A 57671-nucleotide genomic window follows, 5' to 3' on the forward strand; every position below is an offset into this window, starting at 1 on the left:
ATGGTACTGCGAAAGCGGGAGAGTAGGTCACCGCCAGTTTTTATTTTTAAACCTCATACAGTAATGTGTGAGGTTTTTTTGTTTTATATCCATATATATGACTATGACTGACAATTGTTTTATTTACCAGATAGTTAGAAAATAAAAGGTGTGAAGATTTTCACACCTTTTATTGTTATTTGTATTTGTTGTAAACATTTATACCTGGATAACTCCCAGGTTAAACTTTTCTGTTATCGGCGAATGATTTGCTGCTTCAATACCCATAGAAATCCATTTTCTGGTATCCACCGGGCTAATGATAGCGTCTGTCCAGAGCCTTGCCGCTGCATAGGTAGCTTCTGTTTGCTTTTGATATCTTTTAGAAATGGTATCTAAGATTTCATTATGCTCTTCTTCGGAAATTTCTTTTCCTTGCTTTTTCAGCGTAGATTCCTGAATCTGGGCTAAAACTTTAGCAGCTTGTGTTCCACCCATTACCGCCAGATCTGCCCAGGGCCATGCTACAATTAATCGGGGATCATAAGCTTTTCCACACATTGCATAATTCCCGGCTCCATAGGAGTTTCCAGTAATAATTGTAAACTTAGGGACAACAGAATTGGAAACGGCATTTACCATTTTAGCTCCATCCTTTATAATGCCTCCATGTTCAGACTTTGATCCTACCATGAAACCCGTTACGTCCTGTAAAAAGACCAAGGGTATTTTTCTTTGGTTGCAATTGGCAATAAATCGTGTTGCTTTATCTGCAGAATCAGAATAGATCACTCCTCCGAACTGCATTTCCCCCTTACCGCTTTTTACGAGTTTTCTCTGATTGGCTACAATTCCCACAGACCAGCCGTCGATTCTGGCGGTGGCACAAATAATACTTTTGCCATAATCAGGTTTATATTCTTCGTATTCGGAATTATCAACCAGGCATTTGATAATTTCGCAGGTATCATATTGCTCGGTTCTAGAAGCCGGCATAATTCCAAAAATATGATCGGGATTTTCTTTTGGCGGGAAACTTTCAATTCTGTCGAAACCCGCTTTTTCAGTGCTTCCAACAGATTTCATGATGTTTTTAATTCTATCCAGAGCATCTTTATCATCTTTGGCTTTATAATCTGTAACTCCGGAGATGGAACAGTGCGTTGTGGCTCCGCCAAGAGTTTCATTATCTATAGTTTCTCCGATTGCAGCTTTAACTAAATAACTTCCGGCCAAAAAAATAGATCCGGTTTTATCAACAATCATGGCTTCATCACTCATAATAGGTAAATAAGCTCCTCCGGCTACACAGCTCCCCATTACTGCGGAAATCTGAAGAATCCCCATAGAGCTCATTTTAGCATTGTTTCTGAAGATTCTTCCAAAATGTTCCTTATCAGGGAAAATTTCATCCTGCATAGGCAGATAAACCCCTGCAGAGTCTACCAGGTAGATAATAGGCAACCTGTTTTCCATGGCAATTTCCTGAGCCCTCAGGTTTTTCTTTCCGGTAATGGGAAACCAAGCTCCTGCTTTTACCGATGCGTCATTGGCAACAACAATACATTGTCTTCCTGAAATATAGCCCATTACTACAACGACACCACCACTGGGGCAGCCACCATGTTCTTTATACATTTCGAAACCGGCAAATGCTCCGATTTCTATGGAATCAGAATCTTTGTCGAGAAGATATTCAATTCTTTCTCTTGCCGTCATTTTCCCTTCTTCACGTAGCTTCTGAAGTCTTTTTTCTCCACCTCCCTTTTTGATGTCAGCAAGTAAACGATTAATTTCTGATAATTTTAATCTGTTTTGATCTTCTCGTTTGTTGAATTCAATGTCCATACAATTTCAATTTTTTACGCCTAAAGATACTATTTTTATAAGGAATTTGAATCGAATTAAAACGGTTGTTTAAATTATTGGTTCTCAGAAATTTGTGAAATTTTTAACAAAAAAATATTTTTAAATAATTGATATTTTTTCTAACTTTACATCAGAGTAATAGGGATTATATTCTCTATATAAATACTCTAAGTTCCTAGTTTATTTTTTTAATAGTTTATTATTTGAAGGCCCTGAAAGTTGAACAAACTTTCAGGGTTTTTTGTTAACTTATTTTTCCCGTATATAAAGCTGTTTATAACTTTCATATTATCATACATTTTTTTTAGGTATTGTAAAACCTATTTGTAAATTTGCCTGTTAGAATTCAAAGAGTTAGAGGTATGCATAAATTAGCACTTTTCAGGTTGCATTTGATTGTTTTTTTGTGGGGGTTTACTGCAATTTTAGGAAAATTGATTCATGCCAATGCTCAGATTCTGGTATTCTACAGAATGTTGTTCGCGGCAGTTTTCTTATTTATATTCATAAGAATTTATAAAAAAGAGAGCATTAAGGTTTCTAAAAAAATATTTTTCCAATTGGCAGCTATTGGTATTGCCATGGCTCTTCACTGGTACTGTTTTTTTTATTCGATAAAAGTTTCAAATGTCTCTATAGCATTAAGCTGCTTGTCGTTATCCACTCTATTTGCTTCCATACTGGAACCTGTTATTTTTAAGCGTAAAATAGATCTTTCAGAGGTGGTTATGGGAGTAGTGATCGTAGCATGTATTTTATTGATCTTTAAAACGGAGTTCCAATATAAAGAGGGGATTTTATACGGAATTTTGTGTGCCGTATTCGGGACTATTTTTTCGGTTTTTAATGGGAAGATGTTTGGAAAAACGAGTTCAGGAAATATTATTTTTTATGAAATTTTCTGTGGATGGTTTATTTTATTGATATTTTATTCATTTACAGGGCAAATTTTTCAAATGAATGAAATAAACTACCGGGATTTAGCGTTAATATGCTTGTTAGCAAGTGTTTTCACAGCTTTTCCAATGCTGGAATCGGTGAAACTGATGAAGTACATTTCGCCTTTCACACTAATTTTAACAGTTAATTTAGAACCAGTTTACGGAATTATACTAGCTTTTTTTATCTTTGGAGAATCAGAGCATATGAGTCCTATATTTTATATAGCTTCAGGAGTAATGATACTGGCAATTATTGCCAATGGATTAATAAAAGCTAAAAAACAAAAAACCTTAAATTAAGCATCAATTATATGATGAAAAAATATCTTTTAGTTGTATTTTCTTTATTATTTGGATTTTTACAATCTCAGATTATCAGAAAATATTCCAATGAATTTTTAAATATCGGAGCAGGAGCCAGAGGTTTGGGTATGGGGGGTGCCGTGATTTCCAATCAGGATGACGTATATTCTCCAATGTGGAACCCTGCGGGATTAATGGCCATTGAAAAAGACTGGCAAGGAGCTGCTATGCACGCCGAATATTTTGAGTCTATAGCAAAATATGATTATCTGGCATATGCAAAAGTGCTGGAGACCGGTGTTTTTGGAGTCTCCATTGTGAGATTAGGAATTGATAATATCTTAAATACGACCCAGATGATTGATTCTGAAGGGAATATTGATTATGATAAGATTACCAAATTTTCTCAATCTGATTATGCTGCTATACTTTCTTATGCTTTTAATCCAGGTGGAAATCCAAAACTGGATGTAGGGATAAATGCTAAGATTGTTTATAGAAATGTTGGAAAATTTGCAAGTGGTTATGGATTTGGTTTTGATGTAGGTGCCATTTATAAAGGTGATAACGGATGGAAATTCGGAGGGATGCTTCGTGACGCTACTACGACTGTCAATTTCTGGAGCATTAACCAGGATGAGCTCTCTACTGTAGTGAATGGTGAAGAATTCAACCCTGCTCCAAAAGATAAAATGGAATTAACTATGCCTAAGCTTAATGTAGGAGCTAGTAAATTATTTGAAATCAACAGTAGTGTATATGTACTTCCTGAAGCGGGATTAAATATAGACTTCGCGAAAACAGCGGCTCTTATTTCAACAGATTTTGCCAGTATTACGCCTTATGCCGGAGCTGAACTGGGATATCAGAAAATGATTTTCGTAAGATTGGGGATCAACAGATTCCAGTCGATCACAGATATAGAAGATTTAAAAAGAAAAGTCTCTTTCCAGCCAAGCGCTGGTATCGGCATCAGATATAGAGGGCTTACGTTAGATTATGCGATCACTAATTCCGGGATAGGCGGATCAAATTTTTATTCTAATTTCTTCTCTCTTAAACTGGATATGGGCATGTTTAGAAATGATTAATCTATATTTGCCCTATACTTAAATATTATTCAAAATGAAAAGGATATCAATCATCATATCAACTTTTTGCCTGATCATGACATACGGACAAAAAGTTTCCGATTATAAATATGTTGCTGTTCCTGAAAAGTTTACAGACTTTAAGGATGATTACGGATTGGAAGCATTCCTGAAAAAATCCTTAAAAGGGAAAAAATATATTGTTATTAAAGGAGATAAACGCGATTGGCCATCTGAATTAAAAGATAATCAATGTTCAGTTATTAATGCAGATGTCCTTAATGACAGCAGTTTACTGAGAAATAAAGTCTTGTTACAATTTAAAGATTGTAATGATAAAGTTGTGTTGTCTTCTAAAGGAAGTTCCAATATCAAAGAATTTGTAGGGGGATATAATGAAGCGTTACAGCAGTCTTTAGTAAGTGTTCCGGTTTCAAGTCCTGTGGATATGGGAACAACAACTACTCAACTGGCAGTGGTAAATGAAGTTAAGGAAGTTACTTCTGTTGCTCCAGCTTCAACCACCACCGCATCCGTTTCTCCTGTTGAGAAAAAAGCCAAAAGATACAGTAATGGAAAGCTTGATCTACAAAAGATACAAATAGATGCCAATCAGTTTATTCTTGCAGATTCCAATAGTTCTGTTCCTTTTGCAACCTTTAGAGCTACTGCCAAGAAAGATGTTTTCAGGGTGAAACTGGCCAATGGGGATTCTACCATCGGTTATTTTGAAGGGAAAAATATTATTATTGAGCTTCCTCAAGCTAATGGTGAATACTCAAAAGAAGTCTTTTCCGGAAAATAATATTCAAAATATAATAAATTAAAAGCTCTCATTATGAGAGCTTTTTTTATAGGTATTATTTGTCGTTATTGAAAAACTCATAAATTATCTTCGCTTTACTTTTCCCCAGAATTTCTTCTAATGTTTCCAAACTGGATTCTTTAATCCTTTTTACAGACTTCAGCTTAGACAATAGAAGTTCTATAGTTTTTCCTCCGACACCCGGAATTTCTTCCAGTTCAGATTTAATAGTAGAATTTTTTCTTCGGGTTCTGTGATGCTTCACCCCAAAACGGTGAGCTTCATCCCGGACTCTTTGGAGTATTTTTAACGTTTCGGATTTTTTATCAATATACAAAGGAATGGAATCTTCCGGAAAATAGATTTCTTCCAGCCTTTTGGCAATACCGATAATAGTGATTTTTCCATACAGGCCTAATAATTTCAGGCTTTTAACAGCAGAAGATAGTTGTCCTTTACCACCATCAATCAAGATCAGATGTGGAAGATTTTCTCCTTCGTCGAGCATTCTCTTATAGCGGCGATAAATGACTTCTTCCATAGTGGCAAAATCATTGGGGCCTTCAACCGTTTTGGGATGAAAGATTCTGTAATCCGATTTGCTCGGCTTTCCGTCTTTGAATACAACACATGCGGAGACAGGATTGGTTCCCTGAATATTGGAGTTGTCGAATCCTTCAATATGTCTGGGCTCTACAGGCATTCTCAGTAATTTTTGCATTTCTGCCATAATTCTGTTGGTATGCCTTTCCGGATCAACAATTTGTACCTGCTTTAATTTTTCAAGACGGTATTCCTTCGCATTCTTTTCAGAAAGCTCAACGATCCTTTTTTTGTCTCCCACTTTGGGAACGATAAGCTTCACATTCGGAATTTCTACAGATAAATGGAACGGAAGCAATACTTCTTTGGAATCGGAAGCGAATTTCTGACGGATTTCAATCAGTGCTTCTTCCATAATATCTTCATCTGTTTCTTCAATAACCTTCTTAATTTCTGTAGTAAAACTCTGAATGATATTACCGTTTCGGATTTTAAAGAAATTAACGTAAGCAGCTGTTTCATCACTGGTCATTCCGAAAACATCCACATCGTCTATGTTTGGATTTACAACCGTGTTTTTAGCCTGATAATCCTCAAGAATATCCAGCCTTTCTTTAACGATCTGTGCATCTTCAAATTGAAGATTGGAAGCATACTTCATCATCTGGTTCACCAGATAATCTTTAGCTTTACGGAAATCCCCTTTGATGATTCCACGGATCGCATCAATCTTTTCATCATAATCTTGTTTACTTTCCAAACCTTCACAGGGTCCGGCGCAGTTTTTAATATGATATTCTAGACAGACTTTATATTTTCCTTCATCAATTTTAGTAGGGGCAAGATTTAAATTACAGGTTCTGAGTTTGTAGATATGTTTAATAGTATCCAGTAAAATCTTTGCAGGCCGTACTTTGGCATAAGGCCCATAATATTCGGATCCGTCCTTAATCACATTCCGGGTCAGAAAGATCCTCGGAAATTCCTCATTTTTAATACAAATCCAAGGATAGGTCTTATCATCTTTCAGCATGACGTTATAAAACGGCTGATGTTCCTTAATAAGATTGTTTTCCAATAAAAGAGCATCATACTCACTGTTCACAATGGTAGTTTCCAATCGTTGGATTTTACCGACCATTATTTTGATCCTGTATCCTGAAAGGTTTTTATTGAAATAGGAAAGTACCCTTTTCTTTAGGTTTTTGGCTTTCCCGACATACAATAGCTGATCATTTTTATCATAATAACGATAAACGCCGGGTTCTGAAGGCAAAGTTTTGAGTTGTAGTTCTAAAGAAGGATTCATATAACAAAATTACGGAATCCTCCTGTGATTTAAAAGAATAAAAAAAGCCGTAGAATTCTACAGCTTTATATTTTTATATAGATATGACTATCCATTGTTCAGTTGGGTATATTCACTGATCAGGAAGCTGAAGTAATCCCATTTTACAGAATTTTTAGGATATTTTTTCACAAATTCCGCATTATCTCCGAAAAGGAAATCATAGTTGTCTTCAAAATCATCCTTATGAAGCCAAATAATCTGATCACCCTTTTTCACATAATAAGACTTGATCACCCCTCCTCCTAACTGTGGAGAACCCATGACGGAGAATCCCCCGGTTTCTTTGGCAAAAGGATCATAGTATACGGAAATAACATCACTGAATTCGGGATTGATCAATTGCATCAAAAATTCCTTATCCTCTTTTTTATTCTTTAGAGAAACAGTTTGATTGATAAAATGGATACGGTCATTGGTCGTATTCTTCGTCAATTTTTTAGTGCCAAAATTTCTGATGTTCCCCATGTATTTAGCCACTTTTGCAATTTTCTCGATGTTGCTTGGGAATACATACATTTCACTTACCTCATCGGCATTGAAAGTCACAGCTTTTTTAGTAATGCTGTCTTTGATGGAAATGGCATAGATTTGCCCTTTTTTTGTGTCGATATCACTGCAAAATCCTTTATGAGTAGACCCGTCCTTTAAAATGATCGTTGATGTTTTCTTTGGTGAGGGAGAGGAAAAACCTTCATTAAACAGGTAGGTTTCCATTTTTTTAATGTCTTCTTTAGAGTACTTTATTTTGTCCTGAGCAAAAGACAGGGTACTTGTAAAGCAAAACATAAGCAGTAAAACTTTAAGTTTCATAGTTTATAATTTTTTTTGTTAGAACGGTAAAAATAATAAATTAAATTGCTTGTTTCGTAAAAATATTTCACCCCTGAAATTTAGCTTTTACAATTATTGTTAAATGCGTAATTTTAAGCAAAATTTTAGCAATGATATATGGTATAGATATTTTCAGCTTTCATGATGTGTTGGAAATTTGTAAAAATCCGGGGAAAGCAAAACTTAATAAGGCTGCAAAAGATCAAATCTTAAAATCTCAGAAGAACGTAAAGAAAATAGTGGAGTCCGATCAATGTGTATATGGAATCAACACAGGATTCGGACCTCTTTGTGATACTAAAATCTCAGCCGATGAAACGGCCCAGCTTCAATATAACCTGATTATCTCTCATGCTGTTGGGGTAGGAAAACCTATTGATAAAGAGCTTTCGAAAATCATGATGATAGCTAAAGTGCATGCATTATCAAAAGGATTTTCAGGAGTTTCCCTCGATGTGATCGAGAGATTGATTTTGATGCTTGAAAAAGACATTATTCCTGTAGTTCCGGAACAAGGTTCAGTAGGAGCTTCAGGAGATTTGGCCCCTTTGGCCCATTTGGTATTGCCTCTTTTGGGATTAGGACAGGTTTGGGATGGTGATAAAGTGGAAGAAACCGCAAAAGTTCTAAAGAAAAATAAATTAATGCCTCTTACATTAGGACCCAAAGAAGGGCTGGGATTAATCAACGGAACGCAATTTATTTTAGCTCATGCGATTAAAGGACTAGAGAAATTTGAATATTTATTAGACTTGGCAGATATGACAGCTGCTATGAGTCTTGAGGCATACAGGGGCTCTGCAAGCCCATTCAAAAAAGAGCTGCATGAAATCAGGCCTTTTGCGGGGAGTAAAAAAGTGGCGGCAAGAATGCTTAAATTTTTGAAGAACTCGGAAAATATGAAAGCCCATGAAGATTGTGAAAGGGTTCAGGATCCATATTCTATGCGATGCGTTCCACAGGTTCACGGAGCAAGCAGAAACGCTTTTGACCATCTTAAAAGTATGGCGGAGACGGAACTGAATTCCGTAACAGATAATCCGATTGTTCTGAGTGCAGAAGAATCTATCTCAGGAGGGAATTTCCATGGTCAGTTAATGGCTCTGCCTTTAGATTATGCAACACTGGCGGCGGCTGAATTAGGAAATATTTCAGACCGAAGAAGTTATTTATTACTGGAAGGCAAGTATGGTCTTCCAAGATTATTAACGGAAAGCTCAGGATTGAATTCAGGGTTTATGATTCCCCAATATACTTCTGCCGCATTGGTAACAGAAAATAAAACATTATGTTTCCCGGCATCAGCGGATTCTATTCCTACGAGTTTGGGACAGGAAGATCATGTCTCTATGGGCAGCATTTCAGGAAGAAAATTCAATCAGGTACTTGGGAATTTAGTGAATATTTTATCCGTTGAGCTGATGTTTGCAGCACAGGGACTGGAATTCAGAAGACCTGCTAAATGTTCAAAAATTATTGAAGAGAATTTTGCAATTCTACGTTCTAAAGTGGCTAAGTTGGAAGATGACAGACTGATCGGAAAAGATATGCTTGCAATTGCAGAACTAATCAATGAGAGAAAGTTTATAGTTAATTAATAGATTATATCATAAAAAGCTTCCATTGGAAGCTTTTTATATTTAAAACAAGAAACAATGATCTTAAAAAGAATAGATTCTTCAGATGCTGATTTTCAGAACCTGGTACAATTCTTAGATGCGGATCTTGCTGTCCGGGATGGTGATGATCATGCCTTTTATCACCAGTTCAATACCATTGATGCATTAAAAAACTGTGTTGTAGCTTACCTGGATGGTGAAGCTGTCGCGTGCGGTGCTTTTAAACCATTTTCCGAAGATAGCGTGGAGATCAAAAGAATGTATACCGATCCTCAGAAAAGAAATCTGGGATTGGCCTCCAAGATTCTGCATGAACTAGAAGTTTGGGCGAAAGAATCGGGGTATGGAAAGAGTGTATTGGAAACAGGCATAAAACAGCCGGAAGCCATTGCTCTTTATGAAAAGAACGGATATCAAAGGATTCCTAATTACGGGCAATATATAGGGATCGAAAACAGTGTTTGCTTTGAGAAGGTATTGTAATTGAAGAATGTTATTTTTGACATAATAAATGTAAAGATGATCTGATTTTTAACGGTCTGTTTTTCAATGTAAAGTGATATCTTGGTAGTACCAATCAAAAATATTATTTTATATGAAAAGAAATGTATTCTACCTTCTCATGGTATTCTTTATCCTGGGCTCATGTTCCAGGGATGAAATCCAAAATGAGTCACCTGAAATTGCTGTGACCCAAAAAGATCCTTTAACGGAAAAGCAGATCAATGCTGAAATCAATCAGTCTATTAAAAGCACAGGTTCCTTTGCATGGAGCGGAGCATCCGATTATCTTCTGTGGAGCGCCGTCTTCCGGGGGAATAAAGTAGCTTCCATAGGCTTTGGCTCTTCACGGGAAGATTTTGACCGAAGTCTTTCTCCGGATAATGAAGCTGTTCAAAATGAAGTTCTGGATGTCATCAAAAAGTATGAAGGGAAACAGGACAGGCTTGTATTGAATTCCGATCAGTTTCTTAATCAAATAGACGTGATTATTGAAAAGCAGGAGACGATCATAGCTTTACGCCAAATGAAAAACATCCGCTACTTGGAACCTGCAGATTACCGTTATTTCGATATTGAAAATAATGTAAACGGAAGCGTGGCAAAATCCAGCGGCAGTTCATCCGGATGCGGATTTGAGTCTACAGCTTTAAATGCGGCAGATTATACAACCGTAACGCCTAATGCAAAAGCTCCGTGGTCATTCTATAAACATAATATTACAAGCGCCTGGAGCTACAGTACAGGAACTGGGATTACAATCGGGCTGGTGGATACCGGAGTATCGTCTGAACAAAGCTTATTAGGCAACAGTTTTAATAATGGTTCCTCATCAGGAAGAACAATCACAAAAAAAGGAGTATACGTTGATTCTGTTTGGCCATGGAGTACAGGCTATGACGGAGCAAGTGATAAATGTGGACACGGAACGAAAATGGCTTCCGCAATGGCTGCACCGAGAAATAATCTTGGGCAACCCGTAGGAGTAGCTTATAATGCGAGCCTTATTACCTATAGAGCAGCTTCTAATGTTGTTTTGGATGGCTATCATGAGCAGAACGGAGTGAAAATAGCATTTACAGAACTAGCGAATAATCCGAATGTAAAAATCATCTCCATGTCGATGGGCCATATTTTTTCGGTCGGAAAAATTGAAGATGCCGTAAAATATGCGTATTCCAAAGGAAAACTTATTTTCTGTGCGGGAGGAACGTCTACCAGTTTTACCAATTTTGCCGGCGTGATTTTCCCGGCATGGATGCCTGAAACACAAGCGGTGACAGGGGTAAAAGAAAATACTTCCAATCAGAAATGTGATGTCTGCCATTCCGGAGCGGAAATTGATTTTACATATCAGATGGAAAGAACTTCAGGAAGTTCAATTCCTGTTTTAAGTTATTATAATGCACAGGCTGATTATGTGGGAGGTTCCTCTGTGGCTACTGCTTCTACTGCTGGAATTGCAGCTTTAGTATGGTCTAAAAATCCATCCTGGACCAGGGAACAGGTGTTGAATAAAATGAGACAGTCTGCCACGTATTATCCGACTCCTAGTTCAGATTATGGATACGGAAATATTAATGTATTACAGGCTGTACAGTAAAGATTTAAACTATTTTCATTCGTTCACAATAAGATCATTCCTCAGCTTACACTGAGGAATGATTATTTTAATTCTGTTCCTTAAGTGATTATACTTACAGAGAAAAATAAGTATAAATACTCTTATATATCTGTTTCGTCTATAATAACTTTGTCATGTAATTACAAAGAATACTTGAGTAAAACGATATACAATAATAGTCATGGAGACCAGAAACCATTATAAAACGGGGCATATTTCCGAAAGGCCATATGAGTAGGAACTAAATACAAAATAATAATCATGTCAACACAAGAATTAGTAGTAGGAGGCTGGACAAAGTACCACGCTCTTACACCGGAAGATCAAAAAGTATTTGATGAAGCAATGAATGGATTTGTAGGGGTAAAGTATACTCCTGAACAGGTATCTACACAATTGGTAAACGGAACTAACTACCGTTACAGATGCATAGCGTCAATGCCACCTGCAGATGTGGTTTGGGAAGCCATTGTGGAAATTTATAAACCAATTAATGGTCAGCCACATGTTGTTTCTATTCACAGAATTTAATCAACATTTTACTTATAAAAAACTGGAAGATACGATCTTCCGGTTTTTTATTATCCTATTCTCACACTCGTCATACTCAGAGAGCCGCCTATCAGCTCGTCATTAAACAGTGTCAGACTTTCTGATTGGTCTTTTAAACCTAATGTATAGATCAAAGGCAGGTAATGATCAGGAGTAGGAACGGCATATTGTAAAAATGTTCCCTGTTTTTGATAATCAATGATATGCTGGAAATCTCCATCAAGAAGCCAGTTGTTGGTTTTCTCCCGTGCCTCAATCGCCCAATCCCAGCCGGCTCCTACCGTATTGATATTTTGCCAGTCTATTAATCTTAAATTATGAACTATATTTCCACTTCCAATAATCAAAATGCCCTTTTCCCGAAGTAAAGTCAGTTTTTTTGCTAGATCAAAATGATATTGCGGAGGTTTCGTGTAATCAATGCTCAATTGAATTACAGGAATGTCTGCGTTGGGATACATATGCCTGATTACAGACCATGCTCCATGGTCCAACCCCCAATTATGATCTTCTTTCACCGCAACAGGCGCTAAAAGCTCAGCTGTTTCCGCTGCCAGTTTCGGATCTCCGGGAGCAGGATACTGAACGTCAAACAAAGCTTTCGGAAAGCCGTAAAAATCATGGATGGTTTTCGGCATATCCATAGCTGTTACAAATGTCCCCTGAGTATACCAATGGGCAGAAATACACAAAATAGCACTCGGCTTAGGGATTTCCTGTGCCGCTTTCCTGAACCCCTGTACAAATTGATTTTCTTCAATGGCATTCATAGGTGAACCATGCCCAAGAAATAAAACAGGCATTCTCTGTGTATTCTTAAACTGACTGCTGATGTTTTGTAAATCGTTGAGGTTCATGATATTGAATTGATTTAAAAATAAAAAAGGCTCAAGGCTTTAGAAATCCCTGAACCTTTTCATATGAATGTTAAGAATTATGCTTGTTTTACGAACTGTAATTCTCCGGCAACTTTTACCTCATCACTTACCATTACACCTCCTGCTTCAAGAGCTGCATTCCAGTTCAGTCCGAAATCTTTTCTGTTGATTTTTCCTTCAAAAGAAAACCCTGCTTTTGTATTTCCCCAAGGATCCTTGTTGATACCCCCAAAGTCTACCTCCAATGTTATAGAATGAGTAATTCCGTTGATCGTAAGGTTACCGGTAATTTTATCCTGCAAAGCCTGAGATTCGAAAGTAATGGTAGGGTGAGCCTCAGCATTGAAGAATTCAGCCGATTTTAAATGATTATCTCTGTCCGTATTGTTAGTGAAAACAGAATCGGTTTGGATGGTTGCGGTAGTTTTAGCGTTTGTGAAAGAATCATCTTCTGCTTCAATTTCCGCATTGAAATTTCTGAAGCTTCCTTTTACGTTAGAAATCATCATGTGTTTTACTTTGAATGTGATTTCACTATGCGTAGGATCTAAATTCCATTTTGTTGCCATTGTATTTATTTTTTATTGTTATTGATAATGCAAATGTAGGCTATCACACAGCCACAAAACATTGATTTAGGATAAGAAATAAAATATTCATCAAATCCATCCTCTATGTTAAAAAAAACGTTTGCTTCCTGTCCTCAAATTAATAAATCATACTTTTTAACAAAAGCTGATAGTAAGTTAAGGAATTATTCTCATTTATAAATGTTTTATTTTAACATTTTCTTAACGGATGATTTTTATTTCTTATTTTTGGTGGATTCAATTTTATGCAATGAAACTATATAGACTTTCTTTATTAATGCTGGTTTGGGGTGGATCGGTTTTTGCCCAGACTCAAAAATTTACAATGGCTGAAGCGGTTAATGGACTCAGAAGCAATTTGGCAGTGAAGAATATTTCTCAGTTTGCATGGACAGGAGATGGTAAATCTTACATCCAGTCAGTAAAGGGAGGGTATTTGATTACGGACCTTAAATCCAATAAGCAGGATACTTTGGTATCTCTTATGCAGCTGAATAAGCATTTTACAGATAAAAAGCTAAAAGCAGTACCTCAGATCAAATTCATTAATGGATCTCAGGGATATTTCAATGCCAATAACCAGATGTTTTGGGTAGAGAAATCCGGAGCTGACTGGAAAATCAAAAATGCGGTTTCTGTAGAAAGTGAAGCAGCCAACGTAAAAGTATTTGAAGATAATCAGACATTTGCTTATACCGTAAAGAACAATCTATACGTGAACAGAAGTGGTAAAACCATTGCTGTAACGAATGATTCGAACGAGAATATCATCAACGGACAAGCGGTTCACAGAAATGAATTTGGTATCGAGGGCGGAATTTTTCCGGCTCCCAATTCAGCAAGTGTAGCTTTCTACAGAATGGATCAGACGATGGTAGCAGACTACCCGATAATCGACTGGTCTGTAACTCCGGCGGTAAATCATAATATAAAATATCCGATGGCGGGGCAAACTTCCCATGAAGTTACCCTTGGTGTTTTCGATATTAAAAATCAAACGACGACATTTTTGAAGATAGATGGCGAGAAAGACCAGTATTTAACGGCAATTACCTGGAGCCCGGATTCAAAATATATTTTTGTGGGAGTTTTAAACAGAGGACAGAATCATCTGAAAATGAATCAGTACGATGCGGCTACAGGGAATTTCATCAAAACCATCTTTGAAGAAACCGATAGCAAATATGTAGAACCACAACATCCGTTGGTTTTCTTCCCGAATTCCAATACAGATTTTATTTGGCAGAGTCAAAGAACAGGATATAACCATTTATTTCACTACAGCCTTGAAAAAGGATTGGTTTCCCAAATCACCAAAGGAGACTGGTTGGTTACTGATATTCTAGGATTTAATGAAAAGAAGAAAGAAATCTATTTTGCTTCTACTAAAGAAACTCCACTGGAAAGACATTTATATAAAATCAACTGGGCGAATTTCAAGATGCAGAGACTGGACAATGCAGAAGGGGTGCATACGGGGATTTTAAGCAGTGACGGAAATTATCTGTATGATGCATATAGCAATGCGGACACCCCAAGAATTGTCAATATCATCAATACCAATACCTTTAAAACAAATACCATTCTTACCTCTGAGAACCCGTTAAAAAAATATCAGAGACCGGAGATTAAAAACGTAAGCTTAAAAGCTGACGACGGAACGCCTTTGTATGGGAAAATTATTCTTCCGACAGATTTTGATTCCAATAAAAAATATCCGGTTATTGTCTATCTGTACAACGGACCGCATTTGCAGTTAGTAACAAACACGTTCCCGGCTTCAGGAAATCTTTGGTATGAATATATGGCCCAAAACGGATATATTATCTTTACGATGGACGGTAGAGGTTCTGCCAACCGGGGGATGAAATTTGAACAGGCCGTTTTCAGGAACTTAGGAACCACAGAAATGAATGATCAGATGAAAGGAGTAGATTATTTAAAATCTCTTCCTTATGTAGATGCAGAGAGAATGGGTATTCACGGGTGGAGCTTTGGGGGTTTTATGACGACAAGTTTCATGCTTCGTCATCCGGAAGTTTTCAAAGTAGGCGTTGCGGGAGGACCTGTTATCGACTGGAAAATGTACGAAATCATGTATGGGGAAAGATATATGGATACACCGCAGGAAAACCCACAAGGGTATGCAGCAGCCAATCTTTTGGATAAAGTTCAGAATTTGAAAGGAAAATTATTGATGATTCATGGGGCACAGGATGATGTAGTCGTTTGGCAGCATTCGGTGAAGTTCCTGAAATCGGCTGTAGATAACGGAATCCAGTTAGATTATTTTATGTATCCGGGACATCCGCATAATGTGATCGGGAAAGACAGAGTGCATCTGATGCAGAAAGTAACAGATTATTTTGATCAATATCTGAAGAAATAACAAGAATCCGGCCTTTAAGGCTGGATTTCTTCTTTCAACCCCAAGATGGTTCTTATCATTCATCAATGTATTTGAAATTTGGTTCTTGTAATTTTGTATATCTAAAAATCAGAAATATGGAATTAGGAATAGGAATGTTTGGCGATTTGGCTTTCGACCAGACAACCGGAAAATATAGAGATGCAGGAGTGAAAATCCGTGAGATCCTTGAGCAGGTAAAGCTAATGGATGAGGTGGGAATTGATGTATTTGCAATGGGAGAGCACCATCGTGCGGATTATGCTGTTTCATCTCCTGAAATGGTATTGGCAGCTGCCGCCAGTATCACTAAAAATATAAAGCTGGCAAGCGGTGTAACGGTTTTAAGCTCATCCGAGCCGGTAAAAGTCTATGAAGATTTTTCAACATTGGATTTGATTTCTGACGGCCGTGCGGAAGTCTTCGTAGGACGGGGAAGCTTTATAGAATCTTTTCCCTTATATGGCTATTCACTGAATGATTATGAAGAGCTTTTTGACGAAAAACTGGACTTATTATTAAAAATAAATTCAGAAGAAAATGTTTCATGGTCAGGAAAGCTTCGTGCTCCGATGCAAAATCAAACTGTGTATCCAAGGGCAAAAAATGCCGGGAAATTATCCATCTGGAGAGCTGTTGGGGGAACCCCTCAATCTGTCCTTAACGCCGCGCAGTTAGGAATGCCTTTAGTGGTGGCTATTATTGGGGGAATGCCGATCCAGTTTAGGAATTTAATTGAGTTTTATAAGCAGGAATATAAAAAAGCAGGACATGATGTTGCTGATATGCAGATAGCTATTCATTCTCATACATTTGTAAGCAATGATCCGGAAATAATTGAAGGGTATTTCCATACTTACAAATCCCAGATGGACAGAATTGGTTCTTCAAGAGGTTGGGCTCCTTACACTAAAATGCAGTATGATGGAGGAAGGAGTAAAGACGGGGCACTGTTTATCGGAAATCCGGCTGAAGTTGCTGAAAAAATAGCCTATATGAAAGAAATCTTCGGAATTACAAGATTTATAGGACACATGGATGTAGGTGATCCGGCCCATGATAGTATGATGAAATCTATCGAACTGTTTGGAAAAGAAGTAAAACCGGTCGTAAAAGATCTATAAGATAAACCCCCTTCGCTGAAGTTCAGCGAAGGGGGTTTATTTTATATTTCATAATTATTCCCTTAATTTTACAAAAAAATAACATGCAGCAGCCTTCCAAAGATCCGCTACACGGAAAACGACTGGATGCCATTCTTGAAGAACTGGTAGAATATTATAATGGATTTGAAAAACTGGGTGAGCAGATTAAAATCCGATGCTTTACAGATAATCCAAGCATAAACTCATCATTGAAATTTCTTAGAAAGACTCCTTGGGCAAGAGAAAAAGTGGAAAGCTTATACCTCTATGTTCTAAGGCAGAAAAAAAGAAACGAAAAATAAGAAAAAACGACCGGAATATGGCTTTAAGACTCTTCCTTGGTGTTTTTCCAAATCGCTCATTTAAAAATAGTATATTTGTGCCGTTAATCGTGAAAAAGCATCACGACAAAAAAGAAAAAAATGACAATTGAAAACAATCATGTTGTAGCAGTAAGCTACATTCTTCATATAATTGAAGAAGATGGAAGTAAAGTTCTTGTAGAAGAAACAACGGCAGAAAATCCTCTTACATTTTTATACGGTGTGGGAATGATGATCCCAAAATTTGAACAAAATATCCTTGGTTTGAAAGCTGGTGATAAAGCAGCTTTTACAATTCAGCCTGAAGAAGCGTATGGCGAAAGACAGCCGGATGCTTTGGCGCAATTACCTATCGATATGTTCAAGGAAGCCGGAACTCCGCCTGTAGGAGCTATTTTACCTCTATCCGATAATCAGGGGAATAATTTTCAGGCAATTGTAGTGGAAGTAACAGACGAAGCTGTAGTAGCGGATCTTAACCATCCAATGGCAGGAAAAGTTCTGGATTTCCAGGTAGAAGTTTTGAACACACGTCCGGCAACAGCAGAAGAACTGGCACATGGCCATGCTCACGGAATTGACGGAACCGATGCTCACTAAAATATAAATGTCCGATTTTATCGGACATTTTTTATTTTCACAAGTATTTCATGATTACTCCATAAATTCACCTGAAACATAATACCACCGGTCATGCATTTTCTGAAAAATGGAAAATTCATGGTGAAGCTGTGAGCTCCCGTTCTGATCGGTATAATATGCTTTAAATTCAACCTGATTCAGGGCCGGTGTCTGTACGATTTCCAGCCTTGTCCACTCATTGATCTCACCCCATTCCTGAAGATCAGCCTTATGATGAAATTTTCGCTTTCCCGGAAGGGTAGTGTCCATTAAGTATTCACCATTGGGTATGGCAAAGGCGGAAAACCTTGAACGCATCAATGCTTCGGCGGTCGGAGCATGCTTTTCTCCGGTGTGATAAGGTTTACAGCAATCTTCGTATAATTTTCCTGAGCAACAAGGACAGTCCATTCTATATTTTTAAATTGTCAACCACAAAAATCTCAAAAAAAATTGAATTGGAATTTATTTTGATAAAAAAAGAAGCATTCCATATGAATGCTTCTAATATATTATTTTATAAATCCTCTGCTTCTTAACAATGGTTTGATATCCGGGTCATGTCCCGTAAAGTCTCTGAATGCCTGGTTCAGATCCACTGAATTTCCTACGGAAAGAATATATTTTCTGAAACGGTCACCATTTTCTCTTGTCAAGCCACCATTATTCTTAATCCATTCCCAGGCGTCATTATCCAGTGTTTCAGACCATAAATAAGCATAATATCCTGCTGAATATCCGCCGCCCCAAATATGAGCAAAATAAGGAGTATGATATCTTGGAGGTACAGTTGCCAAGGTAAAGCCGTGGTTTGTCAAAGATTGTTTTTCAAAATCCAGAACGGGAATTAATTGGTTCTCACTGGTAACAGTATGCCAGTCCATATCCAAGGCAGCGGCAGAAACCAATTCTGTTGTCATATACCCCTGATTGAAAGTTGCTGCTTTTTTAATTTTATCAACCAGAGTTTGTGGAATAGGCTGCTTGGTTTCATAATGAACAGCGTAATTTTTTAAAATGATCGGATCTAAAGCCCAGTGCTCGTTGATCTGAGAAGGGAACTCTACGAAATCTCTCGGAACACTGGTTCCCGAAAGAGAAGGATATTGCTGGCTTGCAAACATCCCGTGAATAGAATGTCCGAATTCATGGAACATTGTAGAAACATCATCATAGCTAATTAATGAAGGTTTACCAGGAGCCGGTTTTTGGTAATTGAAACAATTAACGATTACAGGCTTGGTTCCCAATAAATAGGATTGCTCCACAAAATTACTCATCCATGCACCCCCATTTTTAGAATCTCTGGTATAGAAATCCAAATAGTAAATAGCAATAGATTTACCATCATGGTCGAAAACTTCATACGCTACTACTTCAGGATGATAAACAGGTAAATCTGTTCTCTTTTTGAAAGTAATTCCATAGAACTTTTCTGCAGCATAGAAAACACCTTTTTCCAATACGGTTGTTACCTCGAAATAGGGTTTAATCTGGTTCTCGTCAAGATCATACTTTGCTTTTCTTACCTGCTCCGCATAGAAATTCCAGTCCCAAGGTTCTACTTTAAAGCCACCTTTTTGCTGATCGATCAGGTCCTGAATGTCTTTAGCTTCACGTCTTGCTGTTTCCACAGCGGGAGTTGCAATCTGGTTCATCAGTTTTACAGCTGCTTCAGGGGTTTTAGCCATCTGATCCTGAAGCTTCCATTCCGCAAAATTTTTCTTGCCTAAAATCTGAGCTTTTTTTAATCTGAGCTTGGCTAGCTTTTCAATTGTTTCTCTGGTATCATTTCCATCACTTTTTTCAGCTCTTAACCAGGAAGCCTTAAATAATTTTTCCCTTGTTGTCCTGTTTTTAAGATTTTGCAATAAAGGCTGTTGAGTTGTATTCTGTAACGTAAGAAGATATTTTCCGGGCTGCCCTGCATTTTTGGCATCTGTTGCTGCAGCTGCAATTTCATCGGCAGAGAGTCCGTCCAACTCTTTCACGTCTGAAAAGAACACGCCCCCTTGTTTTCTTGCTTCCAAAAGTTTATTGGAATATTGGGTGGAAAGAGAAGCCATTTCCTGATTAATCTGCTTCAACTTCTCTTTATCTGCAGAAGACAGGTTGGCTCCCGCAATTTCGAAATTCTGTTTATAAAATTGTAATAGCCTTTTGCTTTCGGCATCCAGGCCGGTTTCTTTAATTGATTTTATTCTTTGGTAAAGATTTTCATTCAGGTACATTTTATCCGAATGGGCAGCAAAAACAGGAGCATATTCTTCATCCAATGCCTGTAATGTAGGATTTGTATTGGCGCTGGTTAAATTAGAGAAAACGATAATGGCCCTTTTGAATACTTCACCACTTTTTTCCAGTGCTACAATTGTATTTTCAAAGGTAGGAGTTGCAGGGTTATTTGCAATTTTTAAAATTTCAGCATCATGCTGTTTTAATCCGAAATCAAAAGCCGGTTTGAAATGTTCATCCTTGATTTTATCAAACTCCGGAGCTTCATACTGAAGCGTGCTTTTTTTCATAAAAGGATTGGAGGATAATGATGAATCCGGTACAGGAATCTCCTGTTGAGTATCATTTTTTTTCATTGTAGTACAAGAGTAATTGAATGCCAAAGCGGAAATTAACAATACTGATGAAATATTTTTCATAAATTAGTTGTTATTAAAGTATAAAGATATTAAAACTTAACTTATTAAAACAGTAAACATGAAACCAACAACTCTTTTTATTTTTTCAGCTGTAGCATTATTAGCCTCTTGTAACGAAAAACAGGAAAGAAGAGAAAAAAACAATAATTGGGTAGACCAGGTTACCAATAAAGATCACGGTCCCATTAAAGAGAAAGAATTCAATGGTGATTTTGATGAAATTGAGGTTTCTCAATCTATTGAAGCTGAAATTGTAAAATCGGATAAAGAGAGAGTGGTGATTTCCGCTCCTGAAAATATCATTGACGAAATTCTGGTGGATAATGATGGCGGAAAATTGCATATTCATTATAAAACGGGAATAAGAGTCATGAATAACCACAGAGTGACTGCAAAAATATATACAAAAGATTTCTCAAAACTTATAGCCAACTCTGCTGCAAATATTGTAGTAAAAGATAAATTCACCCAGGAAAAAACAAATATTGAAATTTCCAGCGCTGCAAAAATCACTGGCGATATGGAAGCCAATGACTTTGATATCTCAGTTGATAGCAGCGGAAATTTTGAAGGTAAGATCTGGGCGGTGGATTTAGATGCGGACGCTTCTTCGGCCGCAAGCGTTACAATGTCCGGAAAAGCCAAAAATGCGGATATAAGTTCTTCTTCCGGAAGTAGTATTTCTGCCCGGGAAGTAACAGCAGAGAATGTGATAGCTGAAGCATCAAGCGGAGCAAGTGTTGAAATAAGTGTTACTTCAAAAATAGATGCGGAAGCCTCGTCAGGAGGGAGTGTAAATGCCTATAAAAAAGGGAATGTTACGAATGTTACGAAAAACGAAAGCAGTGGCGGAAGTGTAACTGTTCAATAAAGATTAATTGGGCTCCTCATCTTCTTCATCTGCGGATGAGGATCCTTCCCAGTTTTTATTTTCAAAATTTATATTATCATAGGCCAATAATTCCTCTTCACGCTGGAGGATTTCTTTTGTGGTAAATAATAGGATTTCATCATCATTATCTTTAGTTTTTGCCAGTCTTCTGATAGAGGCCTTATCGATTGCCATGAACCTCTGTCCAAGACGTCTTGCTGCGTATTTTCGCATTCCGGTTTCATGCAAAACGTCAACAGCCATATCCACTGCTGTTCCCAATGTCTCACGGTACACATTATTGATACCGTTATTGAGATAGCCGTACGCATCAATCCTGTTTTTTGCTCTCACGAAGATTTTCACCTTAGGATAATGTTCACGGACTATATCTGCAATGAATTTATTATCATCCGGATCGTCCAGGCAAAGCACCAAAACTTCAGCGTCTTCAATTCCTGCCGCCCTCAGAATGGGAATTCTTGTAGCATCACCATAATAGACTTTAAAGCCATAACTTCTTAATAATTTTACCCGGTCCGAGTCCCTGTCCAAAACAGTAGCCGATATTTTATTAGCTCTTAATAAACGTCCGACCGTACTTCCAAAATGCCCGAAACCGACAATAATAATTTTCTTTTGGCTGACGTTGCTATCCAGAATATTAAAATCTTGGCTTTCATCCGGAATATCTTTAATAAATCTTGGAGTTATAATTTTGTCATTGATAATCAGCAGAAAAGGAGTAATACACATGGTAATAGCTGTTACTGCCATCATCTGAGCATTTAGTTCGGGGTTTAAAAGATAAAGACTGGATGCATAATTGATCAAAACAAAAGCAAATTCCCCAACCTGAGAGAGCGCAAAAGCATAAAATAAGCTTTGTGGGGTATCAATACGGAAAAATCTTCCGATGGCAAACAAAACGATAAATTTTATGAGTAGAACAGCAAATACAGTACTGAAAATAAATAAGGGGTCCTGCTGGATAACGCTGAAATTCATTGTTGAACCAACACTTACGAAGAACACGGCTAATAATAAGCCTTTAAAAGGATCGATCTGGGCCTCCAGTTCATGCCGGAATTCACTGTTGGCCAGCATAACTCCTGCCAGGAAAGCTCCTAAGGCTGGGGATAATCCGATCACTATCATGAGCTCTGAAACTCCGATCACCAAAAACAGGGAAGACGCAGTTAACAATTCCGTCATACCCGACTTTGAAACATACCTTAAAAATGGAACAAAAACATATCGTCCCAGTAAAATTAAAAGAACCACCCCCATAATTACCGTTACAGCCTGTAGCCATTCCGGAAGGGTTTGAATAAGGACCTGTATTTCATTATTGTGATGGGTTGCCTTATAATTAGCAATGATCGGTAAAATAGCGAGAATCGGTATTACGGCGATATCCTGAAACAGCAAGGTGGAAAACGAAGCTTCTCCGGCTGTGGTTTTCAGATAATTTTTTTCCTGCAAAGTCTGCAAAACAATAGCGGTGGAAGACAATGCGAAACATATAGCAATAGCAATAGCTTTATCAAGCCGCCATCCGGCTGTCATGAAAACAAGAAAAAGCAAGGCAATGGTAAGAAGCATTTGGGTAAGCCCTAATCCTACAATCTTTTTCCGCATCTCCCAGAACTTTCGGGGTTCCAGCTCTAGCCCTACTAAGAATAAAAGCATAATTACCCCAAATTCACTGGCGTGCATAATATCATCCACATCCTTTCCTGTAAGCCTGAGAACATAAGGACCAATAATAATTCCTCCCGCAATATACCCAATAACGGAACTTAAACCGAATTTCCTGGCCAGCGGGACCATAATAATGGCTACGCCCAGGAAAAGGAGGGTGTTCATGGCTAACGTAGGTTCCATAGGCTATTGATTAAGAATTTCCATAAATTCCTGCTTATGTTTAATGATTTCTTTTTTGGTGAGTTTATTGGCTTCATACACCACCTTGATAAGCTTGATATCAGCTTTGAAAACACGTAAAGAAACAATCAATCCACTGATCAGCTCTTCGATGGTATACTGGTAAGTTCCGGTTTTGCTGAACGATCTTTCCTTTCCGCCGGTGGTGACCAGAATATAAACCTCTTTTCCCTGTAGGGGGTTATATTCTCCTTCCTTCAGCCAATCCCGGTCGAAAACTTCATCAATCCATAATCTTAATAAGGGAGGCATTCCGAACCAGATGATCGGAAACTGGAAAATGAAACGGTCGTAATTTTTCAGGCGTTTTCTTTCTCTGAAGGCGGCAATATGAAAATCCGGATACTCTTCATACAGGTCTCTGAGCGTGTAATGCTGATGACGAACATAGAAATTGATGAGTTCTACATTCGAATTGGAGTGTTCCAGATAAGGGTGTGCAAAAATCACCAACGTCTTTTTCATGAAACCTGTTTTCAGTAAATTTAATAAATTTTTGCCGGATATGCCATAGAATATAGCCTGTTGATTTTAATAATAAGAATATAAGAGGGAATGTATATTTTAAGAATAATAAAAAACCCGGTCAGAGAAATGACCGGGTTTATATTTATTATACCTTTTAATTACCATCCTCCGGATGCACCGCCGCCGCCGAAACTTCCGCCTCCGCCAAAGCCTCCGAAGCCACCGCCACCGCCGGAACTTCCGCCACCGAACCCACCGCCAAAGCTGCCCGGGAACGGGAAGAATCCCCCCGGATAATTTCTGCGGCCCCTTCGGGTGATGATCACATCATCGTCATCATTGTAGCCGCCTCCGCCGCCGCCTTTATTTTTGATGATGATAATCAGAATGATGAAGATTATAAAGGCAATGATCATAATGGTTAAAATACCTGATGAATCTCCGGAGCTGTCATTCGGCGTCACTAAAGGTTTAAATTTACCCTGTAGCGCTTCCATGATCGCTGAGGTTCCCCGATTGATCCCTTCGTACCAAAGCCCTTGTTTGAAATTAGGAGTCACGATATAATCCAGAATTTGTCCGGCAACTGAGGCCGTTAAATATTTTTCAACAGCTCTTCCTTGCTGGATAGCCATTTTCCTGTCTTCTGTAGCGATGAGGAAAACAACACCATTGTCTATTCCTTTCTGTCCGATTCCCCATTTTTCTCCGAACATAGTCGCCAAAAAATTGATATCTTCTCCTTTTGTAGAGGGAATAATAATTACTTCGATTTCGGTTGAGGTAGAATCTGAAAACTTGATAAGTTTGTTATTCAGCTCATCTCTTTCCTGCTGGGTCAGCAATCCTGCTTCATCATACACAGGGTAGAGAATGTTCGGTTTTTGGGGAATAGTATACTGTGCTGATACAATATGGTAAAAGCAGATGAATAGAAATGAAAATACTATTTTAAGAGAACGTAATTTCATTAGGAAGTTCGTTGTGATTTTCTCCTTCTACAGGAAAATGTTTTTTAAGTTCAAGACCTGTTTCCAGAATGGCGCTTTTTAATGCCTTATAATAATTTCCTTTGGAAAATTCGGATGTAATATAATCATGCAAATGATCCCAGTAAGATTGATGTACTTTTTCATGAATCCCGGTATCTCCGATTATGGTAAGATATTTTTGTTCAAAATTCACATGAAAAAGCACAGCATTCCTGTCAGCCGTTTTATTCATACATAGTTTTTTAAAAACTTCAAATGCGGTTTCTGCATTATGGGCTTCCGTATTAGAGTCTATATGCACTCTAATCTCACCTGTAGAATGTTCTTCTGCCGACTGAATAGCTTCCACTAGGGAAGCTATCTGTTGATCTGTAAGGAAATTGCTCATTATTCAGAGAAAACTTCAGGGGCTTTGTTGGCTCCTGCATCAGCTTTGAATAAAGGTTTTTCTTTAAAGTTGGTGAAGTTGGCCAAAATATTATTAGGAAACTGCTTGATGGATGTGTTGTAATCCTTAACAGCGTTGTTATAATACACAGTTTCTGTTCTGATACTGTTTTCAATGGCAATATATTCCCTCTGGAAGTTGATATATTGCTGATCCGCCTTTAAGTTAGGATATTGTTCTACAACTGCCATCAACCTGCTTAAAGCCCCGGTTAATTCTCCCTGTGCAGCCTGGAATTTAGCCATATCTGCTTCGGTCATATTGGTAGGGTCAATGTTGATGGAAGTAGCTTTAGAACGTGCCTCAACAACTTTTGTTAATGTTTCCTGCTCAAATTTTGAATAAGATTTTACCGTTCTTTCCAGATTGGGGATCAGGTTGGCTCTTTTCTGGTATACCGTTTCCACGTTAGACCACTTGGCATTCACCCCTTGTTCCTGAGCTACGAAATTGTTGTATCCGTTTTTACCCCAAAAGAATATAATAACAACAATAATAAGGAGAGCAATACCTATAGTTCCTGCGCTCAGACAGCCTTTGTTTCTCATAGTTTATTTTTTTTAAATTTTTGTGCTAACCAAATATACAAATTATGTGCTAATTTTGTGAAAAATTATTTTAATGATAACAATTGTGGTCGCAATGGGAGAGAAGAATGAGATTGGTTCTGATAATCAGCTTCTGTGGCATCTTCCCAAAGATTTGAAACATTTCAAAAATTTAACCTCCGGACATCCGGTTATTATGGGCAGAAAAACCTATGAAAGTATCGGGAAACCACTTCCTAACCGTACCAATATTGTTATTTCAAGAAAGAAAGACTGGTTTGAAGAGGGTATTTTGATCGTAGGAAGCATCAAAGAAGCTGTGAAATTTGCTAAAAAAATAGATGAAGACATTTTTATTATCGGTGGTGGAAACATCTATGAACAAACAATGGATATTACAGACAAGCTTGAGGTCACCCTGGTGAAAGCAGATTTGAAGGCAGATACGTTTTTTCCTAAAATAGATAGTAAGGCGTGGGTGAAAACACAGGAAATTTGCCATGAAAAGGATGAGAAAAATCCGTACGATTTTTGCTTTCAGACCTATGAAAAGATCAAGAGTGAATAGTCATAAAAATCTAACTTCTAACTTCTAGCTTCTAACCTCTAAATTTTTTATCTTTGCACTTCTAAATTGTAATAATGAACAAGTATATAAAAATTGTAGTTGCCGCACTTCTTATTCTTACCGGAATCTACATGATGTTTTTTACCAGAAATCTGGGTTGGGGAATCGTAATTTTTCTTCTGGCTGCACTTCCTATTTTTCTTTTTTTCAAAAATGAAAATATCCTTTTGGCTTTCTGGCAATTAAGAAAGCAAAATATGGAAAAGGCATCCAAGTTTCTTAATAATATCACCAATTATCAATCTCAGCTTCATCAATCCCAATATGGGTATTTCCATTATCTGCAGGGATTGACCTTGGCCCAGGAGCACCCTACGAAAGTGGAACCTCTTATGAGAAAAGCGTTAGATTATGGATTGAATATGAAGCATGACAGAGCAATGGCTACTTTAAACCTTGCTGCTGCTGCTATCTCCAAAGGAAGAAAACAGGAAGGGCAGAAATTACTGGAAGAAGCAAAAAGACTGGACAGCTCAGGAATGATGACCGATCAGATTAAAATGATGAAGGAGCAATTGAAAATGCCATCCATGCAGAAGCATATGCATAATCCGAATATGAGACAAAGAGGAAAATTCTTTTAATTTTAACCGAATAAAAAATCAAATGCACCTGAGAAGGTGCATTTTTTATGTTGATACCGGAGTAAATTACATTTCCGAATTATTTTCGTAGCCATAAAATTTAGGCATTTGCCAATGATATTTCACGGCGAACGTTCTTATCGCTACAATTAATAAAATCGTAAATATCTGAATGATCGTATAAGAAAGTGATGTAAACTTGGTCATTAACAGGAAAACTGAGCCCCCTACAATACAGGCTGTAGCATAAATCTCTTTTCTAAAGATCAATGGGATTCTGTTGAGCAGAATATCCCGGATAATCCCTCCGAAGCATCCTGTGATTGTTCCTAAAGCAATACAAATCAACGGATGGATGTCTGCATTGAGTCCTTTCTGAACACCAATAATGGTGAAAAGACCAAGACCAAAGCTGTCAAAAATAAATAAGGTAACCTTGAAGTTTTTTTCCATGGATTTAAAAATCATGGAAAATATGCTCGTGATCAAAATAACGGCACAAGTCAACAGATCATGCATCCAGAATACAGGAATGTCCAATAATAAATCTCTTACAGTTCCGCCACCTACAGAAGTTACGAAGGCAATAATAAGTACCCCGAAAGGATCAAGGCGTTTTTGCATGGCTGCAAAACTTCCTGACATTGCAAAGGAAATGGTTCCCAGGACTTCTATGGCAAAGTTGAACTGTTCGTGCATATGATATAAATGGTAAATGATAATTGATGAATGATTTCTTCATAAGCAAATTGTCTACCATTGTATCAATTATCATTTATCGCTTATTAATTTTGTTTATTTTTCAACTCTTACAGAGTCCGGAACCAATAATTCGTATTCACCTCCATGGTTGATGATTTCTCTTACAATGCTGCTGCTTATAAAAGACTTTCCTGATGAGGTTAAGAGGAATACCGTTTCCAGTTTTTTGTGAGCCAATGTCCTGTTGGTATGGGCAATTGCTTTTTCAAATTCAAAATCGGCTGGGTTTCTTAATCCACGGAGAATGAATTGCGCGTTTTTCTCAAAACAGTAATCAACAGTCAAACCTTCAAAATAATCTACTTCCACATTAGCAAATTCGGTAACAGAATTTTGAATGAATTCCATTCTTTTTTCCAGGGGGAACATATATTTCTTTTGAGAATTCTGTCCGATGGCGATAATCAGTTTGTCGAAAAGCGGCGCTGCTCTTTCAATAATATCGTAATGTCCAAGAGTGATGGGATCAAATGATCCCGGGAAAACAGCAATTTTCATGATTATTTTGATTTTTTAGCCAGAGCTTTTTCAACTTCGTTTCCGCAAAGGTCTGTAATAGATATTCCGTAATGTCTTGCCTGTTGGGGCAAAATACTTGCCGGAGAGAATCCTGGATTGGTATTCATTTCCAGCATATAAGGAATGCCGTCCATTAAAATATATTCACTTCTTGAAAAGCCACTCATTCCTAAAGAATCATAAGCTCTTTTGGCAATTTCTTCTACCCGGATTCTGGTTTCATCATTGATCCTTGCAGGAGTAATTTCTTCTGAAGCACCTTCATATTTAGCTTCATAATCGAAGAATTCATTAGTAGGGACAATTTCTGTAATTCCCAATACAATGGTTTCTCCTTTAAAATCAATAACACCAACGGAAACTTCCATTCCGTCTAGGAAACTTTCAATTAAAATTTCATCATCTTCTTTGAAGGCAATCTCTGTAGCTGCAATGAGTTCCGATTTCTCCTTTACTTTCGAAATTCCTAAGGAAGACCCCGATTGGTTTGGCTTTACAAAAAGAGGGAGCTTTAGTTTTTCTACAATTTCATCAACATTGATGTTCTCACCTTTTCTCAGATAAATGCTTTTTGCAGATGGAATTCCGTATTTTGATAATACGGCAAGAGTATCTTTTTTATTGAACGTTAATGCACTTTGGTAAAAATCACAGCCCGTATATGTTTGCCCGATGGCATCCCAATAAGCCTGCAGTATCCCGTTTTCCCCCGGTGTCCCGTGAATAATATTGAAGCAGACATCGAACTTCAGCTTTTCATTGTTTTCAAGGGTTACCGAAAAATCTCCTTTGTTGATTTCGTATTTTTTGTCATTCTTATCTAAAAAATACCATTCATTTTTAAGAACCACAACCTTATATACATCATACAGATCTCTGTCTAAAGAATCATAGATTAATTGACCGCTTTTTAGGGAAACCACATATTCGTCAGAATAGCCACCCATTACCACGGCAACACTTTTTTTGTTCATAACCATATAGTATCAATTAAGGCAAATTTAATGAAATTATGTATTGTAATATGGGAAAATCAGAAATTTTGAAATGAAAAATGAAATGTGTTAAATAAAAATCACATTCTAAAATTATTAATTATATTTGCCGTTATAATTAAAGTATTTTTAAGTATGCTTAAATCACTTTTCAATTGGAAAGTTTTACTGAACTTATTAGTAGCCATAGGGGTTTTCGTGGGGTTGGTCTGGCTTACATTCCGATGGTTGGAATACCATACGAACCATGGTCAGGAAATACCTGTTCCGAATGTTGTTAATAAATCTGTGCATGATGCTATCAAAATATTAGATGATGCAGGGTTGGAATATGAAGTGGATAGTTTTAAATATGACCCTAAATATAGACCTTTTCAAGTATTACAGGTGTATCCTTCACCAGGATCACGTGTAAAAGATGGAAGAGCTATTCAAATAAGAGTAAATCCTAAAACTTGGGCGAAAGTTGCGGTTCCGGATATTATTAATAAATATTCAGGGCTGGCTTTCCAGAGATTGGATCAGGTAGGATTAAAAGTAGGAGATACGATTTTTGAACCAAGCATACAGAAAGATGCTGTTTTAAGGGTCTTATTCAAAGGGAATCCTATTAAACCGGGATCACTATTGCCTAGATTCTCTACTATAGACGTAGTAATCGGTTCAGGGCCTATGAGAAATATTTCAATTCCTAATGTAGTCGGACTAACCGTAAAAGAAGCCAGAGGAGTTATCGCAAGAAGCATGTTTGAAGTAGGATTGGTAGAGCATGAGGATGGCGGTAAAGATGAATCGGATATTATTTATTATCAGGACCCTGCAGCAGGTGATGTCAGAGATCAGGGAATGCAGATGGATCTTTGGGCAAGTAAAAAGACACCGGCTGAATTGCGCGATAAAATAGAACAATTGAATTCCGTATACCGTATGAAAGTAGACACTTCTTTGCCTCCTATACGATATGAGGAAGTACCTGCCCATCCGACACCCAATTATGAACAGGCTCCACCGCCGGTAGTTCCAAAACCGGAGCCTGCAAAAACCGAAGCTCCGAAAACTACAGCAAGTGTGGCAAAACCAGCATCAGGAACTACAGCTACTAAAACGGATACTAAACCTAAAACTGCCACTGCCGGTACTTCCGGAAGCGGTTCCAACACAAGTAGTAATAATAAAACCTCTACTACTACACAGCAACCGGCTCAAAAACCGAAAGCTAAAAAAGTAGTAGTAGAATAGTTTATTACAATATTAAAATTACAGGCTTCAACTCTAGCACGTTGGAGCCTTTTGTATAAAATATAAGAGTAATGACAGAAGATAATGAAGATTTTTTAGATGAAGGATTATTAGACCCCAACAATTTAGATATTGATGAGGAGAATAAAGGACTGTACGAACATCTTAATATAACTGTAGATAACAAGCAAGAGCCGTTAAGAATTGATAAGTTCTTACTGATATATCGTCAGAATTCTTCCAGAAACAAAATTTCACAGACCTGCAGAGCGGGAAATGTTGTTGTAAACGGTAACCCTGTAAAGCAAAACTATCGGGTAAAACCCGGCGATCAGATTTCTGTCTTATTGGCCCATCCACCCAGAGAAAATGTGATCATCCCGCAGGATATTCCCGTGAATATTATATACGAAGATGATGATCTTGTCGTTATAGATAAAGAAGCAGGAATGGTGGTGCATCCGGGATTCGGAAACTGGGATGGTACTTTGGTGAATGCGCTGGCATACCATTTTGAAAAGAACGGACAAAAATCCGATCTGGACAGAGTAGGCCTTGTTCATAGAATAGATAAGGATACTTCAGGACTTTTGGTGATTGCCAAAAATGAATATGCATTAAGTTTTCTGGCCAAACAGTTTTTTGAGCGAACTACCAAAAGATTATATTGGGCTTTTGTATGGGGGAATATGCAGGAAGATGAAGGTACGATCCGGGGACATATCGGAAGGCATCCTAAAAACAGGATGCAGATGTCCGTATACGAAGACGGAAGCCAGGGAAAACATGCCGTTACCCACTACAAAGTTTTGGAAAGGTTTAAATACATGACCTGGGTGGAGTGCAAGCTGGAAACGGGAAGAACACATCAGATCAGAGCTCATTTCAAACACATAGGGCATACTTTGTTTAACGATGAAAGATATGAAGGGCATACTCCTTTAAGAGGAGTTAATCTGCCAAAATATAAGCAATTTATAAAGAATGTTTTCGATATTTTGCCTAGACATGCGCTTCATGCCCATACTTTAGGATTTGTGCATCCGACTACAAAGAAAGAATTATATTTTGAGAGCCCAATGCCTCAAGATATGGAGGAAGCCGTAAAAAAATGGAGAAAATATTTAGAAAACTAAAAATATATTGAGAATTTTTTTATATTTGTTGAATTGAAATCAAGATTTGTTATGAGAAAACTATATGCTATCGTATGTTTAGCTCTTTTGTCGAATGCATACAAAGCACAAGAATCACTACCATACTATCAGCAATATCTTTTGGATGGTGAGTTCCTGTTCAACCCAGCTCAATACGGAAAAACAGATTACGTACAGCTCAACGCCAACTATCAACAACAATTTTCAAAGTTCAGTGAATCTCCGAATGTTCAGTCCATAGGGATCAATGCGAACATTTTCGATAGAGTAGGTGCTGGTCTTTCTGTATTCAGAGACAGTAACGGACCTATTTCTGCGGGAGGGATTACAGCTGGTGCTTCTTATTTCATTCCTTTAAGTAGTGAGGGAGATAGAAAAGATCAGTTCTCTTTCGGTACAAGTGTTAATTTTTACAACATGAATTTTGACTATTCAAAAATTAATACTGAAGAAGGATATGATCCTTTATTACAGGGCAATGAAAGTAATATTTTTATGGTATATGCCAACTTCGGTTTAGCTGCTACCTATAGAAATATTTTCGGGGGAGTTTCTGTTAATGATATTGCGTTAAGTAATGATGAATCTATCGTAAACAACTACGAGCCTTCTCCAATCAAGTTTTTCTTAAACTTAGGATACAACTGGAATTTAGCAGATAATATTGCTTTAACACCTTCATTGTTGATCAACCTGAATACCAACTCAACAAGAATGGTAGATTACAACTTAATGGCTACCTTCTCTAATGAGATCAATTCATTCTCTGCGGGATTAAGCTACAGATCTGTTCAGAACAGATTTGATAACCAACAGCTTCAGATTGCTCCAATCGTAAAAGTGAAATTCAATAAATTCATGATTGGTGCCACTTATAATATCGGACTTTCTGATATTCAGCAATATGGAGGAGACAGCTTCATGATCGGATTAGGTTATGAATTTGATAACTTCATTAACCACAGAGGATTTAGATATTAATCCATTTAATTTAAATAAATTTGAGCTCTGAATTTTTTCAGAGCTTTTTTTATGATTTATATTCACATTCCATTCTGTAAGCAGAAATGCAGCTATTGCAATTTTCATTTTTCAACATCTTTACAGTTTAAAGATGAAATGCTTGCTGCCATTAAGAAAGAGATTGTTCTTCGAAAAGATGAATTACAGAACAAAACACTGCAATCCCTGTATTTTGGAGGGGGAACACCTTCCATACTTTCGGGAGATGAGATCAATTCATTCATTGATGAGGTCTTAAAATACTTCAGTTTTGCCAGTGATATAGAGATTACCCTGGAAGCCAACCCCGATGATTTGAACAAAAGTTTTCTAAAAGCACTTTCCAGTTCACCCGTTAATCGCCTGTCTATTGGAACGCAGAGTTTTTTTGATGAGGATTTAAAGCTGATGAATCGTGCCCACAATGCCTCGGAAGCAGAAGGCTCTATTAAAAGAGCACAGGATTTCGGGTTTGAAAATCTTAGTATTGATCTTATTTATGGTTCTCCCACCTCAAATTTTGAAATCTGGAAAGAAAACCTGAATAAAACAATTGCCTTGGAAGTTCCGCATGTTTCTTCCTATGCTTTGACAGTTGAACCCAAAACGGCTTTAAATGACTGGATACTGAAAGGTAAAGTTTCCAATCCAAGAGAAGAAGAGCAGAATAAAGAGTTTTATTATTTATCAGATTTTTTAAAAGATAACGGTTTCGACCATTATGAAATTTCCAATTTTGCTAAACCCGGCTTTTATTCAAAGCATAATTCAGCTTATTGGAAATACAAAGAGTATTTAGGAATCGGTCCTTCTGCTCATTCCTATAATGGCCTTGATATTAGAAGTTGGAATGTTGCCAGCAATCAGCAATATGTTAAAAAATTAAACTCTAATCTTTTGGCTAAAGAAGAAGAATTTTTATCTATTGAAGAACAATTTAATGAGATGATAATGATTGGTTTAAGAACAATGTGGGGAATAGATTTAGACCGATTGAATGAATTTTCAAGTCGCTTGGTAGAATGTTTTCACAATGAAATTCAACCTAAAATTGAAGAAGGACTTGTTATCATTGAAAATAATCATCTGAAAATTCCCGAAAAGCACTGGTTTATGGCGGATGGAATTGCTTCGGATTTATTCATTGTTTAGATAGATAAATCTTAATTATTTAAAAGGAGAAATTCACTATTTTTGTATAAAATTTCAGTTCATTTGAAAACTAAGAAACAAGATTATTCGCATCTTTCACCTAAACAGCCCATCGGGATTTTTGATAGTGGAGTGGGAGGCTTAACGGTAGCTAAAGAAATAAAAAGACTTCTTCCGAATGAAGATCTTATTTATTTCGGTGATACGAAGCACCTTCCTTATGGTGAAAAGTCAAGGGAAGCCATTATTGAATATTCTACCAAGATTACCAATTTTCTGTTGGAGCAGAACTGTAAAGCGATTGTTATCGCCTGTAATACAGCCACTGCAAATGCCTTAAATGAGGTTTTGGAATCCGTCTCGTGCAGAGTCCCGGTTATTGATGTTATTAATCCGGTTGCTGAGAAAGTAGCTTATGAAATTCATAATAATGTGGGCGTGATTGCCACCAAAGCAACTGTGAACTCAGGATTGTATAAGAAGAGCATCAGAAAACATAATAAGTTCATCAAGGTGGATGAGCTGGCTACTCCTTTATTAGTTCCCGCTATTGAAGAAGGATTCAAAAACCACCCGATTACCCATGCAATCATCTACAATTATCTAAGTAATAGCAAACTGAAAAATATTGAAACGCTGATTCTGGGTTGTACCCATTATCCTTTGTTGATTGATGAGATTAAGCAATATTACGGAAACCGTGTCCGTGTTATCGATTCACCGAATATCGTAGCCAATCATTTGAAAATTATCCTGGATAAATATAATCTCCTGAATGACAACAACCCCAAACCGAGTTATCATTTTTATCTTTCGGATCTCACCAAGAATTTTGAGAAAATATCCAAGAAATTCTTTGGTAAAACCATTGATCTGGAATTAAAGGTATTATAAAATAAGAAAGCTGTTTCATATAGGAAACAGCTTTCTTATTTAGTTGATTATCATAATCAAAAAAATCAGGAAGAAAGCTTCCTGATTATTCTATTTCTGTAGTTTCCTCTTTATTGGGTTCAAAGAAACTGAAACTTACATTTCCGTATTTTCTGGTTTCAATCAGATTAGGATGTTCAAATTTTAATCTGCTTTGATGTTCCACAACGAAAACACCGTTTTTCTTCAGATATTTATTGTTCAGCACTAAAGAGAGCATTTCATAATATTTTTTCTCTTCGGTTTCAAAAGGGGCATCTGCAAAAACAATTTCAAAAGATTTTTTATTTCTGAATTTTTTCAGCCAGTCAAAAACATCTCCTCGCTGAACATTCACCTGCAAGGCCATATCCAGCTCGGATGCCGTAGAATTGATAAAACCTGTGTGCTTAGGATTCATTTCAACAGACGTTACGTCCTGGCATCCTCTTGATGCGAACTCCAGTGAAATAGACCCTATTCCTGCAAACAAATCCAGTGCAGAAACTGATTGCATATCGTAGGTATTCTCCAGAATACTGAACAAAGCTTCCTTGGCAAAATCCGTCGTAGGTCTTACATCAAAATTCTTCGGAGCGGCTATTTTTTTGGCTTTCCATTTGCCTGAGATTATTCTGTACATATTGTTTAGGGGTTAGAGGGTAGGTAATGGGTAGCAGGAGGGAAATAAATCCTATTATCTGCAACCTGTGACCTAATTTAATATGAAATTCTTTTTTGGAACGTTATCAAATACAATTTTTAAATTCTTTACAAATTTCTGTAATTCGGAGATAAACGTTTCATTCTCGGTCGTTTCACCGTAAGCATAAAAATGAGTTTCGTTGATTCCAAAGCCGATTTTGCTTAAAGTAAACATAATGAAATAAAGAAAATCCACTTCCGAATTTACATCCAGGTTATTGTATAAGATCACCTTTTTGTTATCTATAGCAAAAAACTCACACTGATTGTGATAAAGATTGATGTGAATTTCTTTGCCATTTCTGTTGTTGATGGTATTCAGAAATTTTTCACCTGAAAAGTTAAACCTTACAGGAACAGCCAGCTCTTTTATTTTTTTATAGAAATTTTTAGGAAAAGTATAATAAAACTGAACCTTAAATTTTTTGTTCACGGAAAGCATTAATTCCTCAGTTTCCTTATCCACAGGAGCATTGAAGGCAATTAAATCATACCCGTTATCATGCTCCGAAAATCCTTCCGGCATCAGGGTAAAATGATTAAATGCTGAAACTACGGAAATTTCGTCGAACCTCTGCTTGATCAAAATATCACCCAATTGATCAGCAATAAAGTTTCCGGGAGATTCTTCTGTAACGAAATAAGACTTTTCTTCCAGAATGCTTTTGTTTTTAGCAATCTGGTAAATTAATCCGTCTTTGGTAAAAAGTAAATTAAGTACGTTCATATTTCAATTGGTGCAAATTTAGTGAAATTCTACCATTACTGCACCTGATTGATGATGAAGTATTTCCTTATTGTAGAAATCAATGCCAGTCTGGCTTTCCAACGTATCCCATACCAGTTTCTGAAGGATGCCGTCACCGATGCCGTGAACGATCTCCAGTCTTTTGAGATGGTTTTTCCTGCAAAATTCCATTACCTCAAGTAATTTTTCTTTTTGAATGAAAAGCCTTTCAAAGCTGTCGTAATCACTAGGGTTTTTAACCAGGTTATGAAAATGGAGGTCCAGGACAAGATGGTTTCTCTGATGCTTTCTGGAAATCACCTTTTGAAATTCCTGTTTCTTTTCCACCCTTATATTGTCATAAAGACCGGCATTTTTAGGAACAAGTTTCTCTTTGGGATATTGGTAGGTAAATCCAAATTCATCTTTAAAAACGACAATATTCCCCTTTACGGAAGTTACTATCCCGTCTAAATCCTCATCAACTACAGAAACGTTGTCGCCAATCTTCATAATATTGTATTTTTTGTCATTCCGAGCAAAGCGAAGAATCTCAATTTACTCTATTTTCGGTCCCAGTTCAATAATTTCCAGATCCTTTATCTCCGTATCATCAATTACAAAACGCATCATGGTTCTCATTTTATGCCAGCCTTGTTTTCCGCAGGCTCCCGGGTTGAGGTGAAAAAGCTTATTCTTGTCATCATACATCGCTTTTAAGATATGCGAATGGCCAGAAATAAATAGTTTGGGAGCTTTTTCAGTGATTTCTTTCTTGGCCAAAGGAGTATATTTCCCCGGATAACCACCGATATGAATCATTAAGACTTCAAAATTTTCGCAGAAAAACCTGTTGACCTCAGGAAATTCAGAACGGATTTTTGCATTGTCGATATTGCCATAAACTCCTTTTAAAGGTTTGATTTTTTCAAGCTGTTCAATCACATCCATACTCCCGAAATCCCCGCAATGCCATACTTCATCCGCTTGTCGGGCGTATTCTAAGATTCTGGCATCAATATAAGAATGAGAGTCGGAAAGCAGCAGGATCTTGGTCATTATCTTAATGTTCTTTCTGTAATATTTTCGTCGTATTTCTCTTTAAATATAGCTAATCTGTCCGGATTCAATACTCCATCCTGATTGATCACTCTCTCTTTTAACAACCATTTAATCAGTTTTTCCATTCCTTTTCTGGAATTCATGATGTTGAAAATTTTTGTAAAATCGGAGGACTCTATTTTTATCTTTTCCGTCAGGAAATTCAATACATAATAATCATCGTCAAAATATTTGGAAGTTTCGTTATCCATATACCTGTAAAGAAGAATCTCTTCATCATCGGCCATACTGAAAAATGAATACTGTGCTACATTGATCTTTTCTGCCTTTAAAATTTGTTTTCCGTCTAGTAAAACCCTGTCATCCTTAATAACAACATCCTGAGAAAAATAGGAATGAAGTCCTAAAATAAGTACAAATAAAGTTAATATTTTTCTTGTCATTTTGGGGTTGATTTATCCTTTTTCTGCAAGTTTGATGGCCTTCTGGTAGATTTTTTTAATACTGTTCTTTTCTTCCTTTTCAGAAATATCCTTTAATGTGCTCAATAATCTGCTTTTTAGTTGCTGATTAATAGGGAGAATTTCACTTAAGGCAAATGCTGCGCTCCATCGAACAACAGTGCCTTCGTGTGACGTATTTTCAATAAGCTTTGCAATGGCTTCATCCAAATTGTCTGAGAAATGCCGGGCGGTATTCCCTATTACTTTTGCGCTTTCCCATTTTATTCTTGGAGCTTTTTCCGAAAGGTTTTTCACTATAAATTCAAACAGGTCTTTATCCAATATTTCAGAATTGATTTTCGTGGCAAATTCCAAAGCTTCTATACAGTCTGCTTTCACCGGGTCTTTTGCTGAAGAAACGAAGGTAAGAAGATCGCCTGTAAAAACTTCCCCGTTCAGAATAGCAGGAAAGAGAATTTCTATTTTTTCTTTATTTTTCTTTGTCTTGTCCGAAAATAATCCCCTAAGATCCATAATATTTGAAATTGGGCCAAATATACAGAAATAATAGTTTTAACAATTTCTTATCTTCGCAAAAATCTTACAACAATGAAGCAGAAACTTTCTCTTTTCCTTTTTCTTTTTATCATCGGTATATCAAATGCACAGGTTGAAGAAAAAAAACTGGACGAATTGATTCAAAATACCTTAAAAACATTTGATGTTCCTGGAATGTCCGTTGGAATTGTAAAAGACGGGAAATTAGTCTATTCAAAAGGCTTTGGAGTACGTTCTTTAACCTCCAAACAACCTATGGATAACAATACACTGGTTGGGATTGCCTCCAATTCAAAAGGGTTTACCTGTACTGCCTTGGCTATCTTAGCAGATGAAGGGAAACTGAACTGGGATGATAAAGTTTCCCAATACATTCCTGAATTCCAGATGTATGATCCTTATGTGTCTCAAGAGGTAACGATTAAAGATTTGGTGACCCACAGAGCCGGATTAGGTCTTGGCCAGGGAGATTTGATGTTCTTCCCGGAAGGAGGGAATTTGACACTGAATGATATTGTTCGCAATGTAAGATACCTGAAGCCGGAGAATCCTTTCAGAACAACCCTTGATTATAATAATGTCATGTTTATTGTTGCGGGTGAGGTTATTCATAGGATTTCCGGATTAAGCTGGGCAGAATTTATCGAACAGAGAATTATGAAACCGGTAGGAATGAGTTCAAGCTTCGGAAGCTACAGCAGAGCAAAGGCGGTTACCAACAAAATTGATGCTCATGCTCCGGTAGATGGAAAAGCAGTAGCTGTTCCTCACGACTGGAATGAAACTGCTAATGCTGCAGGAGGAATTATGAGCAATATCAAAGATATGACGGTCTGGGCAGAGTGCTTGTTGAATAATTTCACGACAAAAGACGGTAAGAAACTGGTTTCCGATAAACAGGTTCAGCAGCTTTGGAGCCTACAGATCCCAAGTAATGTTGCTGCCAAAAATCCTTATGATACAGGTTTCTATGGATACGGATTAGGATGGTTCTTAAGTGATGTGAAAGGGCATAAACAGATCCAGCATACAGGAGGATTAATTGGAACTGTAACCCAGTTTACATTAATTCCCGATTTAAAACTAGGTATAGTAGTATTAACGAATCAACAGTCGGGGGCAGCTTTCAATACCATTACCAATACGGTGAAAGATGCTTATTTAGGTGTGGCAGACAGAAACTGGCTTAAAACATACGGAGACAGGATGTCTAAAATGAATGCGGAATTTGAAAAACAAAAGAAAGATGCTTTTGCAAAATCTGAAGCCTTTAAAAAAGAGAAGAACCTGCAACCTAAAGCGGAGCAGTTTATAGGAATATATAACGATATCTGGTTCGGAGATGTAGAGATTTCTCAACAAGGGAATACTTACAGAATCGTATGCAAAAATTCACCAAGACTGAAAGGTGAATTGCTTCCTTTCTCCAACAATAGTTTCATTGTGAAATGGGATGACAGAAGTTATGATGCAGATGCCTACATTATTTTCAGCTATGATGAGAGCGGAAAAGCCCGGTCAGCGAGAATGAAGCCTGTTTCCGATATCACAGATTTCAGTTTTGATTTTGAGGATCTCGATTTGAAAAAGAAATAACAACCCAATCGGTTTTGTTAAAATCGCTAAATAAAAAGCGTCAACACGTGTTGACGCTTTTTATTTAGCGATTAACATCGTAACAATACAGGCTATATTCAGCAAAAGACTTAATGAACTAAGAGAAAGCGGTTCTGATTTATTCTTGACCAGCTTCCATGCATTATAAAAGAATAACCCAATAGTAAGCAAAACCAATGGGATAGTAATCATTTCAGCAATAACATTAATCACCTGGATTTGATCCAATGAAACGGAATAATAAACTAAAAATAAGATATAAAGCAGGCAAAATCCGCTTGCTATAAAAATGAACATATTCGTTTTATTCTTCATGTGAATTTTATTTTCAGGGAGAGACTAAGTTACACTTATTTCAATAATTTTATGTCCTTTTCCACATGAGCAAGTTCAGAATTTAAATGCCTGCTTTCAAAAAATTTTCTTAATTCTACTAGACGTTTTTGATTGTCGTATTTCAGGCTTGAATTCAATTTCAACTGACAAAGAGAGCATGCTCTTGCGAGATGAAAATCGGTTTCAGAAAGTGAATTGGTCCCGTTCATCAGGCAATTGGCGTTCAGGCAATGACTAATCCCAAACATATGGCCAATTTCATGAGAACTGATTTTAATGAGCCTTTCGAGACTCTTATTAAAGTTGAAATCGGTTAAATAGCCATCGGAAAATCTATACATGGAAGTTACCCCAACGCCATCCTGATAGGAAGCCAATCCGAAAACAAAATTCCATTCAGGTCTTGGAAACAAATCTTTTTCCGTAATGCCCATCAATACAACAGCATCTTTAGGCTTTCTTTGAATTAAAATACTATCAAGAACATATCCTGCTAATATTTGTTCATTCATTTCTTTTGTGCGTCTTACTGATTTTGGAAAAACAGAATTGGATAAAACCGGCAAAATCTTAGCGTCCAGCTGAAAATAGATGCTGAGATATTCTTTGGTGAGCTTGATCTGCTCTTTTTGTAACTCATTGAAATCACCTATAGGCTGGAGATAAATAGTCTTTTTATCAGATTGTGGCTTTATCTTTTTTGATCTCTGGAAATCCCTGAACGTCTGAAAATTTTCTTTATGGGAATACCTCCAGTCTCCTACACGGGCTTTTGCAAGTTTAATATCATTAAATTGGATCGTATCAAAATAGTTTAATTCTCTTTTCTGACATGCTAAAAGAAATAGAAAAATGAAGAAGTGAAAACATGTGCAACTAACGTTAAATTTTACCCGGCTCATAAAAGAACAGCAGTTTCTTTTGGGCTCCTTCAAATTCTGCCCATGAATTGCATTCTATCTCAAATCCCGCAACTCCACAGGTTGGGAAATGGAAGATGTCATTCGAAATAGAATTGGCAAAATTGGAAATTCCGTTGTTATGTGAAAAGAAAGCCACCGAATCATGGGAATCATCCAGATCATAAATTACGGAATGAAAATTGTTCTCCGATGGGTTATAAAGTTTCTCATCCGTTCCAATGTTGAGCTGATAAGCCTGATTGAAAATTTTACATGTATTCAGCGCACGTACGGCAGGACTAGAGACCAGATAATCTATAGAAATATTATTGCTTTTCATAAATCTGGACATGTTCATGGCTTCTTCCAACCCCTTGTCTGCCAAAGGTCTGTCGAAGTCATCAGTCTCTTCCGGCCAGTCGCTCTTTGCATGCCTTACAAGGATGAGTTTCTTCATATTTTCGTTTTTTTGGAAGATTAAAATTATAAAAAAAATAATGGAATAAAACATGATTTATAAAAAAAACTACGTTATGAATAAAATCATTAAAATTTATTAAATTTGCAAACCTATGGGACAAATCCTTGCAATAGACTATGGAAAGGCACGTTGTGGTATTGCTGCAACAGATGACATGCAGATTATTGCAAGTGGCCTGGATACGGTGGATACAAAATTGATACTGGAATTTTTAAAGAAATATTTCAGCATACATAATGTAGAAGAGATCGTTGTAGGGCTTCCTGTAGATTTGAAGGGAAATATTTCGGAAGTGGAAACCGATATTCTGAAATTCATTGAAGAGTTTGAAAAAGAATTTCCAGACATTCCTGTTCACCGATTCGACGAAAGATTTACATCCAGGATGGCTTCGTTTTTTATATCCCAAAGCGGGAAAAATAAAAAACAGAGACAGGAAAAAGGATTAATAGATAAAGTAAGTGCAACCATTATATTGCAGAATTTTTTAGAACAAAGAACAACATGATTTTACCAATAAGAGCCTTTGGGGACCCTGTTTTGAGAAAAGTAGCCAAGGATATCGATAAAGATTATCCGGAGCTGCAGGAACTCATCGATAATATGTTTGAGACGATGTACAGCGCCAATGGCATAGGTTTGGCTGCTCCTCAGATCGGACTGGATATTCGACTGTTTGTAGTAGATGTATCTCCTTTGGCGGAAGATGAGGATTATGATGATATTAAGGATGAATTAGCAGAATTCAAAAAAGTTTTCATCAACGCCCAAATTCTTGAAGAATCCGGTGAAGAATGGAAATTTAATGAAGGGTGTCTTTCTATTCCTGATGTAAGAGAAGACGTAAAAAGAAAAAGTACGATTGTGATCGAATATTATGATGAAAATTTTGTGAAGCATACAGAAACTTTTTCCGATATTAGAGCCCGCGTAATTCAACATGAATATGATCACATTGAAGGAATCTTATTTACCGATCATCTGAGTGCTTTAAAAAAGAAGCTCGTGAAAGGAAAATTGAGTAAAATCTCTCAGGGTGATGTAAGCATTAATTACAAAATGAGATTTCCAAAATAATTGTAAAATAATAAGAAGTAAAAAATAATATAAAAGCAAACGCATTGCTGATTGCTGAAATTTTAAAAATAAAATTATGCTGTTAGAAAAAATAATTTCAATCTCTGGAAAGCCAGGACTTTACAAATTAGTTTCTCAATTAAGAAGCGGATTCATTATTGAAGATGTTACAACCAAGAAAAAAGTGAGTATAGGAAACTCCAGCCAGGTGAGTTTACTGGACAATATCGCAATGTTTACCTTTGATAAAGAAGTTCCTTTGTTTGAAGTTTTTGAAAATATTGCCAAAAACCACGATTATAAGGAAACCATTTCTCATAAGTCTTCTGATGCGGATTTAAAAGAATTCATGACGGCTTCTCTTCCTAATTATGACACGGAAAGAGTATATGCATCAGACATCAAGAAGCTGGCACAATGGTATAATATCCTTCAAAAAGCAGGATATATTACTCCTGAAAGCTTTGTAAAAGCTGAGCCTGAAACGTTGGATCCTGCTCAGGAAGAAGTGGAAGTAACTGAAAAAGCAGCTCCTAAAAAAGCAGCTCCAAAAGCTGAAAAACCTGCAGCTCCGAAAGTAAAAGCCACTTCTGCTGCAAAATCAGCTCCTAAAAGTACACACAGAAAACAGGGATAATCAATTACCCGAACTAAAAAATAAAAGCCTTGTTGAGAGTTTTCTTAACAAGGTTTTTCATTTTTTACACGTAAATTTGTGGGATTGAATTCCCATTACCTATGAATACCAAACAGGAAAAACTAGAAGCTTTCGGAAGGCTATTGGATATTATGGATGATCTGCGTGAAAAATGTCCGTGGGATCAGAAACAAACCTTACAGTCGCTTCGCCATTTAACGCTTGAAGAGACTTATGAACTTTCAGATGCTATTTTGCAGGAAGATCTGCAGGAGATCAAAAAGGAGTTGGGCGATGTATTGCTTCACTTGGTTTTCTATGCTAAGATTGGTTCGGAAAAGGAAAGTTTTGATATTGCTGATGTGATCAATTCTTTAAATGAAAAGCTGATTTTTCGTCACCCTCATATTTACGGTGACACCAAGGTGAAAGATGAAGAGGAAGTAAAGCAGAATTGGGAAAAGCTAAAATTAAAGGAGGGGAATGCATCTATTCTAGGAGGTGTTCCGAAAAGTCTTCCAAGCCTTGTAAAAGCTTATAGAATCCAGGATAAGGTAAAAGGGATCGGTTTTGAATTTCATGATGCGGAAGATGCCTGGAAAAAAGTAGATGAGGAAATCAAAGAATTCCATGATGAAACCGATCCTCATAAAAAAGAACAGGAATTGGGTGATGTCTTCTTTTCCTTGATCAATTATGCAAGAATTTCGGGAATCAATCCGGATTCCGCGTTGGAAAGAACCAATTTGAAATTCATTTCAAGATTCCAGAAAATGGAAAAGCTGGCTTTGGAAAGAAATTTGCTGCTGGAAAATATGTCTTTGGAGGAAATGGATGAACTTTGGGAAGAGGCTAAAATTTTAAATAAGAACTAATGAAAATGTATATATTCTGTGCGATAACTTCGCTTTTGTTTACGGGCTGCAATCCGAAATCTCAACATGAACAGGTTAAAAATGATACTTTACAAATAGATTTTTCATTGCCCTCAAAACTAAAAGAAGTTTCGGGAATCACTTTATCCGGTGATAAAAAGACAGCTTGGGCTATTGAAGATCAGGGAAATAAAAATATCATCTATGGCGTAGACCAAAAAGGGAATCTTATAGCCGAAGTTTTAGTAGAAAATGCTGACAATACAGATTGGGAAGATATTACTGCTGATCCGAAGGGAAATATGTATATCGGGGATTTTGGGAATAATGATAATAACAGACAGGATCTGTCTATTGTGAAAGTTGATCTTAAAGATACAACCCAGAAAACAACGAAAGCAATCCAAACCACAAAATTCCATTATGAAGGGCAGACTGAATTTCCGCCTAAAAAATCAAACTGGCTATATGATTGTGAGGCTTTTGTAGAAATGGATGGGAACTTCTATCTTTTCACAAAGAACAGAAGCAAAGGTTTTGACGGAACCTTCCTGGTTTTCCAGGTTCCCAATAAAGAAGGTGATTTCGAAGCGAAACTGATCGGAAAGCTGAAGCTGTCTGGAAAATATAGTGATGCAGCCATTACATCTGCTGCAATCAACAGTACAAAAGATAAAATTGTATTGCTAACGCATAAGAATATTCACGTTCTTTCAGGATTTACTCCAAATGATTTTAATGGATCAAAGATTCAGAAAATGTCTTTACAACATAATTCTCAAAAAGAAGCCATTGTTTTCCTGGATGATAAAACGTTGCTGATTGCTGATGAGTCGGATAAAAAAACGGGTGGGAACGTGTATAAGTTTTCGTTCTAATTTTTATTAATCCAAATGTAAAAACGGTCGCACTGTCATTCTGACGAAGGAAGAATCTCAACAAAACAAAGAGATTCTTCACTTCATTGCATTACGTTCGGAATGACAAAGCGAGATGATCCTGCTCATTGGCAAACGATATTAAAAATCTGTTTGGAAATAGAAGAATATTAAAAAGTCATTCCCACACCTCCGGAAATTCTTCCACCATCTGATCCGTGGAAATAATTCAGCCTCGCAGAAAACATTTCCACAATGCTCATCCAGAATCCACCTCCTACGGATTGATGCCATTTTTTAGAATTTTCATGGTCATTCCATACACGTCCGATATCATAGCCTACCAGAATACCCATATTCACCGGGACAATATTATTTCTTACCCTTCCGAAGTCCCAACGGATCTCAGAGTTGTTGGTAAAGTAAGATCTTCCGGAGAACCTGTCATTTCTGAAAGCTCTCATTCCATTATTTCCCCCGATACTTGCAGCCTGGTAAAATTCGAAATTATTGTTGTTGATCCACATGACGTTACTGGAGTTGGCAAAGACGAAGTTTCCTCTTTTATCAATTCTGTGATCAATAGATAATGTTCCGTTTAAGGTAATAAAATTTTTGTCAAAATTAGAAAGATTGGTTTTCCAGTCAGCATTCAGGACCAATTCCATTCCTAAAGTCGGAAAAGCATTATTGTCCAGGTTTTTAAAGCTGAATGTATAATTGGCCCCTCCAAATTGCTGATCATTGAACACCTCAGGATTCACATCAGGCGAAATATCTACAAAACGGTCTCCTTTTCTCTGTACTTTATTGTTTTCAAATGTAAGCTGGAATTGATGCTGTAGATTCAGCCAGCTTTTTTTAGAAATAGAAGGTGCAAAATTGAATTTTGAAATTCTGGCCCTGTTATATTCTCTTTCCACTTCATCCTCATTATATTCGCTTTCGTTGGACAAGCCGAAGAAATTTTCTGCAAAACGTGGAGTAGAGTAGGAAGCAGCCAGATTAAAATCCCATCCGGAAATTGCTTTTTTAAAGATTCCTCTATAAGCCAGATTAAATCCACCGGTTGCGGTATATAAATTAGCTCTTAAGCTATGTTTCTGAGTAAAAGGATCACGGATGAAATTGTTTACGGTATAATTGACCAGTGCTCCTATAATCACCCCATCATCAGGATTATAATCTGCGTTAGGATAACCAGCCATGAAACTATATTTCGGATGTTTATAATTGTAGGTGTTCACATCATAATCATCAGAAATATGCTTTGTTGTTGAATGGGTATTGTAAGTGTTTTTTTGAGATTTAAAATCATAAATTTTCACCTTTCTACCATCAGCAACGTTATATACATCATGGTTATACCCTCCGACTAATCGGATATTCATCTTAGGTTTTCCATCTCCTGCAACCTCATATATATCATCATCTTCCAGCCCGTAAATCCAAAGCTCTTTGGTTTTGCTGTCATCATACATTTTTTCAAATACCAATTCAGGGTTTTCCTTGTTTTTGTCTAATTGATACTGTTTTACTTCAACAGAATTTCCGGTTTTGGTGATCACGAATTTATCAGGATTTACGGTTCCTGCCAACGGAACTTTTTCCTGCAGTACATCATAATACTTGGAAGCATAACCCTGCAATTTGGTCTTTCTGATCTTCAGTTTCCTTTGGATATCTGAAATCGTTGCATCCTGAACTTCTTTAGGCAAATTGCTGAAAGCTTCATCGATATCTTTATCCGTTAAATGTTCCTGGATATATTTTGCCTGAGCAATCCACTCTTCCTGAGTAGCGCCTTTCAAAAATATAAGATCCAATGGGTAAGGCTCCATATTCAGCCATTTCACATTTTTTATGTCCTCTTTAAAAGTTTTCATGTGACGGATGGCCGGAATATTCATAATAATCTTGAAGGCAGCACCGTCATATCTACTGAAAGCCTGATCCCTGTCCCTTGGAATAGGTTTATAAACCACTTTATCTCCGATTTTATATTCCGCCCATTTCCACTGGTCAGAATGTCTGTCCCAGTCTCCGATCAGCATATCAAAAACTCTTGCTCTTATGTAAGATTCTTTGTCAACAGAGTACTTGCTGTTTTTTGTGAAGTTTTTCAGCACATCATCCGTAGAGACAATATCTTTTGCATTATCCAAAGCCTGTAACGTCTTAGGATCTGAAGAAAAACGTTCTTCAATCATATACATTTCATCACCATAAGTCTGGTTATATTCCCCTAAAGCCTGTTGCTTAGGAATGTAGTATAATTTAGGATTGCTATGGAAAATACCCACTTTATCAGCCATATTTCCTACAGAAAACGGGGTGAAAGGGTGGTTGGTCGTATAAAAATCCAGCAAGAATTTTTCCGGGAAAGTATTATTCAGCTCATTACCGAAAGTGCTTTTCTTGAAAGCCATATTATTCAGGAAACGGACTGCACTTTTTTTAACTCCCCTCATCACAAACTCCTGTCCGTCCTGCGACATCAGTCTTAAACTATTCGATTGATTTCCACCTCCCTCTCTGAAAGGAGTATATCCTCCGTTCAGTTCAGCAATATTGGCTGTTGGAGCTTCGATTGGGATTCCGTAGTATTTTCTATAATGTTCTCCCCAAAGCCATCTGTACCATCCACTTTTTTCCGTTAATTTTTTTGGATAAATGGTTGAAGTAGCCATAGCAGGAAATGAATTCGGATAGTTATTGATGAAAGGTTTCGGTTTTTCAATTACATTGATATGTGCCAGTTTTTGAAACCTGTTATTCTTCGTTGAAAAATATTCTACATCCGCACTTTGGTCTTTCCGGATATTTAAAACGGCAAATCCGCTTCCACCATAAGAAAAGTCAGTGGACTCGGCAATAGTTGCAGGATCAGTTTTGGAACCGGCACCGCTTATGATCTGTCTGATATTTCTTTGTTTGTGATACTGCAAATTATGGTCATGACCGGACACAAAAATGACATTTTCCTTATCCTGTACAATACTTTTCAGCCTGTTGGCCAAATCTGCATAATGCTGATTATTGATGTCTTCAAGACTTGCCCCGGAAGCACTTCTGAAAATATTGATCAGGCTGGCTACCACAGGAACAGGTACTTTGCCTTTAAGAGCAGCAAGGTGAGACTTTGCAGAGGTGTATCCTGCGTGTGTGCCACTGCTGATTACAGGGTGATGCAGGGCAACAATAATTTTTTTGTCCTGGTTTTTATTGATCAGGTCTTTAAATTCAACAAAAAGGTCTTCACGGGTTTTGATATGGCAGTTCTTATTGATTCCCGGATATTGATCCCAGTTGATCAAGGCCCATTCTGTATCAATAACAATAAGTTTGATATCATCTGCAAGGTTTACATCATCAATCGGGCAGGAATTTTTAGGAAGAAATGCTTTTTTATCATTTAAATAGACTTTAACAAAGTCTTCCTGGGCTTTTAATCCATCCAATCCGTGGTACCAGTCATGATTTCCAGGAATGACTAATGTTTTTCCCTTGAAATTTTTGGTGATGGCCAGTTGATGTTCCATTTTTTCTTTAGCCAATGGATATTCTTTATCCGTTTCTTTCGGCATTCCCAAAGGATAAATATTATCTCCTAAGAAAATAAGCATTGAATTTTTATCGGCAGAATCGAGTTTACTCTTTAAAAAGTTCAATGTATGCTGTGCCTGAACTTCATCTGCATTTCCCGCATCACCAATAAGGAAAATTTTAAAGTCTTTCTCCGATCTGATATCAGAATTTTCAACTTCCTGCAAGTTTTTTCCTTTTTTTACGTTATAGGTAGCACAGGAAACTAAAAGTACTGATAACAGTAAGAATCTAAATGGAGTAGAGAACTTTTTTAGATGTGTTATAAAGGATAAATTCATACATTTACATTAACAAAAATTCAGTAATGGATATTCTACACAAAGCTAAAGATTATGTTGAAACCTTATTCAAAGATAAGTTATCTTCTGTATATTTTTACCATAATTTTATCCATACAACATATACCGTAAATAAAGCGGAGGAAATCTTGAAAAATACACCTGTTCCGGCTGAAGACCGGGAAAAGGTTTTGCTGGCTTTATGGTTTCATGACACAGGCTATATTGAGTGTGCCCAAAATCATGAAGAAAAAGGAATTGAAATTTTGAAAAATTTTCTTCAAAACGAAAATTACCCGGAAAATTATATCAATGATGTTTCTCAATTGATTCTGGCCACTAAAATTGATCGAGAACCTGTAAATCTGCTGGAGAAAATTGTAAAGGATGCGGATTGCAGCCATTTTGCAAGCCATGACTATAATGATATTTCAGATGCTTTACGAAAAGAATGGGAACTTACCAACGTGAAATGCTATTCGAATGATGAATGGAACGCCGGGAATCTGGAAATGTTGAAAAACAAGCATCATTATTATACCGATTACGCCAAAGAAAACTGGGAACCTTTAAAAAAGAAAAATATCAAAAAAATAGAAAAAAAATTGGAGAAAGAAGAAGAGAAGAAAGAAAGCTCAGAAAACAAAAAAGATTCGAAATCCGACAGAAGTGTCGATACTTTGTTCAGAGTTACTCTCAATAATCATACAAGATTGAGTGATATTGCGGACAGTAAGGCCAATATTTTGCTTTCGGTGAATGCGATTATCATTTCGGTTTGTCTTTCTGTTCTGGTTCCAAAGTTGGATACTCCAAAAAATGCACATCTTATTCTTCCAAGCTTTATTTTGTTATTATCAAGTGTATTGACGATCATTTTTGCGATATTATCTACAAAGCCCAATGTTACCAAAACAAGATTTACCAATCAGGATGTATCCAACAGGAAAGTGAACTTATTATTCTTTGGGAATTTTCATCAGATGCTGTTTGATGATTATAATAATGCCATGAGAGATCTGATCAAAGACAGGGATTATATTTATGATTCCATGGTAAAAGATTTATATTTTTTGGGGAAAGTTTTGGACAGGAAATACAGGCTTTTGTCTTTAACCTATAAGATTTTTATGGCGGGAATCATTATCTCTGTGCTGTCATTCGGGTACGCTTTTCTTTCGCTTTAATCTCAAAATCCGGTAAAAATGATTGTAAGACAGCGTACCAACTGGTTGAAAATGCTATTTATATGGAGAGGTTCCGTGCTTAAGAAAATAGTGACTCAGCTTATCATCATTACGTTGTTTTCTCTGGCCATATACTATTTCAAAGGGAAAATTTTCGATTATAAGGTACACCTTAATCCCACTATTTTTACATTAATTGGGCTGGCCTTGGCTATCTTCATGGGGTTTTGTAATTCTGCGAACTATGACCGCTATTGGGAGGGAAGAAAGTTATGGGGATTGCTTGTGATTGAGGCCCGTTCTTTAACAAGGCAGATATTATCACTTGTTGATGATAGCTCTCCTGAAGCAAAAGAAGAAAAGCAAAAAATCGTCAAGCTCATATCCGCATTTTGTTGGTCTTTGAACTATCAGCTAAGGGAAAAGCCCGGAACGGAACATATTGCCCATTTGCTAAGTCAAAAGCAGCTTGAAGAGTTGAAAAATAAGAAATTTATCCCGAATATTATTTTAGGATTTATTGCCGATTGGCTGAAAGAACAAAGTACAAAAGGGAATATCGATACAATTGTTTTAACTTCTATGGATCACCACCTCAACCAGTTCTCAAATATTCTGGGAGGCTGTGAGAGAATCCATAATACACCATTGCCTTTTGCTTACAGTATTTTATTACACCGCACCGTTTATTTTTACTGTTTCTGGCTGCCTTTCGGGTTGGTGGATACTTTGGGCTGGATGATGCCTTTAATCGTGCTTTTGATCAGCTATACTTTTATTGCCCTGGATGCTATTATTCAGGAGATCGGTGAACCATTCGGAGAAGAGGAAAACGATCTTGCACTGAATACCATTTGCAGAACTATTGAGTTCTCTATTTTTGAACAGGCCGGGATTCCTCAAAAGGAAATGGAAAAAATGGATTCTTATTTTATTGACTAATCCTGAACCAAAGAAACTCTCAAAGCCAGTAATCCCGTAATTCCCTGAAGGTCCTCCACTCTTAAAAACTCAATATCAGCCTGAAGAATATTCTTTTTCTGAAGCTTGGAAATATATTCGAGGTATTCTTTCTGGTTTTCCATCCCGAAATAAACAATGGTGATTTTTCCCGGGCAGGTTATCCTTTCTGAAGAATCTTTTACATGGGCTTTATCCAGCCTCTTTTTGATGATTTCATAGTAAGAATTATAGGCACCGTCAATATCAAAACGCTTTTCATCCATACGGAAACGGATATCCAGCTTTTCATTGTATACAAAGATTAATGAAGCGATATCCAATGGGATGGGCAAATCTTTTTTAAAGCTTTGAAACTCCTTTTCCATTGTACAGATGGTTTTCAGTTGCCAGTATCTTAATTTATGAACAACTTTTGACGTGTAATGCTGATCCGGGGCAATATTGCTTCCGATAAATAAATTATGCTCCACACCATCAGATTTAAACCTTTCATAATAATGCGGAAAAATCTCCTGAGCTTTAACTTGGCTTTCATCTAGCATATCTGCCAGTTTTCGATTTACCAGCGTGATAGAATCGTCCAAGCTTTTTCTATGGATGTAGAACAGATCGGTTTGAGCGAAGATCTGCGAAAAGTATTCCTTGATTTTTGCTTTTATCTCTTTTGAAGATTTTACCTCTAATTTCCCCTGTAAATAAGGATGAATTTCGTCCCGAAGTAACCGTTGGAGACGTTGTTCCGTATCCGCTTTGATCTCATTATTCAGTTCGTTTTCAAAAACATCTAATGCCAATAAGTATTTTTCAGAATCAGAATTGATCAGGGAGAAAATATCATGGAGAAAATCAATTTGCTGATTAAGGTCTTCCAACATGAGGTTAAAGCGTTTTTCCGAAGAAGAACGTATATCTGAAAATCCAAAGAGCGGAGTAAGGTTTTTAAATGAAATTTGCTTTAGAGTATACATTTTTTTAGCCAGGGAAGCATTAAAATATTTCTCAGCTTCATTTCTGAACTTCCATACCACACTGTCATGGATTGTTGTGTATTCCCGTTGGATAATAGCTTCGATCTGGCTGTTCCTTTCAAAAGTGAACCTGGAAAGTGAGAAGATAATAATATCTGAAAAGAACTCCAGTTTTTTCAACTTTAAACCATTAAAACTATTGGCAATGGAAGAAGTAAACTCCATGACAGCCAACAATTCATTATCTTTCATGATAGGGATCACCATGAAACTCTTAATATTATTATCGCTAAGAATATTAAAAGATGCTAGCTTCTTAATATCCTCATCCATGTTGTCTACATTGGAAACAACGATGGGCTTGGAATTATAATTGAGATTGTTAAAAGCTTCCTTTTGGGTTTCTTCATCAAAGGAATTGATCCAGAAATCCAGCAGGTGATTGGTGAAAAAATTATCATAGATCGGGATTTTTTCCAGCTTATTATCCTTGCTGTTGAAAAGCATCAATCCAAAATTCAGTTCGGCAACATCAAAATAAGATTTGAAAATTTCTTTCAGGTTTTCATCCGGGACCAGATTTTCAGGATCAATTTTGATCATGCTTGATTTCAGGTCAGACAAAGCAACCTCCGAAGTACAATCTACGAGGGAAATAATCGTGAAACCACTCAATACCCATGTTTTAGAAGGGAAATATTTTTTCCAGAGTTTGATGTCATCCAGATTTTCCAAAAGCATATCCAATATCTCATCGGAAGGTATTTTTGCCTTTTCCGTAGGATAGATTTCCGTGAAATCTGAATTTACCGTTATTTTATAATGTTTCATAATCCCTTGTTTATTCGGGATATCATAATAAAAGGGAAGGGAGGTTTTGATATCTTTTTTAAAATACGACTGTAAGATCAGGCAGCAGCAGAACACATAAAACTCATCATCATCTATATTTCTGAGTTCTATTTCAAAGTCCTTTCCGGCGTCTTTAAGAATATTTTTAAACCTTTCCGTATAATTGAAGGTAATATTGGAAAGAGGAATACTGGCCGCTTTGATTTCGTTCATCGTTAGCCCGGTGGGAAAAAGATCTGCCAACAAAAGTTTGATGAGGTCTTCATGCTTTTCCAACAGAGTGATATCCTGGAAGCCGTTTTTGATCTCCTGAAAATTTTTGGTTCTGTCAATAAGAGATTCAGCATAGTTCACCCGATATTCAAGGCGATCGTTATAACGGATATGCTCAAGAACATCCAAATATTTTTTGAATGAAATGTAAACCTGGAATGGAGCGTCTTTTTTGTAAAGATTGGCCAAAGCTGAAATTTAAAGTAAAGTTATAAAAAAAGCACAACTTTAAGGTTGTGCTTTTATTTTTATGCTGAGATTTTTATAATCCGAACTGTCTTGCAAACAAATCAGGGAAAATACCTAGCAGAATAATGGAAGCAATAACAAACACTGCTACAATATTGTACGTAAGCGTTACTTTCTCTGAAGATCTGAATGAACTTTCTTTAAAGAAAAACATTGCGATGATTAGTCTCAAATAATAAGCAATGGAAACTGCGGAACCTAAAACTGCTATCAGCACCAAGAATGCTGCTCCGTTCATCGCTTGTGAGAATAATGCAAATTTACCCATAAACCCTGCTGTTAACGGGACTCCAGCCATTGAAAGCATAGAGATGGCCGCTGTTGTAGCCAATAAAGGTTCTGTTTTTGCCAATCCTTTGAAAGCTCCAAAAGAAGTTTCTCTTTTTAATTTTTCTACATAAATCAGACACATGAAAACACCCACTGTTGATAATGAGTAAGCGAATAGGTAGAAGGCAAGGTTATAAGTTGAGAGGCTTGTTATTCCGAAGAACACCAAACCGATGTACCCTGCGTGAGAAACGGATGAGTACGCCAACATTCTTTTTGCATTTGTTTGAGCAAGCCCCATAACGTTTGCCAAAAGTAATGTGATGATTAAGAATACTCCGAAAACATTAATCCATTCTGCTGTAACACCTCCGAACCCTATGGTCATTAATCTGAATAAAGCGAAAAATCCTGAGATTTTTACCACACTTGCCATAAAAGCAGTAATCAGTGAAGGTGATCCGTAATATACATCAGGACTCCACATGTGGAAAGGTGCCAATGCAACTTTGAAGGCCAATGCACAAAGAATCAATAAAACGCCTAAAATCATCATTACGTTGTTAGGATTGGCCATTCCGAAATCATGGATTTTATATAAATCAAAACTTCCTACACTTCCGTAAATAAATGCAATTCCGAACAATAAGAAACCGGTGGCGAATGCACCCATTAAGAAATATTTAATGGAAGCTTCGTTGGATCTCAAATCTGTTTTATTAGCTCCCGCCATTACATATAACGGAATAGAAAGGATTTCAACTCCTAAGAAAAGAGTTACCAAATTCTGGAATCCGAAAAGAATAATCCCACCACACAAGGCAAAAAGCATTAATGCATATAATTCTGACTGGTGACTTCTATGGTTGCTGAATGCAAAACCTCCCAAAAAGAATAATAATAATGTCGTTACAATTGATATTTTAGTGAATAACGCAGTATTTGCGGTGTACTCATACATATGCCTGTACTGTTCGAAGAACGCACATTCCGGCATGAAGCTTACACATAATGCGATGATTAATCCCAAAATCCCAATATATCTTGCGAATTTCCCTTGTTCAAAAACTCCTGAAAATAACGCAACAACTGCTGTTAGGAAAACAATAATTAAAACACTCATTTCTTAAAATATCAAATTAGCTTACCATTGATTGGTAGATAAACTTTAACGAACTACTCACCATTTCTATGACCGGTTGAGGAAAAATCCCCAGCAGGATCACAAAAACTGCTAAACTTGCCAAAACGGAAAATTCTACTCCTGATAAATCTTTTGCTGTACTTAGAACAGCTTCATCTCCTTCCCCAAACATAGCTTTTCCGTAAAATCTCAATAAATAAACAGCACAAAGAATTACCGTAAGACCTGCAATTATTGCTGCCAATCCATTAAAACTGTATACTGATTTCAATAAGATGAATTCTCCGATGAACCCGTTGGTTAAAGGAACACCCATTGAACCTAATATAATGATCAGGAATAACACCGCGAATTTAGGAGCTACTTTAGCCAAGCCTCCCATTTGTCTGATGTCTCTTGATTTAAATCTTTTATATAAAATATCACAACAGTAGAAAAGACCTACCACGTTGATTCCGTGAGCAAAAGTTTGTACTAAAGCCCCTTCCGCACCTTCAATAGTGAAAGTTCCCCTTAAAGTTACCACTGCAGAAGCAAAGATTCCTGCCACCATTAATCCTACGTGAGAAAAAGAGGAATACGCAATGATTCTTTTCATATCAAACTGGATAATAGCAATTAATGCTCCGTGAACAATTCCTACAATGGCAAGGATAATTACGATCTGCCCTGAAATTCCGGCAATCGGAACCGGGGTAATCGGTAATAGGTAACGCATTACTCCATACACTGCCATTTTCAGCATGATCCCTGATAAAAGCATGGATCCCTGAGTAGGAGAGTAGGTATAGGTATCGGGCTGCCAGGTATGGAAAGGGAATACCGGTAATTTCACTGCAAATGCAAAGAAAATGAACCAGAATACCACTGTCTGCTGTGTTTCATTAAGCTGAGCATTGTATAAATCTGTCAGAGCAAATGATGCTGAGTGATTGTACACATAGATCAATCCTGCTAACATGAATAATGATCCCACGAATGTATATACGAAGAATTTCGTGGTGAATTCCAACCTTTTATTTTCCTGCCCCCAAAGTCCGGCGATAAACCATATCGGAATCAGAGTCACTTCCCAGAAAATGTAGAACAGTAATCCGTCAAGCGAAGTGAAAACTCCTACCAATCCGAATTGCATCAGCAAGATCAAACCGTAGAAAGAATTTCTATAGCTCACATTTTCATTGAAAGAAGATAAGATGATGATCGGCGTTAAAATATTGGTCAGCAATAAAAGCAGCATACTCATTCCATCGATTCCGAAATGAAGGGTGCTTTTAATAAATTGTGACCATGGATAGGTGATCTCATATTGCAGCTTACTGTCTACAGTAGGACCAAAATTGAAATCCGATACTGCATAGAAAGTAAGTAGCATTTGTATCAATGCAATTCCTAGCGCCAAATGTTTGCTGGATTTATTATTCCAGGCAAAAGTTAATCCCGAACCTACAAGAGGTAAAAGTAATAATGTTAATAGTATATAAGACATTATTATTGTAATAAAAAGTTAACAATTAATATAATTCCCACTGCCAATGACATGATAAGAATGTAATTCTCTACATTTCCGTTCTGAAGCCTCTTCATAGATCTTCCGCTGTCTTCAGCGCCTTCTCCCACGAAGTCTACAAAACGGTCTAAGATACCCTTATCAAACATCTTTCCTCCGCGTCCTAATCCTTCAACAGTTTTTACAATTAATGCATTGTAAAGTTCGTCAATATATAGTTTTTTAGCAGAAAGCTTTTCCCATCCGGTATAGTTTTCTTCTGCAAGAGCCATCTTTTTCTTATTCACATACGTGTTTTTAACGATGAACCATACCGAGAAGAACATGATTACGGTAGCTCCTAAAAGAATCATTTCCGTATTGAATTCTACACCCGAAAGGGTAGTTTCCATTTGTTTGAAACTTTCTTCTGTAAGAACAGGCTTCAGCCATTCCATTAATTTTGCGTAATGTCCGTGACCGATGAAGTGAGGAAGGTTAATGAACCCCCCGATTACAGAGAGAATGGCCAATACGATCAAGGGTAGCGTCATATTGAGCGGGCTCTCATGTAAGTGATGTTTTTGTTCCTCAGTACCTCTGAATTCTCCATGGAAGGTCAGATAATACAGTCTGAACATATAGGTTGCCGTAACTGCCGCCAAGATAAACAGAATCACCCAGTAAACAGGGTTTTTAGCAAAAGCAGCTACTAAAATTTCGTCTTTGGAAATCATCCCTGAAAGTAAAGGAAATCCTGAAATCGCTAATGTCCCGATAAGGAAAGTAGCATGAGTAATCGGAATAACTTTTTTAAGTCCTCCCATGAAACGCATATCCTGTTCGTTGCTCATAGCATGGATTACAGAACCAGCTCCCAGGAATAATAAAGCTTTAAAGAAAGCGTGTGTCATTACGTGGAACATTGCTGTTGTATACGCTCCTAACCCTAAAGCAATGAACATAAATCCAAGCTGTGAAACGGTAGAGTAGGCCAATACTTTTTTGATGTCGTTCTGACGAAGCGCATAGAATCCTGCTAAAGCTGCAGTAAGGAACCCGATGAATAAAATGCCTCCCTGAACAGTAGGTGCTAAAGTAAATAAGAAGTTTGATCTTACTACTAAATAAATACCTGCCGTTACCATCGTTGCCGCGTGGATTAACGCAGAAACGGGAGTCGGACCGGCCATCGCATCCGGTAACCATGTATATAAAGGAACCTGAGCAGATTTACCGG

General features: G+C 37.0%; 56 protein-coding genes (1 of these 56 running past the window's edge). 27 read left to right on the forward strand and 29 right to left on the reverse strand.

What is annotated here, in order from left to right; all coding sequences use genetic code 11:
• Nucleotides 1-198: 198 nt before the first annotated feature.
• Nucleotides 199-1827: an acyl-CoA carboxylase subunit beta gene (locus BCF58_RS16440; protein ID WP_121462932.1), complete on the reverse strand. Its 1629-nt coding sequence runs from the start codon at nucleotides 1825-1827 to the stop codon at nucleotides 199-201.
• A gap of 383 nt (nucleotides 1828-2210) precedes the next feature.
• Here BCF58_RS16440 and BCF58_RS16445 point away from each other — a divergent pair, with 383 nt between their 5' ends.
• The 3 genes from BCF58_RS16445 to BCF58_RS16455 are packed head-to-tail and all read left to right on the forward strand — an operon-like array spanning nucleotide 2211 to nucleotide 4988.
• Entirely contained in the window at nucleotides 2211-3089 is an 879-nt protein-coding gene (locus tag BCF58_RS16445; protein WP_121462933.1) for a DMT family transporter, read from the forward strand.
• A gap of 11 nt (nucleotides 3090-3100) precedes the next feature.
• Nucleotides 3101-4183 (forward strand): putative type IX sorting system protein PorV2, encoded by a 1083-nt coding sequence (locus BCF58_RS16450; protein ID WP_121462934.1) that lies wholly within the window; start codon nucleotides 3101-3103, stop codon nucleotides 4181-4183.
• A gap of 34 nt (nucleotides 4184-4217) precedes the next feature.
• A complete protein-coding gene (locus BCF58_RS16455) occupies nucleotides 4218-4988 on the forward strand; it encodes a hypothetical protein (protein ID WP_121462935.1) in 771 nt (256 codons plus the stop codon).
• A 55-nt stretch (nucleotides 4989-5043) separates the two neighbouring features.
• Here BCF58_RS16455 and uvrC read toward each other — a convergent pair whose 3' ends face one another.
• Both uvrC and BCF58_RS16465 read right to left on the reverse strand, forming a co-directional pair.
• Nucleotides 5044-6840 (reverse strand): excinuclease ABC subunit UvrC, encoded by a 1797-nt coding sequence (gene uvrC, locus BCF58_RS16460; RefSeq protein ID WP_121462936.1) that lies wholly within the window; start codon nucleotides 6838-6840, stop codon nucleotides 5044-5046.
• 87 nt (nucleotides 6841-6927) lie between these two features.
• A complete protein-coding gene (locus tag BCF58_RS16465; protein ID WP_121462937.1) occupies nucleotides 6928-7692 on the reverse strand; it encodes a hypothetical protein in 765 nt (254 codons plus the stop codon).
• Nucleotides 7693-7823: 131 nt separating this feature from the next.
• On the opposite strand from BCF58_RS16465, the gene hutH reads away from it, so the two are divergent.
• From hutH to BCF58_RS16485, 4 genes are all read left to right on the forward strand, one after another.
• Nucleotides 7824-9311: a histidine ammonia-lyase gene (gene hutH / locus BCF58_RS16470; RefSeq protein WP_121462938.1), complete on the forward strand. Its 1488-nt coding sequence runs from the start codon at nucleotides 7824-7826 to the stop codon at nucleotides 9309-9311.
• Nucleotides 9312-9368: 57 nt separating this feature from the next.
• On the forward strand, nucleotides 9369-9815 hold the full coding sequence (locus tag BCF58_RS16475; RefSeq protein ID WP_121462939.1) for a GNAT family N-acetyltransferase: 447 nt from the start codon (nucleotides 9369-9371) through the stop codon (nucleotides 9813-9815).
• Nucleotides 9816-9927: 112 nt separating this feature from the next.
• A complete protein-coding gene (locus BCF58_RS16480; RefSeq protein WP_121462940.1) occupies nucleotides 9928-11436 on the forward strand; it encodes a S8 family peptidase in 1509 nt (502 codons plus the stop codon).
• Nucleotides 11437-11718: 282 nt separating this feature from the next.
• Complete coding sequence (locus BCF58_RS16485) at nucleotides 11719-11988, forward strand: hypothetical protein (protein WP_121462941.1); 270 nt, start codon at nucleotides 11719-11721, stop codon at nucleotides 11986-11988.
• A gap of 50 nt (nucleotides 11989-12038) precedes the next feature.
• On the opposite strand, the gene ygiD is transcribed toward BCF58_RS16485, so the two are convergent.
• Nucleotides 12039-12866 (reverse strand): 4,5-DOPA-extradiol-dioxygenase, encoded by an 828-nt coding sequence (ygiD, locus tag BCF58_RS16490; RefSeq protein ID WP_121462942.1) that lies wholly within the window; start codon nucleotides 12864-12866, stop codon nucleotides 12039-12041.
• A 77-nt stretch (nucleotides 12867-12943) separates the two neighbouring features.
• Nucleotides 12944-13456, reverse strand: a complete 513-nt coding sequence (locus tag BCF58_RS16495) for a YceI family protein (RefSeq protein ID WP_121462943.1) — start codon at nucleotides 13454-13456, stop codon at nucleotides 12944-12946.
• A 271-nt stretch (nucleotides 13457-13727) separates the two neighbouring features.
• Here BCF58_RS16495 and BCF58_RS16500 point away from each other — a divergent pair, with 271 nt between their 5' ends.
• The 4 genes from BCF58_RS16500 (at nucleotide 13728) to BCF58_RS16515 (ending at nucleotide 17952) form a co-directional block, all read left to right on the forward strand.
• On the forward strand, nucleotides 13728-15866 hold the full coding sequence (locus tag BCF58_RS16500) for a S9 family peptidase (protein WP_121463061.1): 2139 nt from the start codon (nucleotides 13728-13730) through the stop codon (nucleotides 15864-15866).
• A 116-nt stretch (nucleotides 15867-15982) separates the two neighbouring features.
• A complete protein-coding gene (locus BCF58_RS16505) occupies nucleotides 15983-17008 on the forward strand; it encodes an LLM class flavin-dependent oxidoreductase (RefSeq protein ID WP_121462944.1) in 1026 nt (341 codons plus the stop codon).
• A gap of 83 nt (nucleotides 17009-17091) precedes the next feature.
• Nucleotides 17092-17331 carry a VF530 family protein gene (locus BCF58_RS16510; RefSeq protein WP_121462945.1) on the forward strand — a complete coding sequence of 80 codons (240 nt, stop codon included), beginning with the start codon at nucleotides 17092-17094 and terminating at the stop codon, nucleotides 17329-17331.
• 120 nt (nucleotides 17332-17451) lie between these two features.
• Nucleotides 17452-17952, forward strand: coding sequence for an FKBP-type peptidyl-prolyl cis-trans isomerase (locus BCF58_RS16515; RefSeq protein WP_121462946.1), 501 nt, complete (start codon nucleotides 17452-17454; stop codon nucleotides 17950-17952).
• A 54-nt stretch (nucleotides 17953-18006) separates the two neighbouring features.
• On the opposite strand, the gene BCF58_RS16520 is transcribed toward BCF58_RS16515, so the two are convergent.
• Together BCF58_RS16520 and BCF58_RS16525 are read right to left on the reverse strand one after the other, a co-directional pair.
• Complete coding sequence (locus tag BCF58_RS16520) at nucleotides 18007-18384, reverse strand: YchJ family protein (RefSeq protein ID WP_121462947.1); 378 nt, start codon at nucleotides 18382-18384, stop codon at nucleotides 18007-18009.
• A gap of 101 nt (nucleotides 18385-18485) precedes the next feature.
• Entirely contained in the window at nucleotides 18486-20627 is a 2142-nt protein-coding gene (locus BCF58_RS16525; RefSeq protein ID WP_121462948.1) for a M3 family metallopeptidase, read from the reverse strand.
• Between the two features lie 58 nt (nucleotides 20628-20685).
• Between BCF58_RS16525 and BCF58_RS16530 the strand changes: the two genes are divergently transcribed.
• Nucleotides 20686-21498, forward strand: coding sequence for a head GIN domain-containing protein (locus BCF58_RS16530; RefSeq protein ID WP_121462949.1), 813 nt, complete (start codon nucleotides 20686-20688; stop codon nucleotides 21496-21498).
• A gap of 3 nt (nucleotides 21499-21501) precedes the next feature.
• Here BCF58_RS16530 and BCF58_RS16535 read toward each other — a convergent pair whose 3' ends face one another.
• The 5 genes from BCF58_RS16535 to BCF58_RS16555 all read right to left on the reverse strand — a co-directional run bounded on the left by BCF58_RS16535 (nucleotide 21502) and on the right by BCF58_RS16555 (nucleotide 25901).
• The gene (locus tag BCF58_RS16535; RefSeq protein WP_121462950.1) at nucleotides 21502-23385 is read right to left on the reverse strand and encodes a monovalent cation:proton antiporter-2 (CPA2) family protein; all 1884 of its coding nucleotides are present in this window, start codon (nucleotides 23383-23385) and stop codon (nucleotides 21502-21504) included.
• Nucleotides 23386-23388: 3 nt separating this feature from the next.
• On the reverse strand, nucleotides 23389-23910 hold the full coding sequence (locus tag BCF58_RS16540) for an NAD(P)H-dependent oxidoreductase (protein ID WP_121462951.1): 522 nt from the start codon (nucleotides 23908-23910) through the stop codon (nucleotides 23389-23391).
• Between the two features lie 161 nt (nucleotides 23911-24071).
• The gene (locus BCF58_RS16545) at nucleotides 24072-24884 is read right to left on the reverse strand and encodes a TPM domain-containing protein (RefSeq protein WP_121462952.1); all 813 of its coding nucleotides are present in this window, start codon (nucleotides 24882-24884) and stop codon (nucleotides 24072-24074) included.
• On the reverse strand, nucleotides 24865-25293 hold the full coding sequence (locus BCF58_RS16550) for a TPM domain-containing protein (protein WP_394337677.1): 429 nt from the start codon (nucleotides 25291-25293) through the stop codon (nucleotides 24865-24867). The genes BCF58_RS16545 and BCF58_RS16550 overlap by 20 nt, the downstream gene beginning before the upstream one ends.
• Nucleotides 25293-25901: a LemA family protein gene (locus BCF58_RS16555; RefSeq protein WP_121462954.1), complete on the reverse strand. Its 609-nt coding sequence runs from the start codon at nucleotides 25899-25901 to the stop codon at nucleotides 25293-25295. The genes BCF58_RS16550 and BCF58_RS16555 overlap by 1 nt, the downstream gene beginning before the upstream one ends.
• A gap of 73 nt (nucleotides 25902-25974) precedes the next feature.
• Between BCF58_RS16555 and BCF58_RS16560 the strand changes: the two genes are divergently transcribed.
• Both BCF58_RS16560 and BCF58_RS16565 read left to right on the forward strand, forming a co-directional pair.
• Nucleotides 25975-26469 carry a dihydrofolate reductase gene (locus tag BCF58_RS16560; RefSeq protein WP_121462955.1) on the forward strand — a complete coding sequence of 165 codons (495 nt, stop codon included), beginning with the start codon at nucleotides 25975-25977 and terminating at the stop codon, nucleotides 26467-26469.
• A 74-nt stretch (nucleotides 26470-26543) separates the two neighbouring features.
• Nucleotides 26544-27113 carry a tetratricopeptide repeat protein gene (locus BCF58_RS16565; RefSeq protein ID WP_121462956.1) on the forward strand — a complete coding sequence of 190 codons (570 nt, stop codon included), beginning with the start codon at nucleotides 26544-26546 and terminating at the stop codon, nucleotides 27111-27113.
• 66 nt (nucleotides 27114-27179) lie between these two features.
• Here the strand turns inward: BCF58_RS16565 and BCF58_RS16570 are convergent, their stop codons facing one another.
• From BCF58_RS16570 to BCF58_RS16580, 3 genes are all read right to left on the reverse strand, one after another.
• A complete protein-coding gene (locus BCF58_RS16570) occupies nucleotides 27180-27812 on the reverse strand; it encodes a trimeric intracellular cation channel family protein (protein ID WP_121462957.1) in 633 nt (210 codons plus the stop codon).
• Nucleotides 27813-27908: 96 nt separating this feature from the next.
• Nucleotides 27909-28373, reverse strand: a complete 465-nt coding sequence (coaD, locus tag BCF58_RS16575; protein ID WP_121462958.1) for a pantetheine-phosphate adenylyltransferase — start codon at nucleotides 28371-28373, stop codon at nucleotides 27909-27911.
• Nucleotides 28374-28375: 2 nt separating this feature from the next.
• Nucleotides 28376-29368, reverse strand: coding sequence for a D-alanine--D-alanine ligase (locus BCF58_RS16580; protein WP_121463062.1), 993 nt, complete (start codon nucleotides 29366-29368; stop codon nucleotides 28376-28378).
• Nucleotides 29369-29524: 156 nt separating this feature from the next.
• Here BCF58_RS16580 and BCF58_RS16585 point away from each other — a divergent pair, with 156 nt between their 5' ends.
• From BCF58_RS16585 to murI, 5 genes are all read left to right on the forward strand, one after another.
• Complete coding sequence (locus BCF58_RS16585; protein ID WP_121462959.1) at nucleotides 29525-30628, forward strand: PASTA domain-containing protein; 1104 nt, start codon at nucleotides 29525-29527, stop codon at nucleotides 30626-30628.
• A 71-nt stretch (nucleotides 30629-30699) separates the two neighbouring features.
• Nucleotides 30700-31764, forward strand: coding sequence for an RluA family pseudouridine synthase (locus tag BCF58_RS16590; protein WP_121462960.1), 1065 nt, complete (start codon nucleotides 30700-30702; stop codon nucleotides 31762-31764).
• A 51-nt stretch (nucleotides 31765-31815) separates the two neighbouring features.
• Complete coding sequence (locus BCF58_RS16595; RefSeq protein ID WP_121462961.1) at nucleotides 31816-32766, forward strand: PorP/SprF family type IX secretion system membrane protein; 951 nt, start codon at nucleotides 31816-31818, stop codon at nucleotides 32764-32766.
• 51 nt (nucleotides 32767-32817) lie between these two features.
• Nucleotides 32818-33939, forward strand: coding sequence for a radical SAM family heme chaperone HemW (gene hemW, locus BCF58_RS16600; protein ID WP_121462962.1), 1122 nt, complete (start codon nucleotides 32818-32820; stop codon nucleotides 33937-33939).
• A gap of 63 nt (nucleotides 33940-34002) precedes the next feature.
• Nucleotides 34003-34833, forward strand: a complete 831-nt coding sequence (gene murI / locus BCF58_RS16605; protein ID WP_121462963.1) for a glutamate racemase — start codon at nucleotides 34003-34005, stop codon at nucleotides 34831-34833.
• 85 nt (nucleotides 34834-34918) lie between these two features.
• Here murI and BCF58_RS16610 read toward each other — a convergent pair whose 3' ends face one another.
• From BCF58_RS16610 to BCF58_RS16635, 6 genes are all read right to left on the reverse strand, one after another.
• A complete protein-coding gene (locus BCF58_RS16610) occupies nucleotides 34919-35494 on the reverse strand; it encodes an RsmD family RNA methyltransferase (protein ID WP_121462964.1) in 576 nt (191 codons plus the stop codon).
• A 72-nt stretch (nucleotides 35495-35566) separates the two neighbouring features.
• Nucleotides 35567-36283 carry a DUF3822 family protein gene (locus tag BCF58_RS16615; protein ID WP_121462965.1) on the reverse strand — a complete coding sequence of 239 codons (717 nt, stop codon included), beginning with the start codon at nucleotides 36281-36283 and terminating at the stop codon, nucleotides 35567-35569.
• 18 nt (nucleotides 36284-36301) lie between these two features.
• Nucleotides 36302-36796 carry a Smr/MutS family protein gene (locus tag BCF58_RS16620; RefSeq protein WP_121462966.1) on the reverse strand — a complete coding sequence of 165 codons (495 nt, stop codon included), beginning with the start codon at nucleotides 36794-36796 and terminating at the stop codon, nucleotides 36302-36304.
• Nucleotides 36797-36841: 45 nt separating this feature from the next.
• Nucleotides 36842-37342, reverse strand: a complete 501-nt coding sequence (locus BCF58_RS16625; protein WP_121462967.1) for a metallophosphoesterase family protein — start codon at nucleotides 37340-37342, stop codon at nucleotides 36842-36844.
• Nucleotides 37342-37788, reverse strand: a complete 447-nt coding sequence (locus tag BCF58_RS16630; RefSeq protein WP_121462968.1) for a hypothetical protein — start codon at nucleotides 37786-37788, stop codon at nucleotides 37342-37344. The genes BCF58_RS16625 and BCF58_RS16630 overlap by 1 nt, the downstream gene beginning before the upstream one ends.
• Nucleotides 37789-37800: 12 nt before the next feature.
• Nucleotides 37801-38322: a HEAT repeat domain-containing protein gene (locus BCF58_RS16635; RefSeq protein ID WP_121462969.1), complete on the reverse strand. Its 522-nt coding sequence runs from the start codon at nucleotides 38320-38322 to the stop codon at nucleotides 37801-37803.
• A 75-nt stretch (nucleotides 38323-38397) separates the two neighbouring features.
• On the opposite strand from BCF58_RS16635, the gene BCF58_RS16640 reads away from it, so the two are divergent.
• Complete coding sequence (locus BCF58_RS16640; protein WP_121462970.1) at nucleotides 38398-39942, forward strand: serine hydrolase; 1545 nt, start codon at nucleotides 38398-38400, stop codon at nucleotides 39940-39942.
• Nucleotides 39943-40002: 60 nt separating this feature from the next.
• On the opposite strand, the gene BCF58_RS16645 is transcribed toward BCF58_RS16640, so the two are convergent.
• Genes BCF58_RS16645 through BCF58_RS16655 form a run of 3 tightly spaced genes read right to left on the reverse strand, consistent with a single transcriptional unit; the run spans nucleotide 40003 to nucleotide 41658 of the window.
• On the reverse strand, nucleotides 40003-40278 hold the full coding sequence (locus BCF58_RS16645) for a hypothetical protein (protein ID WP_121462971.1): 276 nt from the start codon (nucleotides 40276-40278) through the stop codon (nucleotides 40003-40005).
• Between the two features lie 35 nt (nucleotides 40279-40313).
• Nucleotides 40314-41201 (reverse strand): archaemetzincin, encoded by an 888-nt coding sequence (locus tag BCF58_RS16650; RefSeq protein WP_121462972.1) that lies wholly within the window; start codon nucleotides 41199-41201, stop codon nucleotides 40314-40316.
• Entirely contained in the window at nucleotides 41182-41658 is a 477-nt protein-coding gene (locus BCF58_RS16655) for a SixA phosphatase family protein (RefSeq protein WP_121463063.1), read from the reverse strand. The genes BCF58_RS16650 and BCF58_RS16655 overlap by 20 nt, the downstream gene beginning before the upstream one ends.
• A gap of 115 nt (nucleotides 41659-41773) precedes the next feature.
• On the opposite strand from BCF58_RS16655, the gene ruvX reads away from it, so the two are divergent.
• The 5 genes from ruvX (at nucleotide 41774) to BCF58_RS16680 (ending at nucleotide 45149) form a co-directional block, all read left to right on the forward strand.
• Nucleotides 41774-42190, forward strand: coding sequence for a Holliday junction resolvase RuvX (gene ruvX, locus BCF58_RS16660; protein WP_121462973.1), 417 nt, complete (start codon nucleotides 41774-41776; stop codon nucleotides 42188-42190).
• A complete protein-coding gene (gene def / locus BCF58_RS16665; protein WP_121462974.1) occupies nucleotides 42187-42759 on the forward strand; it encodes a peptide deformylase in 573 nt (190 codons plus the stop codon). The genes ruvX and def overlap by 4 nt, the downstream gene beginning before the upstream one ends.
• Nucleotides 42760-42835: 76 nt before the next feature.
• Complete coding sequence (locus tag BCF58_RS16670) at nucleotides 42836-43396, forward strand: DUF5606 family protein (RefSeq protein ID WP_121462975.1); 561 nt, start codon at nucleotides 42836-42838, stop codon at nucleotides 43394-43396.
• Between the two features lie 101 nt (nucleotides 43397-43497).
• Complete coding sequence (mazG, locus tag BCF58_RS16675; protein ID WP_121462976.1) at nucleotides 43498-44271, forward strand: nucleoside triphosphate pyrophosphohydrolase; 774 nt, start codon at nucleotides 43498-43500, stop codon at nucleotides 44269-44271.
• The gene (locus BCF58_RS16680) at nucleotides 44271-45149 is read left to right on the forward strand and encodes a hypothetical protein (protein WP_228434826.1); all 879 of its coding nucleotides are present in this window, start codon (nucleotides 44271-44273) and stop codon (nucleotides 45147-45149) included. The genes mazG and BCF58_RS16680 overlap by 1 nt, the downstream gene beginning before the upstream one ends.
• Nucleotides 45150-45319: 170 nt before the next feature.
• Here the strand turns inward: BCF58_RS16680 and BCF58_RS16685 are convergent, their stop codons facing one another.
• A complete protein-coding gene (locus BCF58_RS16685; RefSeq protein ID WP_121462977.1) occupies nucleotides 45320-49036 on the reverse strand; it encodes a metallophosphoesterase in 3717 nt (1238 codons plus the stop codon).
• A 26-nt stretch (nucleotides 49037-49062) separates the two neighbouring features.
• On the opposite strand from BCF58_RS16685, the gene BCF58_RS16690 reads away from it, so the two are divergent.
• Nucleotides 49063-50223, forward strand: a complete 1161-nt coding sequence (locus BCF58_RS16690; protein ID WP_121462978.1) for a Pycsar system effector family protein — start codon at nucleotides 49063-49065, stop codon at nucleotides 50221-50223.
• An 18-nt stretch (nucleotides 50224-50241) separates the two neighbouring features.
• Nucleotides 50242-51165 (forward strand): bestrophin family protein, encoded by a 924-nt coding sequence (locus tag BCF58_RS16695; RefSeq protein ID WP_121462979.1) that lies wholly within the window; start codon nucleotides 50242-50244, stop codon nucleotides 51163-51165.
• Here BCF58_RS16695 and BCF58_RS16700 read toward each other — a convergent pair.
• The 4 genes from BCF58_RS16700 to nuoL all read right to left on the reverse strand — a co-directional run.
• A complete protein-coding gene (locus tag BCF58_RS16700; RefSeq protein WP_121462980.1) occupies nucleotides 51162-53468 on the reverse strand; it encodes a GAF domain-containing protein in 2307 nt (768 codons plus the stop codon). The two genes, BCF58_RS16695 and BCF58_RS16700, sit on opposite strands and share 4 nt — an antisense overlap.
• 73 nt (nucleotides 53469-53541) lie before the next feature.
• On the reverse strand, nucleotides 53542-54921 hold the full coding sequence (locus tag BCF58_RS16705; protein ID WP_121462981.1) for an NADH-quinone oxidoreductase subunit N: 1380 nt from the start codon (nucleotides 54919-54921) through the stop codon (nucleotides 53542-53544).
• Between the two features lie 16 nt (nucleotides 54922-54937).
• A complete protein-coding gene (locus BCF58_RS16710; RefSeq protein WP_121463065.1) occupies nucleotides 54938-56422 on the reverse strand; it encodes a complex I subunit 4 family protein in 1485 nt (494 codons plus the stop codon).
• Between the two features lie 11 nt (nucleotides 56423-56433).
• Nucleotides 56434-57671, reverse strand: partial view of an NADH-quinone oxidoreductase subunit L gene (gene nuoL, locus BCF58_RS16715; RefSeq protein ID WP_121462982.1) — the 3' portion only. The gene runs 676 nt beyond the window's last position; 1238 of the gene's 1914 nt are visible here — the last part of the coding sequence; its start codon lies off the right edge, out of view; its stop codon occupies nucleotides 56434-56436.

The organism is Chryseobacterium defluvii (assembly GCF_003634775.1).
GTDB classification, from domain to species: Bacteria; Bacteroidota; Bacteroidia; order Flavobacteriales; family Weeksellaceae; genus Chryseobacterium; species Chryseobacterium defluvii.

Coding starts and splice junctions, on each gene's coding strand:
- BCF58_RS16545 (WP_121462952.1), bottom strand. CDS start 24,884: ATGAAATTACGTTCTCTTAAAATAGTATTTTCATTTCTATTCATCTGC.
- BCF58_RS16540 (WP_121462951.1), bottom strand. CDS start 23,910: ATGAAAAAGACGTTGGTGATTTTTGCACACCCTTATCTGGAACACTCC.
- BCF58_RS16685 (WP_121462977.1), bottom strand. CDS start 49,036: ATGAATTTATCCTTTATAACACATCTAAAAAAGTTCTCTACTCCATTT.
- BCF58_RS16475 (WP_121462939.1), top strand. CDS start 9,369: ATGATCTTAAAAAGAATAGATTCTTCAGATGCTGATTTTCAGAACCTG.
- BCF58_RS16625 (WP_121462967.1), bottom strand. CDS start 37,342: ATGACCAAGATCCTGCTGCTTTCCGACTCTCATTCTTATATTGATGCC.
- BCF58_RS16705 (WP_121462981.1), bottom strand. CDS start 54,921: ATGAGTGTTTTAATTATTGTTTTCCTAACAGCAGTTGTTGCGTTATTT.
- BCF58_RS16520 (WP_121462947.1), bottom strand. CDS start 18,384: ATGGACTGTCCTTGTTGCTCAGGAAAATTATACGAAGATTGCTGTAAA.
- BCF58_RS16560 (WP_121462955.1), top strand. CDS start 25,975: ATGATAACAATTGTGGTCGCAATGGGAGAGAAGAATGAGATTGGTTCT.
- ygiD (WP_121462942.1), bottom strand. CDS start 12,866: ATGAACCTCAACGATTTACAAAACATCAGCAGTCAGTTTAAGAATACA.
- BCF58_RS16525 (WP_121462948.1), bottom strand. CDS start 20,627: ATGAAAAATATTTCATCAGTATTGTTAATTTCCGCTTTGGCATTCAAT.
- BCF58_RS16535 (WP_121462950.1), bottom strand. CDS start 23,385: ATGGAACCTACGTTAGCCATGAACACCCTCCTTTTCCTGGGCGTAGCC.
- BCF58_RS16530 (WP_121462949.1), top strand. CDS start 20,686: ATGAAACCAACAACTCTTTTTATTTTTTCAGCTGTAGCATTATTAGCC.
- ruvX (WP_121462973.1), top strand. CDS start 41,774: ATGGGACAAATCCTTGCAATAGACTATGGAAAGGCACGTTGTGGTATT.
- BCF58_RS16655 (WP_121463063.1), bottom strand. CDS start 41,658: ATGAAGAAACTCATCCTTGTAAGGCATGCAAAGAGCGACTGGCCGGAA.
- BCF58_RS16580 (WP_121463062.1), bottom strand. CDS start 29,368: ATGAACAAAAAAAGTGTTGCCGTGGTAATGGGTGGCTATTCTGACGAA.
- BCF58_RS16450 (WP_121462934.1), top strand. CDS start 3,101: ATGATGAAAAAATATCTTTTAGTTGTATTTTCTTTATTATTTGGATTT.
- BCF58_RS16550 (WP_394337677.1), bottom strand. CDS start 25,293: ATGAGCAATTTCCTTACAGATCAACAGATAGCTTCCCTAGTGGAAGCT.
- BCF58_RS16440 (WP_121462932.1), bottom strand. CDS start 1,827: ATGGACATTGAATTCAACAAACGAGAAGATCAAAACAGATTAAAATTA.
- BCF58_RS16455 (WP_121462935.1), top strand. CDS start 4,218: ATGAAAAGGATATCAATCATCATATCAACTTTTTGCCTGATCATGACA.
- def (WP_121462974.1), top strand. CDS start 42,187: ATGATTTTACCAATAAGAGCCTTTGGGGACCCTGTTTTGAGAAAAGTA.
- uvrC (WP_121462936.1), bottom strand. CDS start 6,840: ATGAATCCTTCTTTAGAACTACAACTCAAAACTTTGCCTTCAGAACCC.
- BCF58_RS16500 (WP_121463061.1), top strand. CDS start 13,728: ATGAAACTATATAGACTTTCTTTATTAATGCTGGTTTGGGGTGGATCG.
- BCF58_RS16680 (WP_228434826.1), top strand. CDS start 44,271: ATGAAAATGTATATATTCTGTGCGATAACTTCGCTTTTGTTTACGGGC.
- BCF58_RS16515 (WP_121462946.1), top strand. CDS start 17,452: ATGACAATTGAAAACAATCATGTTGTAGCAGTAAGCTACATTCTTCAT.
- BCF58_RS16640 (WP_121462970.1), top strand. CDS start 38,398: ATGAAGCAGAAACTTTCTCTTTTCCTTTTTCTTTTTATCATCGGTATA.
- BCF58_RS16465 (WP_121462937.1), bottom strand. CDS start 7,692: ATGAAACTTAAAGTTTTACTGCTTATGTTTTGCTTTACAAGTACCCTG.
- BCF58_RS16485 (WP_121462941.1), top strand. CDS start 11,719: ATGTCAACACAAGAATTAGTAGTAGGAGGCTGGACAAAGTACCACGCT.
- BCF58_RS16585 (WP_121462959.1), top strand. CDS start 29,525: ATGCTTAAATCACTTTTCAATTGGAAAGTTTTACTGAACTTATTAGTA.
- BCF58_RS16595 (WP_121462961.1), top strand. CDS start 31,816: ATGAGAAAACTATATGCTATCGTATGTTTAGCTCTTTTGTCGAATGCA.
- BCF58_RS16590 (WP_121462960.1), top strand. CDS start 30,700: ATGACAGAAGATAATGAAGATTTTTTAGATGAAGGATTATTAGACCCC.
- BCF58_RS16645 (WP_121462971.1), bottom strand. CDS start 40,278: ATGAAGAATAAAACGAATATGTTCATTTTTATAGCAAGCGGATTTTGC.
- BCF58_RS16510 (WP_121462945.1), top strand. CDS start 17,092: ATGCAGCAGCCTTCCAAAGATCCGCTACACGGAAAACGACTGGATGCC.
- BCF58_RS16630 (WP_121462968.1), bottom strand. CDS start 37,788: ATGACAAGAAAAATATTAACTTTATTTGTACTTATTTTAGGACTTCAT.
- coaD (WP_121462958.1), bottom strand. CDS start 28,373: ATGAAAATTGCTGTTTTCCCGGGATCATTTGATCCCATCACTCTTGGA.
- mazG (WP_121462976.1), top strand. CDS start 43,498: ATGAATACCAAACAGGAAAAACTAGAAGCTTTCGGAAGGCTATTGGAT.
- BCF58_RS16445 (WP_121462933.1), top strand. CDS start 2,211: ATGCATAAATTAGCACTTTTCAGGTTGCATTTGATTGTTTTTTTGTGG.
- BCF58_RS16505 (WP_121462944.1), top strand. CDS start 15,983: ATGGAATTAGGAATAGGAATGTTTGGCGATTTGGCTTTCGACCAGACA.
- BCF58_RS16555 (WP_121462954.1), bottom strand. CDS start 25,901: ATGAGAAACAAAGGCTGTCTGAGCGCAGGAACTATAGGTATTGCTCTC.
- BCF58_RS16635 (WP_121462969.1), bottom strand. CDS start 38,322: ATGGATCTTAGGGGATTATTTTCGGACAAGACAAAGAAAAATAAAGAA.
- BCF58_RS16690 (WP_121462978.1), top strand. CDS start 49,063: ATGGATATTCTACACAAAGCTAAAGATTATGTTGAAACCTTATTCAAA.
- BCF58_RS16495 (WP_121462943.1), bottom strand. CDS start 13,456: ATGGCAACAAAATGGAATTTAGATCCTACGCATAGTGAAATCACATTC.
- BCF58_RS16695 (WP_121462979.1), top strand. CDS start 50,242: ATGATTGTAAGACAGCGTACCAACTGGTTGAAAATGCTATTTATATGG.
- BCF58_RS16615 (WP_121462965.1), bottom strand. CDS start 36,283: ATGAACGTACTTAATTTACTTTTTACCAAAGACGGATTAATTTACCAG.
- BCF58_RS16620 (WP_121462966.1), bottom strand. CDS start 36,796: ATGAAGATTGGCGACAACGTTTCTGTAGTTGATGAGGATTTAGACGGG.
- BCF58_RS16480 (WP_121462940.1), top strand. CDS start 9,928: ATGAAAAGAAATGTATTCTACCTTCTCATGGTATTCTTTATCCTGGGC.
- BCF58_RS16670 (WP_121462975.1), top strand. CDS start 42,836: ATGCTGTTAGAAAAAATAATTTCAATCTCTGGAAAGCCAGGACTTTAC.
- BCF58_RS16650 (WP_121462972.1), bottom strand. CDS start 41,201: ATGAGCCGGGTAAAATTTAACGTTAGTTGCACATGTTTTCACTTCTTC.
- hemW (WP_121462962.1), top strand. CDS start 32,818: ATGATTTATATTCACATTCCATTCTGTAAGCAGAAATGCAGCTATTGC.
- BCF58_RS16610 (WP_121462964.1), bottom strand. CDS start 35,494: ATGTACAGAATAATCTCAGGCAAATGGAAAGCCAAAAAAATAGCCGCT.
- BCF58_RS16570 (WP_121462957.1), bottom strand. CDS start 27,812: ATGCACGAACAGTTCAACTTTGCCATAGAAGTCCTGGGAACCATTTCC.
- BCF58_RS16565 (WP_121462956.1), top strand. CDS start 26,544: ATGAACAAGTATATAAAAATTGTAGTTGCCGCACTTCTTATTCTTACC.
- hutH (WP_121462938.1), top strand. CDS start 7,824: ATGATATATGGTATAGATATTTTCAGCTTTCATGATGTGTTGGAAATT.